Origin of the sequence: Vibrio sp. D404a, assembly GCF_030248535.1 — a bacterium.
Classification (GTDB): domain Bacteria; phylum Pseudomonadota; class Gammaproteobacteria; order Enterobacterales; family Vibrionaceae; genus Vibrio.
Window position 1 is genome coordinate 1 of the sequence record NZ_JAHGAJ010000032.1, and the last position, 54,739, is coordinate 54,739.

The following is a 54,739-nucleotide window of genomic DNA, read 5'->3' on the forward strand; positions in this document are numbered from 1 at the left end:
ATAAAGATTTGCTGTTACCTTTCTGGGGTTTTTCTTCTAAGTTGCTGAAAATTAAGCCTTTAATTTCAAAAACACACCCGAGATCGCGTTTATGGTATAAAAGTTTTCCGGCGTTTGACCTTTTAGAAAAACCGATCAATAGTATGCAATATAACCCTTAATCTGATTGATCGATGAAAACGCATTATCATAAAATTACTCAATCAAATAGCCTCATCGAAGCGTCCTTCAACCTTAAGCTTCAAGAACGTCGGTTGATCTTGTTTGCTCTTAGTCGAGTGAAGAACCTGACAGAACATAACCTTGTGTTCGAGATATCTCCACCTGAGTACGCGAAGGTATTCGAGATCAACACTGACTCTAGTTACCGCGCTCTGCGTGAAACCGTGAACAGTCTTCGTGATGAGAAGGTTTGGATTCACCAAGAGGACGGTACAAAGCTCGATATCAACTGGGTTACAGCTCGTGCTCAACATCCTGAAGGATTGGTGGCCATCAAGCTCAATGAAGATTTACGCCCATACCTAGTTAACCTGCAGAAGAACTTCACTTCCTACGGTATCGAGAACATCGTAGCACTCAATCTCAAGCATTCGTTTCGTATCTATGAGCTTCTGAAACAGTACGAGAGCATCGGTACGCGCTTGCTAGAGCTAGATTTCATTCGTGATCGTCTAATGCTCAGTAAGAGCTATGATGCGTTTAAGCTGCTGCGCTCAAAGGTTATTGACCCGTGTGTGAAAGAGATTAACGAAAGCACCGATCTGCTTGTGAGTTATGTGCCAGTTAAGAGCGGTCGTAAGATTGTGGCCCTGAACTTCACTATCAACAAGAACCCTGAACGTCAGAACGTTATCGAGATTGAACAAACCGATGACATGGGCGGTGATGAGTCTATCTTTGATCTTGATAAAGCCATTCTTCGATGAACCTACCAACATGGACAGAGGATATCTTTCACAAGCATCAACTTGGCTTTGAAGGTGTCCATCTCAAGTCGATCATCTGGGAGCGATTTCAACGAGATTAAGCGAGACAACCACACGTATATAGAGCGTTATATTTAAGGAGCAAGTTTTGCCTCATTGTATTATTGAACATTCATCACCTATCGAGCCAGTAGAGTTGAATCAGAAGGTGTTTATGGGGGCTCTAGAGTCGAATTTGTTTGAGCCAGATGGTAGCGATATAAAGGTTAGAAGTATCGCATATGAAAATTATCAAACGGGCTCTAACAAAGAGAACTTTATTCATGTAACTCTACGTATGCTTTCCGGGCGCAGCGAGCAGGACAAGTTACTTTTGTCTAATAGTGTTATGTCTAAGCTGAAATCAATCCAGTTAGTCGGTGCTTCTTTAACGGTAGAGGTTGTCGATATAGACAGAAACAGCTATTCCAAGCAGGTAGTTTAAATATAACAATCTGTTTAAGAGTAATTCGCAACGCTTGGCATTTTTGCTATGCGTTGCGTTCTGTGTTTAAGGTGGTTTGCGGTAGCTTCGGTATTGCGTTGCTCACACCTAGCAAGGCGTTAAGCGTACACATCGGAACCGATGTCTAAAGGAAACTATGAAAATAACAACATTAGTGGATAACACTCGGCTGGACGGTAGGCAAGATTTGGCTGTTGAGCGTGGGTTATCATTACATATTGAAACTGAATCATTGAATATACTATTTGATATGGGTGGAGGAGATACGTTTTGTCAAAATGCGCCTCTACTAGGTGTTGATATCGAACGCGTTGATATTGCGGTTATATCGCATCGGCACCATGATCACTGTAATGGTGCTGTAGATTTTGTTTCTCACAATTCTAAAGCCAACGTGTTTTTGAAAGATTGCGAAGAAAAAAACTACTATTTTCGTGCTTGTGGCTTCAAAAATGATGTTGGTATCAATACAGGTTTACTAAAAGACAGCTATGAGCGGCTTGTATTCGTTAACCAAACAACTGAAATTGCGCCGAATGTATTTGTTATTACTGATATAAGTACCAAACACGAAAAGCCAAAAGGAAACCGGTATCTATATACGCAATCTCAAAATGGATGGGAATCCGATACATTTGACCATGAATTACTACTAGTGATAAAAGAGCACGACGGTTTAGTTATATTTACTGGTTGTGCTCATAGTGGAGTTCTTAATATGGTTGACACTGCTGTTAGCTATTTTCCGAGTGAGAGAGTTAAAGCAGTCGTTGGGGGCTTTCACCTAGTTGGGTTGCCACTATTCGATAGTATCGGTGGGACTAAGCAAGACATCAAAGACCTTGGTCGCGCATTGTTACAATACCCCATTGATAAACTGTATACAGGGCACTGCACAGGTAAGAAGGCTTATGGTCTGCTAAAAGGAGTACTCGGAGAACGTTTAGAGGCAATCCCCACGGGAAGCTGTATTAATGTATAGCGAAAAGTACGCTTAACAAGATGATTGGACTCCCCACCCCCAATCCGCCTATCTTTAAATAGGAAGTAACACGGGAGTCTGATTATGAAAAATATCATTATTGGCGTTGATCTAGCCGCTAAGGTTATCCAAGTTTGCGTTTACGCAGATAAAAAGGTGCAATCTAATCGAGAAATGACACCGAAACAATTCAGCGCTTATCTCAGTAATCTGTCCCCCTCTCTGGTGGTGTTTGAAGCTTGTGCAAGCTCTAACTATTGGAACCAAATTGCCACATCTTTAGGCCACACTTCGAAGTTAATTTCCTCTCGTTTGGTTAAAGCGGTTCGTCAGAATCAAAAAACAGATAAGAATGACGCTTTAGCGATCATTCAAGCCTCACAGTTACCTGAAGTAACTTTCGTTTCTGGTAAGACGAATAGCCAACAGCAAGCGCAATCAATGCTGAAATTACGAGAACAAGCTGTTAAACAACGGACGGCATTAAAAAATCAATTAATAGGATTGATGAGGGAGTTTAATCTTCCAGTTTCGAGAAACCATCAAGGCTTTACCCAATCGATAGAGCTGATTTTGGAAGACGCGGGCAATGAGCTAACAGTTGATTTTAGACATATGCTGAAAGTGTCACTCGACTTATATTTGGTTTTGTGCGAAGCAATTGATACTTATGATCATTCCCTTGATCAATGGATAAGGTCAATCCAAGAATGCCGAAAGTTAATGAAGATTGAAGGTATCGGGAAGTTAAACGCAATTCATTTATACATTGCTTTGGCATCAGGAGAACTTGGTCAGTTTAAAAAGGGAAAAGATGTTTCTGCTTGTATTGGCTTAACACCACTCCAACATTCTTCTGGTGGTAAAGCGAAGTTGGGACATATTGATAAACGGAAAAACTCATCGTTGCGCAGTCTATTAATTACTGGCGCGATGGCTGTGGTTCAGCAAGTCGTAAAACGCGACGCTAAAACAAAGAAAGAGCAGTGGCTGCAAGCATTAGTAGTACGTAGAGGTAAAAAATGTGCAGCGGTCGCGTTGGCAAATAAAACAGTCCGTACCGCTTTTGCTATGCTTAAATCTGATACGGAGTATAGAGCATCTATGCTCTGACAGTTTGACAAAATGAAGCGTAAGATAAAAGTTAGGTGATACAGAATAGTCGGAAGAGGAAAAGCTCGCTAACAAGCATTGTACCCTGACAGCCGAAATTATCATTGAGCAGAGGTAGCTCCTCAATAGTAGCTCGTATATAAGCACGCGAATATCTATCGTTCTTTTTGTTGAAACGGGGAGTCCATATAAGCATTTAAGAGTGATTCGCAACGCTTGCCGTTTTCGTTTCACTCAAAGTATAGGCAAGCGCCGCTCACACCTTAATGCGGCTACATGGATTCCCCCAGGCTGTCAAAGATCCGCTAAACTAATAGTGATTGGCTTTGGACTGCCGCTCTACATTCGGCCTACTTATCGACAAGTTCGTTTTTGTCGTGGCCATGATGACTTACGCGACTGCGGTGCCTTATTCGTTAGATGACATCAAGTGTGTCCGCCGCATTAACAGGCTCTCCGCAAGTGGTCTTAACCTATCTCCATCATTAGCGTCTGCAACAATGGCTTTAACTGTATTCACCATCTTTATGGTATTGCCAGAAGTAGTGTGTAGCTTCTTCTTTGGCTCTTTTCTTGTCTGTTGATGACGTTCCCCATAGACCTTTCTTGCAGTCATAGTGATGAATGCCATTCTTGAACTTGTAGATAGTATTGGCTTCAAATAGAGACTTCTCATCTCGCATTATCCCGACCGTTTGCCTTATCTTGTTCAGTTCATCGGGATCAACTCTATTTAGCGCCTCTTCTGATGCAGGCTCTATTCAAACGAATGTCGTGGTCAGTAGTAGGAGAACGGTTAGCTACTCGAATGCTTGTTAAGCAGCTAGAGAAGTTAACCAAGATGGACACGAACGATCTTGATGAAGCCTACAAAGACAAGATGCTTGATGAGCTTTACACCAAGCGTCTAAAGGCAGCAAAGAAAAAGGAGAACTACTATGGCCCAGACGTACATATGTAATAAGTGCTAACAAGAGATTGAGTTTGATGAAGTAGGGTATTTGGGCCCATCAAACCGCGATTCTACCTCATGCTCTCCGTTCATGTCTTTTGTCTGCATTTGTCATACCTGCGAAGAAGAATACCAGTCTTCCATCGACAATCCTTCTACATAATTTTCTTCACAATTTAGCGCCCGACAAGGGCACTAAATGTTGTTAAGTTAGTGGTGACTTAATAGCAATAGAGAAGTCAAATGTCTGATACGGAACCAACTTGCAAAGTTGATCGGCTAACACTGCAAACACCATTACCGCATACACCATATTTTGGTTTTACCTATGACATTATTAGTGGTGAAAATGTCGAAGCAGAGGGTTCTACAACTGAACGAGGCTCTGCTCTAATTGACCTCCACGCTAATGCAGGAAACCTTACGGCTAAATCACCTCGATTAGTGGCAATGTGTTTGTCACGGGCTATCAAAACACAATGCTCTATGCGTATTACGATGGTAGTGAAGAAGTAAAGGTTGAGTTCTTTGATGCTGACGACAACTTTTTAGAACCACATTTCAACTTTGTACCTTATGGAGAGAACGACCTTATGTTCTTTACTGAGGCAGCAAAGCGAGCATTTCCAAAAGATGAGCGCCTATCAGTCGCATTCTATAACGGAGATTCAATTTCCTACCTTTTGAGTCGAGCCCCGGATAGCCGTGATGCTAAGTTGAAGATTACATATGGTGGTAAAGAAGTCGTGATTGATAAAACGAGCTATACCAGTGAAGTAGGTGCTGTTGTCGGTACGCCTGATTACGGTATGCACTTGTCTAGGCTCTATGAAACAGATGCACAAGCTGAGGTCTATTTTCGAGATTGTATTAATACAAGCATGTTAGACCAAAATGCTGAGATTCCAGCCTACTGCTGTTTTGCGCACAAGATGGCTCCATCAGCGTTCAACGATCCAGAATTACCCCCAGTTCTGAATATTAACCAATATCTCTACGATCTAAGCATCAACATCAAAGAGTGCTCGGATGCCGAATATGCTCGAGTCAAAAATGTGATTGCCACATCTTACATCGCTCATGTTGAAGAGAACGGCAAGACAGTAGTGTTCGAGAAAGAAATTCCTTACGAAACGCTTACAGGCCATACGTGTGTTATGAAGCTTGCCTTCAATGACATCGAGTGGTTTGAGTTGGGCACTAAAGAAGACACCGTTGAGTGTTAAGAATTTGCGCTTTTTGGGGCGCTTTATGTTAAGTCATGACTGACTTAGGTAACTATGATAGGCAAAAATAAGATTCAAATTGAGAGCATGAAAAGAAAAGACTGGATGTATTCAAAAGTGTTTGGTTCTTACCAAAGCTATGATGACAGCATTTTTTATACTGACTCAATATCTATGGCAATGTATGAGCTTGTATATGACAACATGTACAAACATAAACCTACATTAGTAGGTAATACTTGGTGTATAAACAATCCAGATTACTGCGCATTGACATACACAAACGAAAATGAAGAGTACGATACAGTTACAGTAAAAAGCAAAGATAAGGTGTTGTTTGAGTTTTCCATTTACCAAGACTCTGATTATTTTGATCTTGATATTCTAATTAACTTGATTAAAAGGCATATTGTCTCTCCAGAACCTTTTCGATATCAGCTTTACTCCTATCCATTTTATAGCTATGTAGCACTCGTTAGAATGACTATGGATTGCTTTGATGAAGTAACTGTGGTGTATAAAGATCAAATTGAAACAGTAGTAAAATCAGAACTTACTAAACGAGTAGGACGTCAATATACTACTGAATATACAAAGGGTAACGAATTTAATGAGTTACCGCATCATACTCTTTGGACATTATCAGATGAAAACTTCTATGAGACCGAAGCTGATTTCATGGATTACTATAATGATGTAGTACAAAATCAAATGAAGAAAAGGGATGGCAAAGTAACTGCTCACTGTGCCTATGCGGATGATATACATCCAGATTCGTTGGCTGACAAAGAAGTGATTTTTATCGGGGGGTGTAAATACTGTCTATAAAGACCATAATTTTTGTCATAACATTGAAGACTGCGGTTACGAAGACTTCATCCAATCCTATTACAGACCAATCTACATTAAAGAATGTAGTAAGACCGAATTTGAAAGCCTTCAAGAGAAGCTCACGTTAGAGTATGCTGACTTCCTAAAGACTAATACTTCGGATGATGTGTTTGAAACAGTTCTGCCATATACAACACTCACTGGACATTTTAACAAGCTCCATATTGCTTTCTATCAACTCGACTACCTTCAATTTCACCCTTATGTACCGCTAGAAGGGGTAAAGCCAGAAGATCCGATTGATGGTTCAGATGGTGATGACTTAGTTGATGGTAAGCCAGATTATGGTAATCCTGATGATGAAAGTGAAGTGACTTTCGGCAATTTATAGTTAAAAACCAACTACGCAAAAGCTCTCATAAATGAGGGCTTTTTTGCTTTTTTGTGAACTAGTTTGTATATGTTTTTGGCTTGCGCAACTTCGCATTATACCCATTATGTTAGATAGCTAAGTTTATGAAATATAAGGATTTAATGACTGTGTATCACTATGATCCAAGAATTAAATGATAATGAAAGTGTCGAAAATCAAAGTTTAGATCAAAATTTTAATGATAGCGAGAGAAAGTTACCTGATTCTGGCGCGCTATCTATGTCTCAAGTTAACGTAGAGCTTGGTCACACTAGTAACCGACCAATATCACTTGGTCAAGCTGACGTTCGAGCATTGGCTGGTAAACCATCAGGCCCTATTTCATTTGCGGATTTACGAGGCAAAAGTTCTTCTCTGTTGCAAACGAACTTAGTTGGAGATATTAAAAATGATAACTGTGGTAACCCTAATGCACCTGTAGGGAGTCTATGGACTGGGTATATTCGTTATGACCGTACTGATATTCCTTGGTCACCACTCGGTTCAATCGGCAAAAATACTTTTAAAGATTCAGCTGGTAGAACGAGAACAATTATCGCTTGTACCATGAATAAATCGACGAACTCCGGCGCAGCGTGTGAACACGCTCCAATGAACATGCGACTAGAGCTTAACCAGATAAAGTCAAACAGTGGTTGGACCAAGCTAACAATACAAGGCACTGACTCCAATAATAATACTAAAAAATATGTTTTCACAAGAACCGCTATGACGTTTTCAACTGAGATTATTTACAACAGTAAAGTTGATCGTTGGGAAAAAGAATTGACGAAAGAAGATGGTCTTGTAGGTAGTTGGGAAGTGACCATAGAATAAAGATAGGAACAAAAAGCCGTATCAAGAGATACGGCTTTTTATATGAAACTGCTGATCAAAAAATGATCTTAGTTTTACATAATGGGTATAATGCGATCCTTCAAAAATCTTGCGTTATACCCATTCCTTTTCAAAGCCATTGAAGCAAAAAAAGGGACTCAAATCAAAGGCTTTTATTACTTGTTATTCAAGCGTTATGTCAAAGTTTCCTACCAAACGATCGCCTGGTGTCAAACTTACATACCACTCATCCACAGCTCGACCACTATGGGTTCCTGTTCTGTGTGTCATGCTGGTTCTTGCGTATTCATGTCTTATATTAAGATTACCATCATCATTGTCAGAAGGTGGGTCGATACCTTGTACCGTTATCTTAGTCCAACCACTGTTTGACTTTATCTGGTTAAGCTGAACGTAGAAAACCACATTAGCACCACCACACATATTGGCAGGCGCTGACTTGTGTACCATTATTCCGTAAATTGTTCTGGCACGACCTGCTGGATCAGTAAAGGTATTTTTACCCATCGAACCAAGGTTTTTCCAAGCTACGTTATCCGTGTATCTAGTGAACCCGGAGTATATAACCCCGTGACCACCAGGTCCTCCACATTGACCATTATCGTAAGTTCTACCAACCATTGTTGTTTGAAGTAAATTTGAACTCTTGCCTCTTAAGTCTGAAAACGCTATTGCTCCACTTGGTTTTCCTGCTAGTTGGCGAACATCAGATTGGTTCAATGAAATGGTGTCATCTGAGTCATGACCAAGTTCGACATTCACTTGTGACATGGATAGTGGGCCAGTTCCGGGGAGTGCTCTTTCATCATTTTCACTCATGGTTTCTCCTTGTGTAGTTTGACCAAAAAATTGTGTGATTCGGTCGCTTCCTCAGCCGTTGTGTAGCGTCTTTGGTAGTCATCCCATTTGCCACCGAAAATCATAGTTTCAAAGACAATAGGTTTGTCTGTTCCAAAATGGTTGTGATCTAGACCGAGGAAGACAGTGCTTATCCGAACCTCTTGCTGGCGGATTCGATTGATCTTTCTAAGCATGTTTGGGTTCCCTTTGCGAAGTGGTCGCTTGGGAGGAAGAATGTCGAGAGCAAGGTGACGAGGTTGAAGTTCAAACCACCTGCCCCACTCTAAGAATTGCTCTTTAGGTATGGCAACAGGGTTTTTGCCAACAAGAATGTAATACATAAGACCTCAAAAAAGGCTCACATTGCTGCAAGCCTTCATCTAGTTATTCTTATACAAATTGGGTTAGCTGGTGCTTTGAACTTTCAGCCCAATCTAAGATCTCTTTCCAATGGCCGCGAGTACGATTGATGCAGATCTTGTGCTTGGCTTTCTCGAATGGAGAGCAGCGAGTTAAATCAGTTTTTGTATCGAAGCCGTGTATAGCATCTAATTTCTTGCCAGATGTATCGATGATGTTATCCAAGTCAGAGATCACGTTTGGTATATCAGAGATATCGGCTGCGGTAATTTTTGAAGTAATCTCGTCACGAAGAATTGGCAAAGAAGTGTCAGTATCAATCCACTCTTTCAAGCGAATAAGACCTTCTTTTGTGATGGTGTAGACTTTGCGATCGGGCTTTCCTGATTGTGGAACCAGGTGATGACTCATTAAGCCCTGCTTTTCCATTTTACCCATCTCGCGGTATACCTGTTGATGGCTTGCTTGCCAGTAGGTGCCGTCTAGACCGGAGAACTTCTTAGTGATGTCGTATCCTGCTGCTTCTGTTTCGCAAAGCATTGATAGGATGATATGTGGTAGTGCCATTTTTTTCTCTTTGTATTAGTCACTGATGACTTAATAAATTTTTGTGAACTACTCAGGTTTTTTCAATTTTTCCCGTAAGCAAGTTAATCCTTATCTCTGTTAGTCCACACAATGTTCCGCATTCCTTCTTCTCAAACGTCATGAGCCACTCAAGACTACGGTTTGTTTAGAAAGCTATCTTGTAGATAGTGTCGATATGAGGTCGAGACTTCCCTTTCTCGATATCAACATATGTCTGGCGAGCAATCCCTATCTCTGTTGCCATTTTCGCTTGTGTGAACCCCCGATATTCCCTTGCATGTCGGATTCTCTTACCAAGCTCTACCATTGACTCTTCAAGCTTAGTGCTGAACCGGACATATCTAACCCTCTCAGGTTGGGACAGATCAAGTGTCCTATTCATGTTTCTCTTTGTGCTGTGTGTGTAGTGTAAGTGCAAGCTAACTATATGAATAAGTCATAAGTGACTTAATTTAATGGTAAGCTAGAGGCTTTGCAACTTTTTTTAACTTATTTGTCACTAGGACTTGGCGAGGGACTTTCCGTCGTTCAGTATATAAATATATTTAAGATCTCTTAAATATATTTATATACTGAGCGTTCAATTCTCCCTCTCCTAATCCTCATGTCGGTATTGAGATCTAACAAGCTTTCATTCCCTGATTCTCAGCTATAAGATGTCGTTATTCATTCACTACTGACTTATATGATGGATAAGGCGGAACTAGACTATCAAGCAATTATGTTCGCAAACCCTGACTTACTATCCGGTGAGTCTGAGTTGTATCGAACTAAATGGTGGGACTACCGCATGATGCACCCGCTTACCGCAACTCGCACTTTCGCTGCTGCTTGTGTTAAAGCTATGCAATCAGCGCTTAAGAAGCAGGTTGACTTGTACATCGGGACTAATGCGAAGATTTTGAAAAAGGATGATCTCCTGCTCGAATCTAAAGCCACTATCACCGGTTTATGGAAAGCGCGTAAGGCAGCTGACTCTCATGGCATACCCTATGAGTTTTGGTGTCATCGAGCTATGGAATATGCAGACCTATGTTGTTGGCCATATCCTCCAAAACCATCACATCTCTATTCGGAGGCGGTAAAAGAAGACTCTGAAACTTGGTCAGCCATATCAATGGTGGAGTTTATCCTGACCAGATGGACTGAGTGGAAGCAGGTTAACCTATTGGTTGCCACTGATGACTTCTACAAAATCGAAAACAACGTTGAACACCCGTATCAAAGAGCGCATCGTATATCGCTCATGAAGCAGATACAGCGCAGTTCGTTACCCGGGCAAAAATTTTGTCTGAATAGTTTAGTCACCGATTACTTACAGTTGTGATGTGATTTTTACACACAAAGAGAAGGTAAATATGGATAAGTACAAGCGTAACAATCGTCACCACAATAATTAGACTGAGAAAAATTACGGCAGCAAAGAGCGTAAGCAGAACAACATCAAAGGTCATGACGCTAAATTGCTCGATCTTTTGAAGAGAGGCGTTAATGTGCATTTCAGCTTTGTAAACGGTCAGGCTATTATTGGCACAATAAAGCAATATGATGCCTTCACTATTACCGTAGACGACGGTGAGCCTAACCCTTTCACCATCTTCAAAAGCTCTATGGTTGGTTTCCGCGAAGTGACCGCGTAACGGAGGCTCGCTATGGATAGAGAGCCAGATGCGATAGCAAAGATACGTGCGAATATCGCTGCAAAGAGCAAACCTAAACCACCAGTAGCTACCGAAGAGTCAGTGGCAGAAGATATTGGCGCTGCAATGACGGGGAAACCCAAATCAACACCGGCACCAGTGATTCGGCCTGAACCAGAAGATCCACCGTTTGAGTTCTCTGAGGACTTTCAAACCAAGATCGCTGCTCTGATGATTAGAGATGAGAAGTTTATGCGCCGTATTGACGGTATGGTAAAGCCTCATCACTTTGAACGTTTCACAGAAGCGCAGATAGTTGGCTTGGCTATTCGTCACTTTGACAACTACGGCCAGCTACCTACCTCCGAGCCTGGGATATGGTCAGAGATAATTTCAGATGCGGCAAACAAGAACGTAATCACAGATGATGAATGTCGCGAGTTAGTCAAAGACCTACGTAGAATTTTGTCATCTAGCCTTTCTAATCGTGAGTTCGTTTTAGAAAAGGTCGCTGACTTTGCCAAGAAACAAGAGATCATGAAAGCAATCCACTCCGCTATTGATATGGCAGAACGTGGAGACTATGACTAAATTGAGAGCCGATTCAATCGCGCTTTCAATATTGGTGTAACGCGAAGTTATGAAGAGATTAACTATTGGGAGCACATCGATGAGCGTACCGAAGTTCGTAAAGAGAAAGCGAGCGGCTTAATCAAGCCAACCGGTATACCAACTGGTGTGAAGAAGATAGATAACCTTCTTTATCACAAAGGTCTTGGTCGAAAAGAACTTACTGCGATCATGGGTGGTGCAAAGAAAGGTAAGTCGATGGGTCTTGGCGACATTGGTGCCAGAATCTCATTACAAGGCTTCAACGTTCTTTATGCCACGCTCGAAGTAGCGCACACCATCATTGCAGATCGTCTTGATGCGAACATCACGAAAACGAGCATGGGCGATCTAGAATCGAGTATGCACAAAGTTCGTGATAAGGTATTAGAGAAAGCGTCACATGCAGGTGAGTTTCGCATTTGTGAGTTCCAGTCCGGTACTCTCACATGCAAAGAGCTGCGCCGTGTTATTGAAAGGTATCGTAGTGAAGGTATTAAGTTTGATCTAATCATCACTGACTATGCCGACATCATGGCACCTGACTTTATGACTCAAAGTGAAACCGAAAACAGTAAACAAGTTTGGCTTGGATTGCGTGCGATCGCTCAAGCCGAAGATGCTGCTGTTCTTACCGCTACTCAAACTAACCGTTCTGGTTTCAAAAACACTACTGCTAAAGCAGAAGATGTGGCAGAAGACTTCAACAAGATTCGAATTGCCGACCTTGTTATCTCGATCAACCGTACTGACGAAGAACGAGATAAAGGCGAGGCTCGATTGTACTTTGCTGCATCGCGTAACCAAGCAGGTGAGTTCTCAATCAGAATCAGACAAAGCCTAGATAAGATGAGCTTTATCGATGGCGTATTGGATATTTGCTAAATGAAAAAAAAGTAAGTCACAGGTGACTTACACACAAAGAGACAACATGCGAGACCACAAACGAACTTTAAGAGTAATAGTGGCGTCACTAACCACTCAACTTTTGTTAATCGGTATCGGGTCTGTCGCAGGAAGCTACAGAGATGTAAGGCTACTAATGCTTTGCGTCTGTCTGTTCACTTTCTTATGGCTACACAAAGTATGGAAAGGCGATGGCTCACAATAGCAAAATTAAAGAGCTGCTAGATCAAGTCGATGTGGAAGACTTCTTATCTCACTTAGGTGTAGATATGCGAATAACACATGGTAGTTCTGGCGTTCAAGCAAACATAAAGGAGTGCCCCCGATGTGGGGGTGCTGAATGGAAAGTCTATATCGGTCTTGATAATGGAATGGGACTTGGAAACTGTTTTCATGGATCATGCGTTGGAGAACCCGGATATAACATCTTCACTTTCGCCAAACATTATCTAGGTTCTGGTACCGCTGCATTCAAAGAGATAGAAAACTATCTCGAGGTATCAGGTTGGGCGCCTCGCAAGAGAAGAACTCGACAAGTAAACCTAGAAACAAAGGTGGCACTCCCCTCTTCTTACGCACTTCCCATTAAAGGCAAAAATCTACGCTATCTAACAGAACGTGCCATTAGCGCAGAGATAACCGAGTATCTTGGCTGGCGTTACTGCAAAAGAGGACGATTTGATTATCTACTCGATAGCAAAGAGCGGTATCAGATTTACGATAACCGAGTCATCATTCCGGTCTTCGACTTGGAAGGTAATCTAGTCACCTTTCAAGGTCGAGACATTACTCAACTAGCAGATAAGAAGTATCTGTTCCCACCAGGATTAGCCGGCACAGGTAAGTTCCTCTATAACGGCCATAACGTAGTTGGTGTTGAAAACATCGTCATTGCAGAAGGTGCATTTGACGTAGCTGCGGTTCTAATCGCCTTTGAAGAAGACCCATCACTGCAGGAAGTCGGTGTTGTTGGGTCCTTTGGTAAAACACTTTCAATGAAAGGCGTAAAAGGATGCCAACTCTCTCAGCTACTTGAGCTAAAGCAACAAGGGTTAAAAAGCATCACGATCATGTGGGATGGTGAGGCGTCAGCTCTCAACGCAGCTTGTAAGGTAGCACTAGAAGTAAAGGGTTTTGGTTTCAACGTAAGAGTGGCAAAACTGCCAAAAGACAAAGACCCAAATGAAGTAAGTAAAGAAGAGGTTCGACTTGCCTATTATCGTTCTGAGTCAGTCACTTCAACAACAATGGCCAAAATGCGGCTTAGTTTAATGAGATAACGTAATAGAAAGGCTTCTTCGGAAGCCCTTTTGCTTCATTGTATCCCCGAGTTGTCTTTCTTATATTAGCAATAAGTCACAAGTGACTTAACATGCACAAAGAGGAATCATTATGGGAACCACCTTCTCCATAACGCATAAGAAATTTCTGCACGCAGCTGGCACAAAAGATTATGACTTTGTGCTTATTGACTGCGGCACTAAAGCTCAATCTTATCTCATTAGACGTTGGGGTAAGGTCAATACAAAGGGTCAATTGAAGATTGATACCTTTAAAAATCCTATGTTGGCCAAAGGGATTTTGAAATCAGAAGAAAGAAAGCGCGAAGCCAAAGACTACTCTAAGCATGAAATGACAATCTACTCGGTCGATACGCTTGGAGGTCTTGTTTCTCGAATTAAGGGTTCGTGTTTGCCTTTCTCAAAATCATCGGATGTCTTTTCTGAACTGACGTGTGAGATCGAAGCTGATATGGCAAAAGGTGCTGTCTCTATAGCGCTCAACGATGAACCAACAGTCTCTATACCAAAAACTAAACACAAGGATTGGGGACTATGGGCGTAAAACGACATGAAAAACTTAGTGGCGCAAACTTTTCATCTTCTGCCGACAACACATACATCTTAGGCTGCGGTGCTCTTAATAGAAGATGCCACTATTCGATCTGCGTTCACTTCTTAATAGCCGTTGAAGAGAAGAGAATCGGAGAGTCTTTCCCTGATTGTCAGGCTGCTTTACGTCGTGGTGAATGCCAAGCATTCAAGATGCGCGAAGAAGAAAAGAAAAAAGGCGAGTCTATCTACTATGTGAAAAGAAAGGAGCGAATCAAAGCTCCCGAAGAACGACCAGTTGTTCGTCACAAACGCCCTACTCCTATCAAGATTGCAAAACCTACTCCCAACCTCGATGACGAAATGATTGGCGCAGACATGTCAGCCGTCATTACTCATGCAGTAAAAGAAGAATCAAAGCCTGTTCTTATCAAACCTCGTTTTGATGAGGACCCAATTCAATTCGCAAAACGTTACCTAAGAGAATCTCGATGACCCAAGAACTAATGTCCGATGCTGTTTTGGACAAAGTAGAAGATATAGCAGCAGTAACTTCCAAAAAGGAAAAAGAAGTTTTAATTGGCGACTACTGGAAAGAAGACCGTCTCTTTCGAACACTAGTTGGCAATGCCTTAGATCCCTTCATTACTTTTGGTATTCAAAAAATACCAAAATATGAGAGTAACGAAGGTGGCCGTCAGTTTAATGCCACAACTATTCGCATTTTAAAAGATCTGCGCGATAGAACTTTAACGGGCAAGAAAGCACAAGAAGCTGTGGCACAGGAGCTAAATGAACTGAGTCCCAAATCTTCTGAGCTGCTGACTCGGATCATAAAGTGCAGTCTAAAAGCTGGCTTCTCAGAATCATCGGTCAACAAAGCAATTCCAAATGCCATCTATGTCTTTAAGCCAATGTTGGCTCATTCGTTTGATGACTACTGCCATGAACTGACATATCCAGTCTATGCAGAAGTAAAAGAAGATGGCGTTCGCGGTTTCTGCCTAGAAAATAAAGAATGTGAGTTCGTATCTCGAAACGGTCTTCCTTTGTTTGGTGATGCAGAGCCAAAAGAACAGGCTTATCAGTTGATGAGGCAGTTCCGTTATCACTGGGGTCTAACTTGTTCTGATAAGAAAGTAGTAATAGACGGTGAAATGGTTGAAGCGAATGACTGCTTTAATGATTCTGTTGGTGGGGCTCGTCGTAAAGGCGGTAGTAAAACGATGATGTTCAAGGTCATCGACATACTATGGCAAGAAGAGTTCGATAACCGTAAGTCGAAGCATTCCTACAAAAAACGTCGAGAGGTTCTAAACAAAATCTTCTCTCCTGAAAATTCGGATAACTTCCCTCGTTTGAAGCTTGTTGAAACCAAGATGATGGCTAGCGAAGAACATTGCCGCGAATACTTCAAGCGAGTTCACGCCTCTGGAAAAGAAGGTCTGATCATTAAACCTTCTGATGGCCTTTCCTTTGGGAAGGTAAACGTTCTAAAGCTTGGTTAAAAATGAAAGGTCTTATTGATGTGGACTTAGTAGTTAAAGATCTAGTACCGGGTGAAGAAGGAAAAGAGTTTGAACACCTAATGGGTGCGGCAATATGTGACTACAAAAACTCGAAAGGCAATGTAGTTGAAGTTCGTATCGGTGGTGGCTGGTCGATAGAGCAACGTGCTCAACATTGGGCTAACTATCACGATGAACCTGTTACTTACACAACCAAAAAGGACAATCAGGTATTCGAGCACACTGTCGAACCGAACGGTCATGAGTTAGTTGGAAAAGTAATACAGGTACACGCGCACGAAGAAACAAAAGACGGGAGCCTAAGACATCCTCGCTTTGTATCAGAACGTGATGACAAATCACCAGAAGATGGACAGGGCTGCTAATGACTCCTATTCAAAAACTAAGGTTAGTTTACATTGGTCAGGTGGTTGTATTTTTAATATTGGCATTCACCTCTGTTCACCCAGTTCTGTTAGCAATTCATGGGGCATTCGCTACCCAACTTGCTTACCAATATGGACGTATGAAAGGGGCAAAAAAGTCTGCTGATAGCTACCAAAGCATTGTTGAAGAAGCAGATAAGAAACTTCAAATGTCTAAAAGGGAAGTTTTGCGTATTCAGCATGAGGTTCAAATTCTACGAGATAAGGTTTCTAAGCTCGATTAATTTGACCTTTTCTATACTGGTGTTACCCTGCGCTAATCCAGAACAGCGGTAACACCATGAAATACCTATCAGATATCCCCGATATAAAGTCACACTGTCACTTTTCCATTTTGGAGAAGTCCGATATATACGCCAAACCACTCCGTTTTCTTGATGAGAACGCCCTTGTCTCTCTATATATAGAGGCAAAAGAGCAAATCGGTGAAGAAAATGCCGGTGATCTGGTGAAACACGTAGTCGCGACCGTCTCTTTAGCCAACTTTTTAGGTCTTTGCGAGACTCCACGCATCGATACCTTCCAAATCTAACACTGGTTTTACGCTTCACCAGACCCGAAACCCCACGTTAAGTCTCTTAATATAGTTAAACACTGACTACACAAAGAGACTTATCATGAGCAAAGCGATTCAAATCTTACGCCACGCAGCGAAAAACAAGGCACTTTTGTCTTCTCCCCTCACTAAGTTCTATGCCAAAGAAGTAGATAAGCGTACTTCTGAGGTTTTAGATGCGCTGATGTCGGCAAACGACCAAGAAATAGATTTTGCTTTGCTCATTACTTCCGATGTAGATGAACTATCCCCTGCCAAAGAAGTGTCTCCTGAACCTGTAATTGAAGAAGAGACACCTAATCTTGATGAACAACTCGATGAATTTGATACACGCCTAGATGATCGTCTTAGAGAGAGACATGACGATGAGGTGGTAGACGAGGCTCGTTCAGATGAAATGGCTTCTTTAGTTGAAGACATAGATATAGAAGAGGAAAAACCTAAACGGCCAATAAGCGAGTGTCCAGAATTTCAAAGAGAAGTTGCAGAAGCACAGGCTGAATTTGACGCCATGAAAGCGCTAGAACCTGAACCTCAAGATGCCTTTACTGAACTTCTCGAAAAGATAGATAACGGTACTTTCTTAAAAGATAAAGAAGACAAAGAGCCAGAGCCTGAATCTGATGAATTGAATGAGTTGGACGAAATTGAATTAGATGAGGACGACCTAGATTTGGACTCTCTACTTGAAGACCTGGAGGGATAAAGTGGAAGAGAATAAACGACACGACACTGCCGATACTCTGGCATTTGCTAAAGCCTATATAGAAGTGAAGAACATCGGTCTTGCTATGACTTGCCATAAAGAGAGAAAGCTATTTCAAGACTGCCTGCTTAAGTCAGATGACCGATTCAAAATATTCACTACGGAGCAATTAAAGAAAGGCACAACTGGATCGACCCTTTCACCTCTCAATAAAGAGTATAGTTGTGTAGAGCTTGGTAAGACTGTAATGAGAAAGAGCTGTGGTTCAGCTATGCCTCAAGAAGAAGTCAGAGACAAGCTTGTAAAGAATGGCTACTTAACAAAAGAAGACTCCACATCGGGAACTTACTATTTTCCAAGTGAAAGAGGCTCAAAGTATGTAGTGGGCGGTTCTAATGAATGGCCTATCTTCTCTCAGGCATTTTATGACGCTATCGAAACAAGCCGAATAAGTATGATGACGAGAAAGAACAACAAAGCGGTTGCTGCGCTAAATCTGGATAATGGTATAGAAGAGGTTAAAGATGGAGAACTCAAAGCATCTAATTGATGCCATGAAATTGAAAGTGGACTTAACAGGTATTCCGATCCCTGCCCCACTCGTTGAACTAATCGAAAAAGAAAGAAGCCCAAGTCGAATTTTTAATAGCGTAACTCGATGTGGGCCTAAATTAGAAGTGAGTAGTTTTCAGGTTGTAGAAATGAATCAGGCGATTGACGATGCAATTTTGCAGTTGGAAGAATTTCGTCAAACACTGATGAATAATTTTGATGACCGGATAAAGACTAAAAATCACATTGAAGCCGCTCAAAATCTCTAAAATCCCCAAAAATGAAAAACGCTCTCAAATCAATTCTGAGAGCGTTTTATTTTTAAGTGCTAACATTTATCGTTGTAACTTAAAATTCTTCATGTGATCTCACACAGTTCGATTCTGACCCCCGCCAAAAGCAAAATCTCAAACTCAATTTTCATTTTGAGAGCGAAATTATAGGCGCTAAACCATCATTTTCGCGCCTGTACATTATCGATTAACCTTTCTTATTTTCAGAAATAAGCTCTGCCATAAATTGCGCGATATCCTCGACACTCATTAGCTCTCTAGCTTCCTTCAAGATACTAATAGTTGGTGTACCGTTGCTATCCTTGCGAACAGTAAAGTATCTAGTACCGCCAACAATACCTAAATCTTTGCTATACCCTTCTGATTCAACCTTAGTCTCGTCATTTGATTTGTACTTGGATATAAACGCTCGTAGTTTAGTGGGAGTAATGCCACCCTCTGAGATCTTAGGAGCAAATGCCTTGATAGCCTCGATGTTCTTCTTCACAACTGCTTTAGGCTGATCATCTGACTCTTTTGTTTGGTTAACTAGTTCTTGAGCCAACGTGATGCTGATGTTTTTCTTAGCAACAATGGACTCCATAACCTCTTTAGGTATGCGAGTGTAAACCAGAATCTTGTTAACGTACTTTCGGTCAACGTTGAATGCAGCAGCCAAATGACTTGTCTTGTCGAATACGCCAGCATCGAGCAAGTGTTGCCATGACATTGCTTTGGCGTAGGTACTTAGGTCTTTACGTTGTGAGTTTTCACGATCTTGTAGAGCTGCGGCTTCAACGTCAGTTAGCGCACGAATCAAACATGGGATTGTCTCATTACCCACTTCGTTAGATGCCAAGAAACGACGACGACCACAAATCAACTCATACCCTTTACCGCTTTTCTTCTTACGAACAGTAACAGGTTGGTCTACGCCTTCATATTTGATTGAGTTAACGAACTCAGCCCATTCCTCGTCATCACCAAACTCGTCTTCTGGACGGTCAGCAAAACCCCAAGGAGTAATGTCTGACATTTTGATTTCTGTTGAGCCTTCTGCTTTCTTTGGCTTACTTTTTTCGACCTTGTTTTTGGCACCATGCGTGGTGCCATTTTCAGATTCGCCATTTTCAGATTCGCCATTTTTGGCACCATGCGTGGTTCCGTTTTCAGTTTTGTCACCATGCGTGGTGCCACTTTTTGAGGCTTCGTTAGCAACCGTTGGCGCTTTTTCTTCCTCAATTGGCTTCTGAGATTCGTTTATCTTGTCCATTAGACCGGGAATTGATGAAGCACCAGAGCGACGATCTTTGCTCTTGTCATCACTCTTGCCTTTGTTCAGGCCAGCCAACATAGGTGACGCTGCGTGTGCTCGGTCTTGGTTTCTCTTTGTGTCGGTCATTACTTAACTTCCATTAGTGATTTGTAGTCTTCAAACATTTCTTCGTGGACTTCATTTAGGCTTTCGATAGCACGCTCATAAACCTTCTTAGTGGTCATTTCGCGGTTGATGTCATATACCGTTGTGAAGTTTTCAGAGGCTTTCTCGAACTCAGTGGTCTGAACGATAGAACCTCCGTAAACGTAATCCCCGAAGATGTGACGAATACGGGTTTCATTACGCTTAGAAGAAGCCGAAGTTGGGTGTTTCGTTAGCAGCACCTTGAAGTAGTCTAGTTCCTTCTCCGATTGCTCTAGGAATTGAGAAATCGTTTTGTTGAACAGGATAGCCGAGCCTACATCGTAAAGTGCAGGTGGTACTGGCAGAGTCATAGCGTTTGCAGCAGTGATCGCATTCGCTGTAACCATGCCCATATTTGGTGGACAGTCGATAAGAACTAGGTCGTAGTGATCGTCTACCAGAGAAAGAACAGCATCCAAACGTTTGTGGATTGGACCCATCTGATCAATGTTCTCGTCATCCGCATTCAAAAGCATCATATCCAGAGCTTGAAGCGAAAGGTTTGCAGGGATGAAATCCACACCTGGAATGTAGGTGCTGCGGAAAACATCTGCACAGGCTTTAACGTCAACTGTCAGAGAGTCAACGATGGTATCTTCATGAGCTACATCCAAGTCAGGGATCATAGTTGAGATACAGAACGTGGTAGATGCTTGAGGGTCTAGGTCAACAATCAGAACCTTCATGCCTTTGTATGTTGCCATGAAGTGCGCTTCGTGAAGAACGGTCGTTGTCTTACCAACACCGCCTTTAAAGTTAGCAACAACCTTCTTTATCGCTTTGCGACCTTCCGGCTTTTGAAATAGAAGGCCGCCATTTTCACGCAATGACCATAAATCTTCGAGGCTGTAGTAACGACGACCGTTACCTGCAATCTCAATATGACGCGAGTTATCACGAAGCCAAGGAAGAGAGCGACCTAATATTGTTGCTGCTTCCTGTGCACCATACTTACGAGGGTCATTTGATTTTTTTACAGATGCACCGTGAGCGCGAAGTTCCTTTAAAACTTCATTACCCACTTCATTGAATTTTTCTAGGACAGAAGAGAAATCTACCTTGCCAGTCATAGCGTTACCCGTATCCATTTCTTAGTGTAGTTGCGCTTGATTATGGCATGTTTTCTCTAAATTACAATAGATACCGGTTTTTTGTGAATCCTAAATCAAATTGAGAAACTGTTAATATATAAGATTTAACCAATTGAAATTTAGGGCAAAAAAAGACTCCCAATTGGGAGTCTTATAATTCTCAGGATTTTGGTTCGGCTCAACTGCTACCTGATGTCAGTCGAGCCTCTCTAAACAACTCAGCTTCTCTAGGAGTTCTACTTACCACAAATACGTCTTCGATTACTTCTAGCATCTCTGGGTGGTATTCGCTAATAACCAATCTAACAAATTCATAAACAGGGATATCTAGTGACGTTGCGAGTTCTTTTGCTCGAGCAAGTGGCACTTTAGTTCTACCTTGTTTGAACATTGTAATGAGGTTTGAGTTAAGGCTTAACTCACTTGCTACCTCAGCTTGGTTCTTAGGAGAGTTTCTGATGGCAGAAGTTACAACTCTAGGGATAATTGATTCACTAAAGAACTTGTCGGTTTCTTTAATATTTAAGTTGTTGGTTATGCTTGTGCCGTTTGATTTAGTCATACTGCGCCTTAATGCTATTCGTTTACCTATACATAGAAGAGGTTTCGGGTGTCATCCTAACAGCCAGCTGCCTCTTTTTTTGGTGTCACCTGTATAAATAGATGACACCATCAAGTGCTTATACTAGTCACTTGTGACTTAACTTACTATAGTCTTAGCACGTTTTTCACATGGTATGTGACATAAGTTGATGTAAACACCTATGAACATCTAATCCTATGGCCATGATTTGTCGCACATTTTTCAAAACAACATGGTTCTTAGGACTGTATTAATAACCAGTAGTCATTAACTATGGTTTACTACTCGAAAATCAACTCTTATACTGGTCGCACGTTAATTTGGTGTAAAAGAGTTTCATGATTAAACAGATTGATATTGAGCAGTTGGCGGAACTAATTGCACAAACAGAAACGGTGACAAGCTACGAATCGAAATCCGTAACAGTCTCCGTAGTCGAAGAAGACGGCAAGAGATCTGTTGTGATCTCAACACCGACTGAGAGTGAACATATGGTTGTGTCGCTTTCATAGTAAAGGCTTAGGGCTTTGTAAAAGGGGACGTTTCGTTCCCTTTTTTGTTTTTGTATTGTTAAGTCACTGCTTACTATATCTTATAGAAACTTGAATTGGTAGAGTTATGGACAATAAAAGAAGAATTGCAATCGTACGGGAAACCATCACTAAGGTGACTCGCATACTGTCTGGACGTGGTATTCGCGTGACACAATCCGGTATGAATGCTTTCGTTGAATACCACCCTAAGACACTTGCACCAGTGCGTGTGAACATTCCATTTCTTCCAGATGACGCCAGTAATGAGCTGATTTCAGCTATCGAAGGTTTCGTTGATCACGAAGTTGGCCATCTACTTTTTTCTGACCCACAAATTGCAAAAGAGTCCATTGAACAGAAGGTCGGTGCTCTTACAAACATCTGTGAGGATGTTTTTATTGAGCGAATGATGAGATCGCAGTTCTCAGGTTCTTCATACAACTTGGAAAAGATGTATACCATCTTCACTAGTCGATTCATCGAGCCAAAGCTTAAAGAGTTCCAATCTGACCCTTCTAAAACTGAGCGTGAATACTGGCATCTACTCGTTGTTTGTGCATTGATAGCGCTAGGTGGTCAACGTCATTTTATCGAGTACATGGCAGACAAGTGGTCACACATTCCCAAAATCAAAGAAGCTATTGAGCCATTTTCAGACCGTTTGAAGAAAACAACCTGCTCAAGAGACAACTTAGAACTGGCACTTGAGATCAAGAAAGCTGTGTATGGGACAGATGCCGGTGAAGAGAAACCTCACGAAGCTAAAACCAAAGAGCGTAAATCAAAAGAAGAATCCGTCAAATCCCTCTACTGTCAAAGACCATTCAGATTCTTGAAGAAGAAGTGAAAGGCCACCGCCGTGAAAAGGCAGAGATGGCGATCTATATCGAACAGCAAGGTCACGAAATCCAACAGCTACGCGAAGCAAATGCCAATTTAGCGCAGGACTGTGAGAAGTCCACAGGGGAGTAATCCTCTTTTTTATTGCACTGGCGATATGGGAAGGGGCTTTTAGCCCCTTTTTTATGTGCGTGAAACACCACTAATGAATTACCAGTTATCAATCCCTAGTATTGCTCGTTAAAATACTAATTCACTAAGCGATGACTTAATAAAAATGACAAAAGAATATAACCTTTCAAATTTTGCGATCGGGCTTTCCGGTACGCACAGAACTGACAAAACAAAATTGGCTCAAGAACTGTCAGACAGACTTGATATACCATTCGTTAGAACCAGTACATCAAAAGTATTTAAAGAAGAAGGGTTAGATCCAAGTTCAGTGCTCTCCATTGATAACCGTATTTACATCCAAACTCGACTTCTTGATGACGCGATAGAGAAGTGGTCACAACATCCATGTTTTGTTACCGACCGAACGCCTATTGATATGGCGGCTTACATGCTTATGGACTATTGCCCGTTCACCACGAATGATTTTCAAAAGCAGCAGATCATTGATTACATCAGCCGATGTATCAACGAAACAAACCGCTATTTCTCTAGCCTAGTATTGGTACCACTGGCTATCCCTATCAAAGATGAAGAACTAAAGGGTGTTATAGACCCTATTTACATGAGTAAGTACGAACAATTGATTCGCGGCTTCTTTGTCGATCCCGATGTTCTACCTACCTGCTACACGCTTGATAGAGCAACCATCAACTTTGAAGAACGAATGGAAGCGGTCATGCGAACCATTCTGAAAAGCTTTAGAAAGGCAGAAAATATTCGAGAAGGCAATTTAGTTCACTAGCAACTGAACTTATTGTTGTGCCATCATGCTCAAAATATAATGATAAGTCACTAATGACTAAACAAAGAGAAGCCTTTATGTGTTCAGATATTGAAAACGAAGTACCTACCACCGCAGAAGAACTCAATCGAAAAACGGTTGAAGCTTTGGCTCAAATGGCAGACGGCTATGAGAAGGTGATGATGTCAGAAGAGTCTTTCTACCAATTTCTCAGAGCGATTGATCTGGTGACATCCGGTCTTATCGACAACGATGTTTCTAGTTGGTTATCAGACAACCTCAAAGAGCACTGTCAGCCACGTATTGAACGTCGAGTATTTAGAGCAGGTACGAAAGTAACTGTGGTTCTTACACGTATCGTTACCGAAGATTACTTTACGATGATTCAAATGGCAGCGGGCGCGGAAGATAAAGGTCGTTTCATCACAGCCTTTACAGACGGTAGTTTTTGTCCTGATACATCTGCATTTGGTTGTTCTTACTGGATTAGAAACGGTGAAGAACAACCCATTACCTCTTCAAAAGGTGGCGTTGGTATTGCCAACTGCGAGATAGCCGAGATTGAAGCGCTGAATGGCGCTATTGATTGGATACACTCGAACTGCCAATTGGAGAATCGCATAGTAGTTCTACAGTCAGATTCACTCGGAGCCCTGCGCAAATGTAACTTCTTTAAGCTCAAGAAGAAGGCGCAATACGTGAAGCTTAAGCACGTAAAAGGGCACAAGAACAATGGGACACGTAGAACGTGGGTAAACAAACTATGCGACAAAATGGCAAAAGATCAGATGCTCTCTTATCGACAGCAAGTAAACGAACAAAGGGGTCAATCTAATGGCTAATTTGTTCAAGCTGGTGGAAGAAGCTGCAAAGGTTAAAGGCGAATTGAAAAGCAACGAAGTAAACAAGGCGATTGCGAATATTCAAGATGCACTTGGTCAAGATGATGGTGGCTTTGCAGGTATTTACTTCTCTGATTACGAAGCTAACTGGCATCACATTAGCGTGGTTGAAAAGATAAAGATTCTCTCTGAATACGTGGCAGCAGAGATACGATGGTTAGCAATGGAGGTCTAATGATTGTAACCGTTCTCGATACAGAAACGACAGGTATTGATGTTGAGCAAGACAAGATCATTGAATTGGCAATGTCTGTTTACCGGAAAGAAGAGGGTGGGTTTCGTCAGGTCGGAAAGACTTGGAACCCTCTAATTTGGACACCTCGAAAAATCGACCCTAAAGCATATGCAGTTCACCATATCAGTGAGAAAGATTTAGAGGGTAAGCCCTCTTTTTCTGAGATTGCACCACGCTTAATTAAGATTCTAGAGAAGTCTGATTTTGTAGTGGCGCACAACGGTCACGCTTTCGATTTGCCTATGATTGTTTTCAACTTAATGGCAGATGGTTTTGACGTTCCTCAGAACTTTCACGCTATCGATACGATGGTTGACGGTCGTACAACAACGGCACTAGGTAAAGTGCCAAACCTGCAGGAGTTTTGTTGGTCAATGGGTGTAGATTACAACCCAGACCTCGCTCACAGAGCTGATTATGATACAGAAGTTCTGGCGCAGGCTTTCTTTAAAGCATTAGATTTTGGCTATTTAGAGCTTAAAGCCTCTTGAGATAATCAACCTCACTGATATACTCGCAGTGTGGAACCTTTATAGGTTTCTCTTTGTGTGAACATGAAAATGTTCGTAGTGGGGTAGTGGCCTACGCTCTGAAACCGATCCTTGTGATCGGTTTTATTGTTTCTGGCGTTTGTCATTTCCTCGCTTCTATCCCCGTTCCTCTCTGATTACTATAAGTCTCACACTAACTAAGTTACTGGTGACTTATGAACCATTTCTACAATAAAAAAGGTGCACGAATCAAAAAGGAAGCTTGGAAACAGCTTCGCAAAAAGGATTCGTATTCCATCGTTCGCCAATACTGCAATGACGACATCATGATCTCTGCTGAATGGACAGGGGAGCCTGATAGCCGCACTGCTCCCGATGACCGAAAGTTATTCACAATATTTGTACACAACAATGTGAATGGCAGTTGGATAAAGGATGTTTCTTTAACCAATACCTTCCGTTCCGAAGAGGCTATGGATGTTGCCTTTGAAGATCTACTTCTGCGCTTTACTGACTCTGAATTGGATGAGGAAGAGGGCGTTATCGAGAAGGGCAATATGCTAGAGCCTGAAAGGAAGAGGTTATTAGACCGGAGTATGAAGATGAGCCATCTTCGGATGAAGAGGCAGTATCCGCTCCGTCGTCTAGCATTTCAGGTCTTGGTGCCTGGTCTTAATGAAATGGCAGTTCACTGGCACTTCCACTAGTGCGTGTAGGACTGCCAACTTCACTCTATTACTATAAACACATCAACGAAACACACTCACTAAACAAAGAGAAACCGTAATGACTACAACAACTATCGCACCTGCTGACACTGATCTAGATGCTCTATTAGCTGACCTAGACCTTGAAGAAATTGAAGCTTCAAACACTGAGCCTAAGCCAGAAGTTAAAGAAGAAGCCGAAGACGCTGATTTAGATGCGCTGCTAGATGATATCGATGAACTGGTTATCGAAGATGCTGCAACTGAGACAAAGGTAGAAGCGTCCTCTGATATCGTTTTAGATGATCTAGACGATGAGCTTGAGGAACTGTTAGCCGGTGACCCAGCTGTATCGCCTAAGGCAGAGAAGAAAGATAACTCAGCCTTGTATGATGAAGATGAAGGCGAAGAAGAGGTTGTTCTTGCTGACGAACCAGTTGAAGAGAAGCCTGTCGCTAAGCCTGAAACAAAGAGTGAAGCGAAGAAGCCAGCTGCTAAACGTGGCCCGGGTGTAGCAGGTATGGCCAAGTCAGCCGCGATTCATACAAAACTCGGTGAGTCAGTGTATAGCCATGTTCTTCTTGAGAAGGCAGATACAAAGCTAGAAGATGCTGACCTTAAACAAGAACAGCATCCTTGTTGAGAAACTGACTAAAGCAGAGGCTTAATGCCTCTGTGAAAGTAAGTCATGCATGACTTACCACTACTACAAAGAGGAACACGTATGGCAACACTAGTTAAAGCTGATTTGGTAGAACGATTAATCGAGCAAGGCATCATCACTGGCAGAAAGAATGCCAAGAACTTTGTTTAGACGTTTTTCGATACCATGAATGATGTGATTGTCGAAGAAGGGGAGTTGAAGTTATCAAGGTTCGGTAACTTTACTTGCCGCGATAAAGTCGCTCGTCCGGGTCGAAACCCTAAGACGCTAGAACCTAAAATTATTGCTGCTCGACGTGTTTGTACCTTCTCACCAGGAAATCACTTAAGAACACGATGCGAACAGCCGAAGAAATAGCAGCTACAGTACCTAGCGAGAACAAAAATGGTAATTGCTTTGAGATCCACTTGAAGCATTTACCTATCGAGTCACATTACAAGATAGTGTCATTCGGTATGACCCGATTGAAGCTAGAGGGCTTGCCGATATACACGGCCATTATGGTCCCTGGCACCAATTACCTGCTGATGTTTGTTAAGAGGGGAGTTCTTCCCCTTTTCTTTTATCTGTTATCTAATAACTCTCTCTAAATCACTTCAAAAATGCGCTCTCTTTGCGTCTTCTCAGCGTTTTAACGCTCTAATTCTCGTCGTCGTATCTCTGAAATTTTAACGCGCTTATAGAGCGTTACAGCGCGATTTCACCTTGTAAATCAATTCCATATTTTAAAGTTTATTTCTATTTTGTAATTTACTCGCCGTGACGTTATTGCTAGTATTAACACTCACTAAACACAAAGAGAAATCACGATAAACCCAACCATTGAGCTATTTGCTTTTGTCCATCCCATAGAAAGCCAAACCAGAGGCGTATTGTACGCAGCGTTGAGCAGTGCTATCGGGGTGACATACCTCTCTATTTCCTCTGCCGATGCTACTGGCCGAATCCAAGTCATGCCTTTTGAGAGCAAGAAAATTCTCATGAACGATGCCGAAGCCAAATGTCGCTTTGTTACTGGCTATGTGCGTCAAGATGAGAATGACGGTATCAGCAAGATGATATCTGAAGGGCATCAGCAAATGCTTATTGGTTGTCTAACTGAACAGTATCCACACCTGTTCGGTTTAGATACTGAAAGGGCAACTAAGTGTTAATACTCAATCGTGGTAAAGGCCAAGCTTTTACCGTTACAGACAAAGATGGTAATGAGCTTTGCTCTATCAAGTTTGTAGACCTAGTAAATGGTCGCGGCAAATTCGCAATTGAAAAATTCAGCGATGATGTAGAAGTTCACCGCAGTGAAAGACTGGAAAAGGGTGAGAACAATGAAGATTGAAACCTCACACATCACAGCAATGAAACAGGCTATGACTTCTAGCGATGAAGCAAGAGAAACCCTGTATCCGGTTTATCACGATATGGTCTTGTCTATCCGACCTAAGATTTCAGACAAGATGATGGCTGCATTCGAACACTCTGTACTAGCTGGTCAGACTTACGAAGCGGCAGCAAATGATTTAAAAATAACAAAAGTGGCTGTTGGTCAGCACACTGTTAGATGTCTTGGTCGTTTGATCGAGTACGAGCAGGTGATGGGTAGACAGATACCGCAAGAACTTATGGACGGCAAGGTAACAACGCCTTCCGCAGCTAAACACTTGGACTTCTTTAAAGAAGCTCACCGCAATTTTATTAACATGGATTAGGAGAGGGACTTTCCGTCGCTCTGTATATAAATATATTTAAGAGATCTTAAATATATATATGAACAGAAGAGTCAAAACTCCCTCGCCAAGTCCTAGAGAGGAAGAGAATGACGGAACTCGATTATTTATACGCTTTTATCGCTGATAATGGCGGTGAAGAAGGGGAGGGGATCATCGCGTCGATGACTCCTCTTGGCGCAACGCCACTGGTTACAGGTAGTTACGAGACGGCAATGAAGATGAAGCCATTAGCTGAGAATGTAGCGGAAGTGTCAGGTAAAGAAGTAAGAATGGTTAAGTATGCAAGGATCAATACCATTGAGGTTATGAACCATTCAGGCAACTAATTAAAGTTGCTTTTTATTTCACCAACTCGATAAGTAAGCAGTGACTAATTTTTATGGTAACGACTAAGGATATGAGATATCATGACTATCGCAAGCAACGCACTGGTTATCAAAGCACTTGATAGATGGGCTCGCTCTAAAGGCTTAAACATTGAGCTGAAAGCGCCCTCTGAATCACCTTTGATTGCTGTTATCAAAGAGTCTGACGGCTTTCAGCATGAAATCTTCATGCCTAAGTCAGTCAAGCTTCACGGTAACGAAGGTTGTCTTGCAGTGAAGCATCCTCGAACTGGCGAGCTTATGAAAGAGTTTGCAAAAGAGGTGCTTTCTCAAGAAGAAGGGGTCAGCGTTAAGGCTAGCCACTTCAAAGTAGACTCCAAAAAGAGTCTGGATGAAACGATTGATGAACTGCGTAAGTCAAAAGACTTTAGTGAAGACGGTGAACTTGATATCGAAGCCGAACTTAAGAAGATCGATAGTCTTATCGAACTGGTTAAGCAGGCTGCTCCTTCTAAGGAAGAAGCTGATAAGGCACTGAAGCCACTTTATGAGCTAAAAGAGCTGGCGCAAATTGCTTTGCATCTAAAGAAAACCAACTCGGAAACAGATGGAAAATGTAAGTGCCCTAAATGCACAGGTATCTCGCCTGGCATGTTGGTCTACATGAAATCGAAAGCAGAAGGTATTTTGCTTGAGCCTATGAGCTTAAAAGATCTTCCTGTTGGTACTTTTTTCTTTACCGAAGATAAGGCGTTGTACATCGCGGTTGGCCTTGAGAAAGGCAAGATGCAAGATGAGTTCATCAACTCGGTGGTTATTTGCCCTGCTGAAATCGACGATCAGTACAAGGGTAAACCAATCAAACATCCACTTAGTACGACGGTTATACCGCTAGGCAAGGATATGCCTTTGTGAATAGGGTACTAGCGGAAGAAAGTGAGTATAACAACTTGGCACTGCATAGTTCCTTTCTTAAAAGCTCCATAGATAGGAGTAAGAAGGGTCAGAAATTATGTATAACGTTGGGCTTTGCAGCCTTTATTTTTGGGGCTTTTAGCTTAGTCACTGGTGACTTGTTTTCAGTCACTATTAACTTATTTTTCAGTGGAGTGTACGCGGTTTTGTACCTTCATCTCAAGAAAAATTTGAAGCCTGTAATGGGGACGTTAGAAGCGGTTGAAAAACGGATGCAGCAGATTGCTATATCCAACCCTTTAGTTGCGAACCAAGCAGCTCACTAACAAAAACCTACAAGGAAGTAATGTAGGTGTCTGAGACTCATTGGCAAAAGAGAAAAAGCCCTTGAGCCTCAGATGTTTAGCCTACAAGCAGAAAGTAAGATCAACACATCACTTAAACGAGTGATAGCAAGTTGAACAGCTCACATAGGTTAAATGAGAAAATGAATAAAACGATATTAGCAGCGGTGATATCCACCTCCCTATTAGCAGGGTGTGGTGGTGATGAAAACGCTATTGATCAAGAAGTCGATGTTTCAAGACCCGGCGGCGACATGATTGAAGGGGACACTGGGACAGACAGTGACGGCCATGCCGGTGGCTCTGGTAGTGATAGTGACATAGGCGATGGTCTAGTCGAAGGCATGCCAGATGGTGATATGGGGATTCCTTTACCAGAATTTCCAATTATGCCTGAACCTGATTATGGCGATGATATTGAGGATGGTGCTGACTGTTCTCAAGGTGGATGCGAGTCAGGCACTCCTTCTCGCCCTGATTACGATATTGGTGATGATATTGTTGAAGGTGAGATGCCCGACAAGCCAGTAAAACCAGAAGATCCAATCATTGATGATGGTAACGACGGTAGTGTTGATGGAACACCTGGTACTAAACCAGATGGTGACAGTGATTTCGTAGATAGCATTCCAGATAGTGACTATGACGATGATATGAATATTGTTATCCCTGTACATCCTATCGATCCAGATCTAGAGCTTCCTATTGAGGAAGAACCTAATCACCCAGTTGATCCATCACCTTCTATTCCTGGCACTGATGGCGATGAGGCAATTGATGGAGATCAGGGCGGCGAAAACGGCTGTGAAGGTGAGGGTTGTTACTACCCATCTATACCTCATCCTGATGATGATGTTATCGAAGGTATGCCTGACGGTGACATGAACATCCCTTTACCAGAAAACCCTATTCAGCCTGAACCTGATTTTGGTGATGACATCATAGATGGTGATCAAGGTGGAGATAATGGCTGCGAGGGAGAAGGGTGTTACTACCCATCTAAACCTCATCCTGATGACAGCATCGTTGAGGGTATGCCAGATGGAGATATGAATATTCCATTGCCAGAGAACCCAATTCAACCTGAACCAGACTTTGGTGATGATATCGTAGATGGTGATCAGGGTGGAGATAATGGTTGTGAAGGCGAAGGTTGTTACTACCCGTCTAAACCTCATCCAGACGATGAAGTTGTAGAAGGTATGCCAGATGGGGATATGAACAACCCATTGCCTGAAAATCCTATCCAGCCAGAACCAGATTATGGCGATGATGCTGATTCTGGCGGTGAAGAAGGTACTCCATCAACTCCTGATGAAGATACAGATCTAATTGAAGGCTGTAAAACCAGAAGATCCAATCATTGATGATGGTAATGACGGTAGTGTTGATGGTACTCCGGGTACCAAACCTGATGAAGATAGCGATTTTGTAGAAAGCATCCCTGATGGCAGCTACGACGATGACATGAATGTTTGGATTCCAGAACATCCTATCGATCCAGACCCAGAGTTACCAATTGAGGAAGAACCTAATCATCCTATTGATCCATCTCCTTCGATCCCAGGAACTGATGGCGATGAAGCAATAGGTGATGGCGGCGTAGAAGGCACTGACCCTACAACTCCTGACAATGATTCTGACCTAATTGAAGGTGAGATGCCCGATAAGCCAGTAACTCCAGAAGATCCGATTATTGATGACGGAGGTGATGGCAGTGTAGACGGAACTCCGGGAACCAAACCTGATGGTGACAGTGATTTTGTCGAAAGCATCCCAGATGGTAGCTACGACGATGACATGAACCTCATCATTCCTGAGCATCCTATTGAAGAAAAACCTGAGTTACCAATTCAACCTGAACCAGACTTTGGTGATGACTTAGTAGACGGTGGCGGTGTAGACGGTACTCCCTCAACTCCTGATGAAGATACAGATCTAATCGAAGGTGTTATGCCTGATAAACCTGTAAAACCAGAAGATCCAATCATTGATGATGGAGGCGATGGAAGCGTTGATGGAACACCGGGAACTAAACCTGATGAAGACAGCGATTTTGTAGAAAGCATCCCTGATGGCAGCTACGACGATGATATGAACATTGTATTGCCGCAGCATCCTATTGAACCGCCTAAGCCTGATGATAGTGAAGATATGATTGATGGCGATCAGGGTGGGCCTAATGGATGTTCTGGACCGGGTTGTTACTACCCAGGTAAGCCAAGTCCTGATGAAGACGAAAGTGACCTAATTGAAGGCGAGATGCCCGACAAACCAGTAAAACCAGAAGATCCAATTATTGATGATGGTGAAGATGGCAGTGTTGATGGAAAACCGGGTACTAAGCCTGACGAAGACAGTGATTTCGTAGAAAGCATTCCTGATGGAAGCTATGACGATGATATGAACATCTGGATTCCTGAGCATCCTATCGAGCCTGAACCTGAACTTCCGATTCAACCTGAGCCTGACTATGGTGACAAACCAATTATTGATGACGGTGAAGATGGTAGTGTTGATGGAAAACCGGGTACTAAGCCAGATGATGACAGTGACTTTGTTGATGGCCTTGAATTTGATGTCAACGTTAGTGTTCGAACATTAAAGCTAAAGCCATACACGAAAGTTGGGAAGCATACTCCTTTATCATCTAGTGTTGTTGAGACAATGGGTATTAGCTATGGCGGTCACGTTGAACTTCCGACCGTTGAATACTCCTTTGTAAATGACGACGGTGTTTCCTTTAGTCGACCTGAGTGTCTAGAAGATCGAAACCCTCGCATCAACAGAATTACAGAGGTTAGTGATAAGTATTATGTGATGTCATTATCTCATCCCGGATCGGCTAAAGACTGTAGTTGGGGGGAGCATGACAAAACAAGTGATTACATTGTCCATAAGGATGAAGGATATGCTTTAGAGCTTCCATTTTCTGTTGACATGTACGGCAAAGAATACGCTCACTTGAAGCCTCATAGTGCTCATAACACAACTGACAGAGTTATCCTGCTTGCTTACCCAGAGAATGGGAACGAACATCAGTTGGCTTACATTGTTCGTCCTGAACTGAACATAATAAAGCCAACTATGAGAATAGATCGACCAATTGAAGGAGCAAGTAACTGGGCGATATTCAGACCTGAGAGTATCCAAGATCCAGATAAACCTTTGCCATCAGTCTTCTATTTCTACTACACAGTAGAGCCAGATACTGTTGATTCCAGGGGCAAAGTACGAAATGGAAAGTTAGCTAAATATTACGCTCTCGAAGGTTCACAGCAAGAACCCGTTTTAAAACTGAAATGGAGGGAAGCGCACGACATTGGCTATCCGTTCTTAGTAGAAGGAAACATGTATGCACCTGATGAAACACCTAATCAGGGCAATGGGTATCACTACTACAAACTGATAGAGGGAAAGCACGGCGGTTCTTGGACAGAAAAAGATAATTTATTCCCAGAAACAATGCCAAGACTAGCAAACGTAACAGACGTAATTACACATGGCGACACAAGCTATGTCGTTACCGAGTTTTGTACGATGTATGACGAGAATGGAAAGCTATATAGCAAGACAAGCATTTTCGATCATCACCTAACAAACAAGAAAAAGCAGAACACCATTCTTGTTAAAGATGATTCTGTTTTCTGTTACGGCGATGCTCTCAGCGTGAAAGACAAAGGCTATGTGCCGGCCATTGCTTCGATTGATGTTGTAAATGGAGCTGTAGATGCCGAACGATTCAAATTTGTAAAAGACATAAATACAAATGGCAGTGATGTAGTCAATGCACGATTAAACAGAACTCACCTAGTTTTTGACTTGGATAATGTGCCTCACTCAATGGACATGAAAGAGATGCAGACCGTTAACCAAGAACAATACTACGGGGAAGAAGGCTTAATCTCCGACATCATTTATCTCGAATAGGCATAACACAGCAGGCGACCCGATTCGCCTGCTGTACTTCTTTACTATTAACTCATCGAAACAAAACACGGATTACAAAAATGAAAAAAGCAGCTTTAGCCTTACTATTCGCAGCGGCTCCATCTGTTCTATGCGCTCAAGAAACTGACGTTAAACCTACTCAAATTCCTGAGCCTGAACAGACTCAAGAAGAAAAGAAGGAAATGCCTTACAACCGCACTAATCACTTCTACGCATTTGGTGGTGCAGGTGTTGCTCTTTCAGATGATTACTCGGGTGATAACTTCGCGATTAACGGTGGTTTCGGTTACAAGTTCGAGAAGCACCTAGCATTCGAATTTGACTATGCTCACCTACGCAACGATCAAACCAACTTTGAAGAGCGAGTTAACAGCTACTCACTAGGTATCAAAGCTGACCAAAACATTACTCATCACTGGACTGTATTTGGTCGCTTTAGTCTTGCTGTCGCTGATTACGAGCAGACAAACCATATCATCGATAAAAAGGTTGCAAGCAACACTAGCTATGACCCTGTTGTGTCAGTCGGTATTGAGCACAACTTTGACCGTGTATTCGTTCGCGCTCAATACAACCACTACCCAACAAACCTACGTTCAAATCTAAACTACTTGGCTTTCTCAGCAGGTTACCGCTTCTAAGCAACTCAATAGGGTGGGGAACACCTCCCCACCTTTCTTCAACAACACAAAGAGACTATCCCATGAAATGCAACTGTCCCTCACCAGAAGAACTTTACCCAATCATCAAACAGAACATCGAGAAGGCCGGCTTCCATGTGTTCATGATTCAAGGCGAAGAACCTTTTTACTACACAGTGTGTTTGATTGAGCATGGCCTACCTGAATTAGTTTGTACCGTTCCTGTTAAACCTGACTTGATGCACACCATCTTTTGGAATGTTTTTCATAACTGGAAAGAACACGGCTACAAAGAAGGCGAGAATTACAAAATCATCGAAGGGATGGTGAAGTTCGTAACCGTAGACCCAGATGCCGCACTTGCTGACTACACAATCCAAGCTGGCGTGTACTACAGAGATACTGAATACGATAGCAAACACACTGCGGTTCAAATGATTATGCCTGATGTTAACGGCTTATTTCCTAATGAACCTGGCTATGACATGCCACAGCCATTGATAAAAACAGTAACGGTAAATTGATTGAGATTCCTCAACGCCACTTCTCAAATCCGGTTCAACAGCCGGATTTATGCGTATTCAGATAGTCAACTTTCTAACTAGGTAAATCATGTTCAACTCTAACTCCTACATATTCGAAAAAACTCCAAACAGCGGCACTTATGTAGCAACCGTACCTACGCCATTCAAAAACGATTACGACACGAAAACCTTTCATGGCCCAACAGCCAAACAAGATGCAAAAGAGTGGCGTGACAGAACAGCTATTGAATATTGGGGTGTAAGACGTTGGATGTTCTTCATAAGCGGTGCAATCAATGTTAGAACCCTACGTAGCAATACGAATGGCGTCTTTGTCAGTGAGGCTGAATCTCACTCTAAACCAAACAATAACGGTGAGATATTTGGATACCCATACGTTCGCGTAGAATGGCGCGAAGAGAAAGTAGGGCTGTGCAAAACCTTCTTCTACTCACGGTACGAAAAACCGGAAGAGGCAGAGATTGAAGCATCGCTTTACGCAGCTCGTTTAAAGGCTAGTTTGACAGGCGGAGAGTTGAATCTTCCCTTCACTAGAGAATCATTTGATCTTGATGCAGTAAACACTGTTGCAACACCAAATCATAACGTGCATACTACAAGCGTTAGTCACTCGTGACTAATAATTATCTCGGGTATCCCAAGAGATAATGTTGTGTTTGAAAACGGACTGTACATGTCCAACCTGCATTAGTGCTTTCTCCCCAGAAAGTATCTTTCTATTAAACAATGAGGGGATAAGTCATGTGTGACTTAAATCCATTGTTTAGCTTACGCACTACTAGCCACCGTAAGTTTTTAAGGGGTTCTTTGAGCCCCTTCTTTTTTTCTCAGAACAGCTATGAATAAAACAATCCTTGTACCAATTCTTATCTTGCTCTCAGGCTCATTCATTGCCTATCAGAAATTCACCGATGTCCTAGAAGAGGAAGAACTCAACTCTGATATGGCCTTAAGCTATCTATCGGATAGAGAAGGGTGGCTTTCACAGTTCGAACAACTAGCCGCAGGTTCAACAAACTTACTTCACCTAAAATCGACTGTTAAGTTACAAGTTGGAGAGCTTTATATCTCAGACGGTGTGGTGATGAATAAGAAAACCGGCTATTGCATGGAAGCTCGCTATCAGTGGGATGAAGAAACTCGAAAGCAACCAACTCTTCTGTATGCCAAAGAATGCTCAGTGTTTGCAACGCCATAGTAAAACAGGCATTATCATATAAGGTTTGATCATTAGTGATTAATCCTAAATCGCGTGGGGTAGCAACTAGCTACCCTATTTTTTTACCCCTAATTTAGAACGCTCTCAAACGCTCTGTGTGAGCTTAAAAATTTTAGACATCATATCTACTGTCTTACTATCTAAAAACTACTCACAAGCTTCTCTGTTGCTCTCTAATTACTATCAAATTTATTCGCTCTCTGTAGATACAAGTGAATGGGACAAAATCTCATAACCGTGAGCGAAAAATGAAAAGTAAATGAATAGTCCGGCCAACTCTGGCTACAAGAACTCAACCAAAACCAATCAATCCTAAACCGTAGTGAAGAAAGAAATTCTGTCTGACTGACCTAAATTCAAACCTATACCAGTAGTGAAAAAAACTTTATTGTTTACTTATCCTTTAAAATCAACCTTTCCTAAATAAAAACAATACTTAAGGTAAAAATCACCTCTCGTAAGTCATTGATAAACCCTAGGCAGATTGAAGAGAAGCAAAACCCCTTATTTGTAGTAATAGGCATAGACCGGATAGAAGCACTCATACAGCAAGAAGTAAGTACCTTTCCCATAGATATAGAAGTAGTAGGAGAGGGTATAGCAATAGATAACTACCTATAGAGAGTAGTAGTGCATATAGGGGAAATAGTGGGATTAATATAAGAAAAGTGGTGTCGAGCGTGATCTTTTTCGAGTCAGCGAGCAACTTTTACCAAAAATTCTTAGAGGAACACCACTACCACCCATCACCACGGCAGAGTTTAATCTGGCAATCCTCCCTCATTCTTACCCCCTTGGCAGAATCTTTGTTGGTGGAAATCGACCGTGAAAAGCATAAACCACGGGAAATTTGAAAACGGGGCAAAAACCGTATGTGAGGCCACGGTAGTTTTTAATGAACCAGTCCATCTACCACGGCAAAAAGACCAAGCCTTGTCAGGGAATCTAAAAGTGCCACGGTGTTTTGATGGCCGACTCTGGTGTAGCATGGCGATACCACTTCAAAGAGGTTCTTGCCGTGAACACCCAAACTAAATACAACCTGATATCGATGGTCATTATCGCTGCCTTGATAGGAACGGGCATTTTCATTGGTCTAAGTATCTGATGAGCATAATACCAAGGTAAATCTTCTTTTCGGTTTTAAGTCAGTGGTGACTTTATTTACCATAAGTCACGCGTTACTATAAGAACATGAATTGAGACAGAGCATCGCGCTCTATCTCTTTGTGTGTGCGGGAGCGACGGCTCCCCATTTTTTTTAAAGCACACACAGGTTAGGTTTTTACACACAAAGAGAAGAAACATGGAAAAGGTACTATTTAAAACCAAGTCACCGAGTGATCACTTAAACGAGGTGTTGGAACAGGGACCGCGACGGACGAGGGCAATGCTAAAGCAGCTACCGGACTCGGCAATATTGGAACTGGCAGATTGTTTAAGAGAGTTCGTCCCAGAAGCGCAACGCAGGGAAGAAGAACGCCAATCCAAGCAAAGACTGACTCGCCATTACATTCAGGTCTTAAAAGAAGAATTTGATACACCTCTCGAAGAAACCCTTCATCAACTAGTCGCCTTGATTAAACCAACCAAACGCAAGTACACCAAGAGAGCAACCAATGCCTAAGAAGATCTACATTCGCATTCTGAACCTAATCGCCATTTTGAATATCTTCACCACTGCTTTTGCACTATCGGCTGCAGGTAATATCTTTGGTCCCATCTTTCTACTTCTGGGAGCATTAACCTGGTGGGCTGGTGCGGTAACAGGTTACGAGAAGAGAAAAAGGTAGTTAGTAAAACATAGAGTCGCCAAGTGCGGCTCTTTTTGTCCTTGTCGTAGTACCACGGCATTTGATTAACCGTTTAAGGGCTTTATTACGCCGCGGCACTTTGAATTGCCCCAATATCAACGCCAGTCCGTGTAAGCGATAATGTTCTTACTGACTCAGACAGAGTTAGTAAAAATTCACTTTCACACAAAGAGAGATCACTATGAACTCACATCTAGAAGTCGTTCTATCAACTCAAATCGCGTCCGTTCGTTTCATCATTGCTGTTGACTACATCAACGACATCGAAGCAGCTTATCGCGTTCTACAGTTCAACGATGTTCAAAAGACCACGCATGATAACGAAGTGCTTGAGAAGAAAGAGCCAGTTTCAAACGTGATGATTCACGAAGACGAAATGGCCCTTGCTGAGTATTTCAAGATTCAACAAGAATACGCCACTGAGAAAAGCTCTCAGACGGGATTAGTGATTGCATTCACCGATCTCTAACAACCAGAAAAAGAGAGCTGCCAAGCGCAGCTCTTTTTAAGTTCAGCTAAACACCATGGGAGTTTTTATGAATGAAAAATCAAAGTTAGACCAGTTGTGGGATAAACACTGCGGTATTAAAACCATGCTGGGAGCTGCCTTGCTTGGCTATATTATTGCCTTGGTGCTTTAACCGTGGGAGTGAACAAAATGGATGATGAGGATTCTAGGCTAGAAGAGTGGTTCGGGAGAAACACCGGATTGGTAATGATATGTGCCGTGGTAATGGGCTTGTTATTGGCTAAGTGGTTATAAGGTCTTCGGTCTTCTGGCTGCTGGCCTTGGTTCTTTATCTCCCTTTACTGGCATCAGCTTTACCAAGGGAATTTAATCACCGTGGCACTTTGAAGTAGGGCAGCACTACCGACCCGAAACCCCTGTGTGCGCTTGTTACTGTAAGATCTGTGTTATACAGTAAGAGGTAGTAATGAAATGTGATGAACACAAGCACTGTCCGGTTTGCGCTAAAGCTCAACAAACCAAATATGGTGCTTTCGTACAAGCAGGTAAGTTATTTGTATGGTCGATGATAGTAGTTTACGCCATGAAGAACGACATTCTGATTCAGTTAATTCAAGCGATAAGAGGTTAGAAATGAAAAAAGAAGACCTTATCAATTATTCGCTATTAACCTTGATTATGAGTATACCAATTCTCTACTTGTTCTTCGGTTAATACCAAGACCGCTCTAATGAGCGGTCTTTTTGTATCTGCACTATTACCTTGGCAGTTCGTAAGACCAAGGGACTTAACCCACCATCAACAAACCATCTCCGGTTATCGGTGTCACCGTGGCACTTTTTCTCCCTTGGTTATTTGAAAACCGGAAACTCGGAAAATTTTGGGAACGGGACGAAATCCTCTGTTGGGGAGTACCAGACTCAAATAGAAAAACCTTGGTCTTTTCAACTAAATCAATCATTTAGACGGTTTTAGATTGATCTTTTTTGACAAATTAAAGCCGAAACATAAAATAAACTGTTTTATATTGTTTTACTTTATTTGCACGATCGATTTGCTATGATTCATCTCGTCAACACGACGACACACTTACACACAAAGAGAGAACACACATGATTAAATTCGATCACGAAACTGAACTAGTGCGCGTTAATTTCATTCACGTAGAAAAGCAGCAAGCGACTATCGCAGTCTTTAAAAGCTTTGATGATGTGTTTGAGAGCAAGCAAGCTTTGTTCTATCACACTGTAGATATTGCGACTCAAACTAGCATTGATTCATACGCATCTGACGAACTGACAGACGACGTAAAGAGTCACTTGATCAACTGCTTTAATACTAAGTATGTTTTTGAAGACTGCATTTATGAGATGTCAGAAGCGCACAAAAACGATATCAAACTAGAGACTCACAACACTTTTGATATGAGCGTTTTTTATCACGAATTTTTGATTTCAGATCTAGATGTAAACTACCTTAAATAAATAAAGTATTTTTGAATAAAAAGCCTTACACGAATAAGAATAGCTCCTATCATGAACACATCTTCTGAGAGAGAAGATACACAAAGCGCAGTAAGCGCACATTTAACACTTATTAAGAGAGTACAAATTATGACTAACGCAACTATCAAACTAAATCTTAAATCAGTAGCTAAAGCAGTAGCAGAGCGCAACACTAAGCTAGACGATATCATTGCACACAATGAGCAAGCGCAAGAATCAGAGCAGCACAAAGAAGCACTGAAAAAGCTACGTGATAACGTACACAATGCAGCAGCTCGTAAAAAGCGTCTAACTATGTTTGAGAAGTGCAGCAAAGAAACTCAAAAGTACGTTTTCAAGCACTGCAACGATCACGAATCAACTATCTTGCACACATCTAGCATTTACGCTTTTGACGCGCTTCTAGCGTTCGTACAGAACATTACAGACGCTAAAGCAGTGCAACGTGAAGTATACTTTGTTTTCTTCTCTTGCTTTCAAAAGAAAGCTACTGTGAGCGCTCGTGAGATTCAGCAACAGATTGTTAGAAAGTGTATCTCTCAAACTACGAAAAGAAACTACACACACGGAAGCGCGCGCACATGTACTCGTAACTGCTTTCACGCATTGAATAGCTTAAATGCAATGAGTGAAGAAAAGATCTCTCGTGAGTCTTTCTATACGCTAGATAGCGAGTCTCAAGTAGTAAAAGATCTAATCGAGAAAACAGCGCTACTAAATGCGCTAGAGTATGCAAGCGCAGAAATTGAGCTAGACGAAACAGATCTAGAGCGAGCATAAAAAAGTAAGAAAAGCGCACTTGAATAGTGCGCTTTTTGTTTTGTCATTTCCCCATACATCCCGTTATAGAGCCAATCCGGACGGTGCCAGTCCCAGACCTAATTTTTTCGCCTTTCCTTATAGTAATACCATACCTGCGGATTTGGGCTTTCTTATAGCTGCGCCTCACAATATGGCATAGAAAAACCCGAAAATTCTTATACTTGTGTTTTATTACCGGACTAGATGTATATACTAAGCGCTGAGTTAATATAAGTCAGTCGTGAGTATAGGTAGTCCGATGAAGAAATTATTGTTAGGTGCAGCCCTTTTATTATCTGGTTGTCAGACCATGAACAGCGAGTTCGCCAGAATGCAGTTTATGGATGACAAGGAGTACAACATTGAGATGGGTGGCACCCATTACGAGATGCAAGTGGTAGAAGGGCAGTCGATGCTAACCACCATTCAGTACATCTCTCACCAGTTCTCAGAGGACATGTATTACGAGAAGGCAAGTAATGAGATGTGGGATGAGGCGAAGTTAAATCGATACCAAGACATGCTCGATAACGACTTCCCAAATGGTACGTTCCGAGTGAGTGTTCTTGGTCGAGAAATCAGTGGTGCACTAGGACGTCACCATAAACTGATGCTGATTCAGAATGAGGAAGTGGTAACGACTTCTGATTTCCAAGATGTGCCGATTACGCCTTCTACTTCTCGTTTCAACCGTTGGGAGAATACGACTCTTCTAGGCACCAAGGGCTTGGATTCAAAAACTCCCTTTGAGGTAAGAATTGTGGCAGCTGGTAAGTACGTATCTAAGTACACCTACACACCAGTAACGAACGCCGCTCAGTAGTTAAGAGTGGAAATAAAAAAGTCATCGCAATGCTATAAAGTAACGACTGACTTAACCAACATCAGAAAGGTGATTTATGAACATCGTACACATTCGTGATAAAGCTCTGGTTACTCCAGAAAATTTAGAAGCTACGGAAGCCAAGCTTAAACAACAATCCTTTGACCGTATGACAGCAGCATTTGGTTTAACGAATCTCACCATTGAAGAGGTGATGAGCTGTGGTGAAGGCGAAATTTTTGACTTGGTTGCAAACAAATACAACGAACTTGGCCGCTCAGAAGAACCTACTCCTGCCGAAACCGAAGAGTTGTTCTTGAAGCTCATGGCTCGATTCCGTGAAGTCGGCAATCGCAACATGTACGGTAATAACTGTGCAGTGTTCACTCCACCATCTGGCTATAAGTACAATGAAGAGGTTTCAAATACCTACTACTACATGTATGACAACGCTTTGGAAGGTTCGAAGATGTTAACGCTGTGGACTACCTTCGTAGAGAAATCGGCAGGCTATGTAATTAAAGGCGGCCCACTGAGTATGTTCCGCTGGATTAAAGACGTTGCTGTGCCAGTAGCGCTTGAAGAATGGAAGCTAGAACAAGCCGATGATGAAGAAGTTCTAAACCCAACGCTTGTTTACTTAATCAATCAAAACAACCAGTCGGCTCTAACAGTCGCTTACGTATTTGGCTAATCATGAACAAAGTAACCATCGGTTTTGTATGCTTCGCCCTTGCTACAAGCTACTTCGCCTACACGAAATATATCAGTAGTGAAAAGCGGAAAGCGGTAGACTCGGATATGGCTCTCAGTTACTTGGCGCACAATGAAAAATGGATTGAACAAGGCGACCAACTAGATGCCGTCAACCGAGGTCAGTTTACTCTTACTTCCGTAGTCGTTGACAAGGTAGGAGTAGATTACATCTCCGATGGCAAAGTAGAAGACGAAGGGAACTCGATTTGCTATACCGCTCGTTATCGGTGGAATGCTCAAACAAGAGAAACCCCAACTCTTCTCGATGCCAATAAGTGCTACTAAAGCATTTCAATCCAGAAGAAATAAAAAAGCCAGCATTTGCGCTGGCTTTTTGTTATTTTGCATCTAGCTCCCTCAAGTAGAGATAAACCGTATCTCGAGAGATTTCCAGTATCTCTGCCGTTAATGGCTTGCTGTCCTTGTACTTGAAGATTCCCAATTCATAAAGCCTAGTAACGACCTCTCTATTTCTTTTCGATGGGGCAATAGAGCTGTCATCCAAGACTTCACTTTTCACCGTTGCTATGGTGCTCTCAATGGTCTCATCTATATTTTTGGCAAAGGTTTCAGGCGAGCCTTCACTCATGCCGTGATCGAGAGGAAACATGTGTTGTAGAAAAGATTGCATTGGAACATCCATATCACTGTTGATACAGAACAGGCCGATAGCTTTACCTTTCGGGTTGCGAACGATGGTTGTAATCGAACGCAACGTTTTTCCTGTCGATGTCTTGGTCATGTACGAGTCAGATACGTCATGGCCTTCCTTGAGCTTAAGCAAAGCAAGGTTAGTAATTGGAGCACCAGCTTCACGACCGGTAACATGACCATTAGCAATCTTAAGTATGGAAGGGGAGTTTTCATCGAGAGTGTGGAGCACGACCTCGGTGTGTTTACCATACATTCTTGCTACGCCATCAACTACGTTTTCCATAGCTTTCAGGATGTCATAATCGCCTTTAGTGAGTTTTCTTAGTTCCAATTTCTACACCTTACTGTTATGCAGACATGATATCGATGATGGTGGCGTCAGTACCCAACATGCCACTACTTACCATTTCGCCTACGTTTTTTATTGTCTGTTCTACTTCTTTAGCCACGATACCTTGACCCGATACCGACTTGTTCTGTAGTGCCATCATGAACGAACGAGCTGCTGCCGTTGATGAAGTGCATACCTTCATTGCGCATGATGATTTGGCACCATCACAGACCATACCAGAGCTATCACTGATTACGTTTTGAATTGCGTAACAAGCTTGCTCAAAAGTACCACCTGCTAAATAGGTCATTGCCATTGCTGCAGCCGAACTGGTCACTGTATTACCGCAGAATGCTGACAAAGGAGGATAATGTGATTTGATGTATATTGCACCTAGATGGCTCATAATTAGTGCGCGAACCAGCTGTTCCTCTGAACATTCGAAGAAATCTGCGGCTACCACAACAGGTAGAGTTGCTGCGATGCCTTGGTTTCCGCTACCAAAGTTACTCATAGCAGGGAGCGTAGCGCCACCCATACGAGCATCAGAAGCAGCCGATGTGATCATCTGAATGTTAGTCATCAGGTCTTCGGTAAGAATACCCATCTTAACGTTTTCTTTGATGGTTCGACCAATCTCTAGACCGTAGCTGTTACGCAAGCCTTCGTTCGATAGGTTTTGGTTAAGAACTGCGGAATCAAGAATGAAAGAGATGTCTTCGTAGTTGGCATTCAATGCGAAGTCATAGATTTGCTCGATAGAGATATCAACGCCATCACAGATAGACCCAGTTTTAACCGCATCTTCCTTCTTAAGTTCGTAGGTCATGTTGCCGTTGAGGTACTTCTCAATGATATTGGTGTGACCACCACTCACAGTCACAATCGATGTGCTGTGTTCGTAAGAGGCAACAACAGAACAGTAGATAAACTCATCGGATTCAACTCGATTGACCTTCACTTTGCCTTCATCGATAAGCTTCTGTGCTTTCTCAACAACATCCGGTGTTATACCTGCCAGAACCTCTAACTCTGCATCTGCATCACCACCGAGTGCGCCAGCAGCAGCGGCAATAGGGAGCCCTATTTTTCCTGTCCCCGGAACATATACACCCATAGAGTTTTTGTAGAGGTTATCTGAAACAAAAACTTCAATCAGGTCAGGTGTATTGCCAAGCTCCTTAGCTGCTACTGCCGACGCATATGCGGCTGAAATTGGTTCTGTACATCCCAAAGCAGGCTTTACAACTTGCTTGATGATTTCGATGTATTGCTGCCACTCTTTTTTCATGATTAACCTCGTTAAGCTTTGTGAGCTATGGCTTCAACTTCAACTAGAACGCCAAGTGGTAGATCTTTAACTGCGAAACAGCTACGAGCAGGGCAGTCAGTTTTGAAGATGTCTGCGTAAACCTTGTTGAAGGCTGCGAAGTCTTCGATGTTTGCTAGGTAGCACGTTGTTTTAAGAACGGTATCTACGCTGCCGCCACCGGCTTCAAGAACACTCTTAAGGTTTTCAAGTGACTGAACGCTTTGCTCTGTGATGCCACCTTCAACAACATTGCCTGTCTCACGGCTTACTGGTAGCTGACCAGAAGTAAAAATCAGGTCTTTGAACGCAGCGCCATGTGAGTACGGGCCAATTGCTTCTGGTGCTTTGTTTGAGCTAATTACTTCTTTCATAAAATCCTCAGATTAATTTTAGTTTTTTTGGGTTTGCTTGTGTTTTTTATCATGTCCTCATCTGAGAGCGTTTTCAAGTTTAGTTGAGAAAATTAATAAAAAGTTGAATAAAACTGGCTATTGATCACACTTTACACCGTTTTAACGATCAATCTCTCAAAAAACCGTGAATTTTTTAATGATAAGTTGCCGCTTACTTATCGCTCAAATATATTTGAGGAAAATCACCAATAAACAAGAGATTGAGTAATGACTGGAAACATAGGGGCGATAAGCCCAACTAAGAACAAACAACCAGCTCACGAAAAGGCAGGCATGTCTAAAGCCGAATGGAAGGAGGCTACTAAGTTCGACAGTACCGACTGGGGTTGGATCATCATGAGCATCGGTATGGCAATCGGTGCAGGTATTGTATTTCTGCCTGTTAAGGTAGGTGTACTGGGCTTGTGGGTCTTTTTGGGGTCAGCAGTTATTGGCTATCCTGCGATGTACATGTTTCAACGCCTATTTATCAACACACTTTCTGAATCACCAAAATGTTCTGATTACGCAGGGGTAATATCCGGTTACTTGGGTAACAAGTGGGGCGCATTTATCGGGATGCTTTACTTCGTAATGTTGATCATCTGGGTATTTGTTTACTCGACTGCGATAACGAATGATTCAGCCTCGTTCCTCCAAAGTTTCGGAGTCACAGAGGGGTTATTGTCTGACAGTCCTTGGTATGGCTTGGCTCTTGTTTGTGCTTTGGTAGCTGTTGCTTCTCGCGGTGAAAAGATTCTATTTAAAATCAGTACCGGTCTAGTGCTTATCAAGCTTTGTACCGTTGCCATCTTGGGCCTACTTATGGTGAGTCGTTGGGATGTTGCAAACGTTGGTACTATGCCTGAGATGGGTTTAGCGATTAAAGATATCATCATCCTTCTTCCATTCACTCTGACATCAATCCTATTCATTCAATCTCTAAGCCCGATGGTTATTTCGTACCGCTCTAAAGAGAAGTCGTTAGAGGTAGCGCGCTTTAAAGCTATGCGAGCTATGAACATTGCTTTCGGTATCTTATTTGTAACAGTGTTCTTCTATGCTATTTCCTTCACATTGGCAATGTCGCATGAACAGGCGCTTTTAGCTCAAGAGCAAAACATTTCAGCTCTCGCTATGGTTGCTTCAAATATGGATGGTGCAACGCTCAAGCTACTTAGCCTTATGCTTAACATCTTCTCTGTGATGACAGCATTCTTCGGTGTGTACTTGGGTTTCCGCGATTCTTGTCAGGGTCTAGCGATGATGGGTCTTAAGAAGGTTATGCCAGAAGAGAAGATCAACAAAGACGCTGTGACCAAAGGCATTATTGTTTTTGCTGCGAGTGTATCTTGGGGTGCAATCGTTCTTAACCTACCGGTTCTGAGCTTCACTTCAATCTGTAGCCCAATATTCGGTTTAATTGGTTGTTTGATTCCTGCGTACCTTGTTTATCAAGTGCCTTCACTGCACAAGTACAAAGGTTCTTCGCTATACGTAATCATAGCAACCGGGATTTTACTATGTTTGTCTCCACTGGTGGCATTCTGGTAAAAAGGCGATCAGGAAATAAGTCAACTGTAGCCTAAATTAGCCCCGCGAAAGCGGGGCTTTTTTATTGCAGTCTTTTCAATATCTCAAAACGCATATCAAAGGCGTTCTTATCATCAGCAGGGTAGGTCTCTTCGTATTCCTGCATCCACTCATCGTAATTGTAAGTAGGGAAGCGAGCATCCCCTTCAATGTCTGCGTCGATGTGTGTCAGATACAGTTTATCTGCGATGTGAAGCGTTCTAGCGTAGATTCTAGCACCGCCAACTATCATGACTTTCTCTCATGCTCACATAGCTTTAAAGCGCGCTCTACGCTCGATACAACGTATGCACCTTTCACTGTGAAGTTAGGGTTTCTAGATAAGATGATATTGGCGCGACCTGGTAGTGGCTTGCCAATAGATTCGAACGTCTTTCGCCCCATGATAATAGGCTTGCCGAAAGTGCATTGTTTGAACCACTGAAAATCTGCAGGAAGATGCCAAGGCAATGAGTTCTCCGACCCAATGATTCTATTCTTGGCCATTGCTGAGATTAGGCTAATTTGCATACTGTCTCCCTAAGTACATTTAGCCCTTGAATTGTAAGGAGGCAGAAGCGAGAAATTCAGTGATTCCGTGAGCTGCGGGTCACTTATTGGAAAATTGGGAGTATGGGTGAGGTGATTTTGTAGTAATGGTGGCAGAGATACGGGTCTCGGGGTATGCTTTAGGCATTAGCACATTTTTATATGGCTAAAAGCGATGGTAGGCCAGCAAGTTAGCTGGCCTTTTTTATTGGTCGATGATCTGGTTGTAATCTTCATGGGTCATCAGTTCAAAACCGCTCCCACGATCTAACAGTCTGTAGCTTCTACCAACTTCAATGCTCTTGTAGTCGTGCTTGATAGTTGATCTCGCTTTCGTCTCACCGTTCTTGTACTGCTCCATCATCTTGTTTGCCTTCTCAATGATGTGCTCTGGCATTGGTGAATACGCTCTGTAACCAATTGGAACTGTACCGTCCCCAAGTGCGGCAAGTCGCGCTCTAAGGCGATCATTCTCTTCGGCTAAATCGTTAACCTGATGAATCAAGAACTGACAGTGAACTTGTCTAAACGATATCTCTAGCAAGCGCGTGGTATCGATAATGTTCTCTTCAATCGACAGCTCATAGAAGAGTCTCATGCCGAATTGCTCTAGTTCCCAGAAATCATCAAAAACACGAGCGATATTAAGCCAATCTTCATAGACACGACTTCTCATGTCATCGATTGAGCCAAGATTCTCACGCCACTTTTTATACTTCTTGTTTTTAGAGGCAGGCCATTGGTCTTCGGAGTCGAAGGTGTAGGCTGTAAAATCGCACTCTGAGTAGTTAGTGTATCTAGACATTGATAACCTCTAGTAATCAATACTTGATTATCGATCGATGAAGATGATCAATAAAGTGCTTAGTAATCTAATGTTACAGGATTATAAATAGTCGTTTACTATAAGAAAATGAATAGTCACTAGTGACTTATCTCTATAAAACCAAGAATTAAAAGTATGATTCACTGGAAAAGGGGGGCAAGAAGAGAGCTTTAAAGAATGTTTACTTGCTAATATGCGGTTTGAGAAGATAGATGTCGATAAATTGACTAATTTCAATTATTTGTCAAAAGTTGCGTATTAATAAAAAAAGGGGCGAAAGCCCCCCTAAATTAGTCCTTGTCAGTCATAGCTACCCGAGTCCCACCGAGTTCCTGTGTTATGAGTTCTGTTAGGTTATCTAGCTTCTTGTTGATAGCCATAAGCTCCTCATCAACATGATCGCCCCTAACGTCCTCACGAACAGACAGTGAAGATAGCCGTTCTTCCACCGACACAATCGATAGCTGATTTTGGTTAACCGTGAAAACAGTCCATCCAATCATCATCGTTATGCCGGTTACCAACACGGTTGCTATGTGCGAAGCCCAAGCTGGGCCAGCCCGAGGTTTATCAGCCATAGTAGTCTCTCCAAATTACTTAAGTCACCGATGACTATATTATTTGAGGTAGAAAACGCTGATAAACGAGGGGTAGGGTATACCCCTATTTTTTCTATCTTACCAGTAAGCTTGAAGAAAAATTCAGGGTTATAGTCGGGTTTTACGGCTTGAACGAAAACAATCGACACTTCAAAGACCACATCTGCAAAATCCAGTATCCAATCTGGCCAACCGTTTCGCACCGCGATGTTCGGGGCATCACTCTTGATATTACCAACGTATATCGGAACAAAGCCGTACATTAAGCCGTAGTAGTCAAAGTTACCTTGTAACTCTTGTTTAGAGATAGGTTTCAGTATCGCCATATGGTCACCTCCTTAGAACTGAATGATAACAGGTTATTAAGCAATCGGTGACTGATTGATAGTCGTACAAAAAAGCCTCCCCGAAGGAAGGCTTTTGAAGAATGCTGCTCTAATTGCTTAACACTCGGTAGAGATGCCGATCCCCAAGAACTTAGCCAAGTCTTGAGCTTGCTGCTCATCAACCAAGTCATTCCAGTAATTCAAACCGCCTGACTTAATCGAGAACCGGAAGAACTCACCAGATGCAATGTCGCTGATTTCAAACTTTAGCTCTGAGTTAGGTTGAAAGTTAAGACTGCCGTACTCGTGCAGATTCAGCATCCAACCCATCATGCCAGGGATAGGCTTTACCAGTAGGCCTGTTCTGTCGTTTTTGAAGAATAAGGTAATGCGGTGAATGTTCGATTCCTCGAGTGCGTTCTTGTCATCAATCTTTGCCTGTACTCGATCAAAGTCATCCTCATCCATGTTGGATATCTTATCGATGATTTTGTCTAAACGCTTAGGGTCATCCAGTATCTCATTAATCACGCTTTTTTTCTTCGGGTCCATCTCAGTTCCTACCTATAAGATTAGATGCCTATAGGCTACACCGTTCTTATACTTGGCGAAGTACTGGATGTAATCTCATGTCGCATTTTCAGGCATATCTCCGCACTTTATCTACCTTTAGTCCGAGTGTTATCATAACATAAGTCACCAGTGACATACACTTAAGAGAAAACCCATATGAAATATGAAGTTAACACCCTAAATAAACGTGATGACTTAGAATTTGAGGTTGCATCGCTTGACGATCGCTCATGGCCGCTGTTTCTTCAAAATGGTGATGCTAAGAGTTGGCAACACTTCTATGACGAGTTAAGTGAATATGTACTGGTTCTAACTCAAGAAGAACAGCTTATCGCGGTAGGCTTTACTGTTCCTGTCATCTGGGATGGCAATGCAGATAACTTACCTAGCTCTATTGAAGAGGTTCTTTTAAATGGTTTGAAAGTGAAAAGGAACAATCTTGCCCCAAACACACTGATACCAATTGGTGCTCTAGTGGATAATAAAGTACAAGGGCAGGGTCTTAGCTCCAAAGTTCTCGTTGAGATGAAGAAGTTAGCAACAAGCTTAGACATTTCATCACTTGTCGTACCGGTTCGACCAACAAAGAAAGCTCAATACCCACTTCAATCAATTCATGACTACGCTACATGGAAGAATGGTGATGGCTATCTTTACGATCCCTGGCTTCGAGTTCATGAGAAATTAGGAGCAGAAATTATCAAGATTGCCGAATGCACATTAGAGGTAACAAACTCAATTGAGAATTGGGAGAGCTGGACAAAGATGGTCTTTCCAGTATCCGGTGAGTACATAGTGAAAGGTGCTTTATCTTCGGTTCGAGTTGACAAGAATAAAGACACGGCTACCTATTTGGAGCCGAATGTTTGGATGTTGCACCCAATGGATACTTAGGCTCAACGAATGGGAACAACATTATTTGGCTTATTATTCTCATTCCTATCGCCAAGAGGGTAGTGCATCGGTACTCCATCTTTCAGAACCAAAAACACATTCCCTTGATCGTATATCCCAACGCAGTATTCGCCTTTGGGTAACTGATAAGACTGGCTAAACATGTCTGATTTCGGGTAATAGGTAAACCGTTTCGAGCTGCCGTTTGAGGTAAGAACAGCCACCGTATTATCACATAGCGACTTGTTGCTACCGGTTACACCATGCTCGTTCATAACAACGGTGTTGTAATTGAACCTAATTCTGATGGAGGACATAGACCCTTAGCTTTCCTTAATTTCTTGATTAAGCAGGTATAAGAACTTAGTATTCGGCGTGGCGGCTTTCAGTTCTATGATCTGGAAGCCTCGGTTACTGGATTGTAGATACAAGAAAGCCCCGTTATCCGGTTAGTGTTAGCGCACTAACTTTCACTTAACGAGGCTCACTCATGTATCACTTCAAATACATGTTAGCCTCTCTTGTAAGGGAAGGCAACAATGCCAATACGAGAAAAGATACTTTTGATTGCTGGCATCTTAGGAGCGGTTACCGTTCTTCTTGAAGCTGCAACAGGGGTATTGCGGGCTGCATTAGAGTTCATTTCGGTGATTCCAATGTAGTCGAGGGGGCGAAAGCCCCCTCTATTGGCATTTTGTTGTGAACTGTAAAGCCGCCATATCAACTTTTTCTAGCAAGAAACTCTTCTGCAAGCAGGTTGAAGATACCTAGAGCTTCAACCCCATCACGCTTAACAAAATCTGATAGCTTGTCTTTGGTCATTCTAAACAACAAGTCACCATCATCGGGCCACATGTGGTAGCAAGCCGAAATATCCATTTCATCTAACCAACCATTCAGAGCAAACCAGTAGCGGATCTCTTCGTTCTGGATTGACTCAAACTGCTCCATTCTCTCAGGTCGAACGGTAAACAGCTTCTCGTTACTTGTTGGGTGGTATCCTATTTTTAGCATAGTCATAATGTCGCTTATCCATTTTCCGCAATCTTACCTGATTAGCGACTAAGCGACACACCGCTCTCTGTTTTTTTGAATGTGGACACTGTTTCACTGTATTCGTTAGTTGAGCTTTCAGTTTTACCGTTTTTCTCTCGAACGATTTTCTGCTTGTAGATTCGCATATCAAGGCTTTCTGCTTTTTCGATAACCGTCTCGTTTTCAGTAGAAGGGGAGGCGACTTCGAGCTTGCAGACCAGCTTTATAGACTCATCGGTGTAAAGGTTGTATCGACAAACCTTTGGGTCACCCTCGTTACAGCCCTTTAGTCTGATCAAGTATTCTTTGGTTTTGAGAAGGGCAACAGCTTCTTGAATGGTATCAGCAAGAACCTTGTTCTTAGCGTGCATTGGTTTGCTCCCATCCTCTGGGAATCGTTTGGCGAGAACGTACTTTCCAAATGACTTGTACAGTTCAAAAGTAACAGGGGTATTTCCAATTTTCCCTTGAGCAGTGATATTGGTAACTTTCATTAGGTTCTCCTTAAAAACTAATGTATCGCTAGCATCTGCCTGTGAACATATTAGGCATAAGCCTAATTGCTCTCATAGAGCTAAGGAAGATTGTCGCTCGACGTTAATACTGATGAAGTTCTTGGCCGCATTACATTCAGGTTTGCCAACAAAACCAATGTACTATACCAACGTGTTTCAAAGGCTAGACTATGACAAGGTTAATCCTCTTTGGGTTTATACAGTCAACAACCCATTAAAGGTTATTAAATGGACACTAATCATCGCCATTGTTTTGTACTTTTTTGGTTAATAACAAAGGGGCTTTAAGCCCCTTTGTCGATCTGTTTTGCTTGTATATTGTCTGGCAGCTTTAGATCGACAGACAATCCCGCATACGCGCAAAGCAGTCTATATGCGGCATAAGGGATTGTGCTTTTCTCACCACTTTTTAACCATCGATTTATAGTGTTATTACTTCTAGGGCTAACACCAATCAACCTCGCGATATCACCTTTGCTCAAAGAATATGTTTGCATCAGCATATCAATCACAAGACTAACATCATCACCGGTTGGTAAAACTCTTCCCTCTAAGAAAATAGGACGATATTGAGGCTCGTCTTTCACGTTCTTGATGATGGCCATCTCTCGAATGTGCTCTTTAGCCTTCTCGGTCAAAATTTCGATACGCTTAACAGCGTTAGCTGTAACTTCCAATAAGTTATCCATTTCGCTTATTGGCTCCATATCAAGAACCTCACAAACGTTCGTTTTATCTTTAGTCATATACTTCCCAATCGCACTAAGTCATAGGTGAGTTAATAATGCTACTAGCATCAATCTGGGATCTCAAACTCTTATACTTGAATACACTGTCCAAAAAACTACACTTTTTAGACACTTATTGAGGGTTTGTCCAAAAAACTTGTTTTTTTGTTTTTAGACACGTATTGTCTAGGCTCTCTAAGAGATTAATAGACAAAATATGACAATGAGTACAGGTAACGGGCAAAATGTTGGCTACATTCGTGTATCCGCAGCTTATCAAAATACAGACAGGCAATTAGATGGTGTACAGCTTGATCGTGTTTTTGAGGAAAAAACATCAGCAAGCACAATTAAGCGACCAGAATTTGAAAATTGTCTTAAGTACCTTCGTGAAGGCGATACTCTTCATGTTCACTCTCTTGACCGAGTTTGTCGTTCAGGAGCAGGGGATGCTGTTAAGTTGGTTGAGCAACTAACAAGCCGTGGCGTAAATATCGAATTTCACAAAGATGGTTTGCAGTTCTACAGCAAAATGACCGCTACGCAAAAAGGCATCTTGGGAATATTGGCAACAGTGGCGCAAATGGAAAGAGAATTGATCTTAGAACGCCAGGCTGAGGGTTTGGCTAAAGCCAAGGCCAAAGGCAAAATTCTTGGTCGTCCAGCCACAACGGTTTCATTCACTAAAGATGATTTAGCTCGATGGGAAGAAGAGGGTAAAACCAGAGTTCAGATAGCCAAAGACCTCGGAATAAGCAGAGCCAAATTTTATCTGATGTTGAAAAACCTAACATAAGTACCTGATGTAAAAGCCGCTTTTATAGCGGTTTTTAAAGGTATAAAGATTTGCTGTTAACGTTGACAGGTATAAGAAAAGGCTGTGACATCGTAACGTATATGGCTGATTTAAAGGTGTAAGGATTTGCTGTTAGAATTGATCGGAAAATGATCTTTGTAGATCTGCAACTTAGATGATCGTCAGATCTGATAGCTATTTCTCTCTAGAACGCTCTGAGAGCTTCGGTACTGAGTTTTTGATATCAGTGCTCAAGTTTATTCCAGAACAGTGCTTAGAATCGATTTGAGAGGGTCACTATTTTTCACTACAAAGCCGAAGTTTTTCAAAAAGTGGATCTGGTGATCACGTTGGTGAAATATTCACCGCTTACTTATTTTTTAAAAGTCGATAAAATTATTACTCATTATTGTTTATAGATCTTTTAAATAGATATTTTAAAGATCTTATATTTTCTATTCTTTTACTTCTTTTACTTCTTTTACTTCTTTTACTTCTTTTATCTTTTAGGGGTCATTTACTTAAATAAGATCAAATACTTACATGGCTAAAGGTATAAGGATTTGCTGTGTTAGGTATAAAGATATGCTGTGTTAGGTGTAAGGATTTGCTGTTAAAGGTATAACGATTTGCTGTCATGGGTATAAGGATTTGCTGTTAAGGGTGTAAAGATTTGCTGCCCCAAACACACCTTATACAGGGTTTTATACATGTTAACCACAGCTTGCTAACATTGTGGATAACCGAGATTTAG

General features: G+C 42.1%; 76 protein-coding genes and 2 pseudogenes. 59 read left to right on the forward strand and 19 right to left on the reverse strand.

Translation table 11 applies throughout. From position 1 onward, the window contains the following. The first annotated feature begins 173 nt into the window (after positions 1-173). The 4 genes from KI655_RS18420 to KI655_RS18440 all read left to right on the forward strand — a co-directional run bounded on the left by KI655_RS18420 (position 174) and on the right by KI655_RS18440 (position 3,529). Positions 174-929: a replication initiation protein gene (locus KI655_RS18420; protein ID WP_285407769.1), complete on the forward strand. Its 756-nt coding sequence runs from the start codon at positions 174-176 to the stop codon at positions 927-929. Positions 930-1,077: 148 nt separating this feature from the next. Then, positions 1,078-1,413 carry a 5-carboxymethyl-2-hydroxymuconate Delta-isomerase gene (locus tag KI655_RS18425; RefSeq protein WP_285407771.1) on the forward strand — a complete coding sequence of 112 codons (336 nt, stop codon included), beginning with the start codon at positions 1,078-1,080 and terminating at the stop codon, positions 1,411-1,413. Positions 1,414-1,570: 157 nt separating this feature from the next. Then, positions 1,571-2,416, forward strand: a complete 846-nt coding sequence (locus KI655_RS18435; RefSeq protein ID WP_285407773.1) for an MBL fold metallo-hydrolase — start codon at positions 1,571-1,573, stop codon at positions 2,414-2,416. A gap of 84 nt (positions 2,417-2,500) precedes the next feature. Beyond that, the gene (locus KI655_RS18440) at positions 2,501-3,529 is read left to right on the forward strand and encodes an IS110 family transposase (protein WP_285407775.1); all 1,029 of its coding nucleotides are present in this window, start codon (positions 2,501-2,503) and stop codon (positions 3,527-3,529) included. 506 nt (positions 3,530-4,035) lie between these two features. On the opposite strand, the gene KI655_RS18445 is transcribed toward KI655_RS18440, so the two are convergent. After that, positions 4,036-4,212, reverse strand: a complete 177-nt coding sequence (locus tag KI655_RS18445) for a hypothetical protein (RefSeq protein ID WP_285407777.1) — start codon at positions 4,210-4,212, stop codon at positions 4,036-4,038. Positions 4,213-4,298: 86 nt separating this feature from the next. Between KI655_RS18445 and KI655_RS18450 the strand changes: the two genes are divergently transcribed. The 5 genes from KI655_RS18450 (at position 4,299) to KI655_RS18470 (ending at position 7,787) form a co-directional block, all read left to right on the forward strand. Beyond that, a complete protein-coding gene (locus KI655_RS18450; RefSeq protein ID WP_285407779.1) occupies positions 4,299-4,490 on the forward strand; it encodes a hypothetical protein in 192 nt (63 codons plus the stop codon). Between the two features lie 443 nt (positions 4,491-4,933). Beyond that, positions 4,934-5,707 (forward strand): hypothetical protein, encoded by a 774-nt coding sequence (locus KI655_RS18455; protein ID WP_285407781.1) that lies wholly within the window; start codon positions 4,934-4,936, stop codon positions 5,705-5,707. 87 nt (positions 5,708-5,794) lie between these two features. Further along, positions 5,795-6,535, forward strand: a complete 741-nt coding sequence (locus KI655_RS18460; RefSeq protein ID WP_285407783.1) for a hypothetical protein — start codon at positions 5,795-5,797, stop codon at positions 6,533-6,535. Positions 6,536-6,704: 169 nt separating this feature from the next. After that, a complete protein-coding gene (locus KI655_RS18465) occupies positions 6,705-6,929 on the forward strand; it encodes a hypothetical protein (protein WP_285407784.1) in 225 nt (74 codons plus the stop codon). A 159-nt stretch (positions 6,930-7,088) separates the two neighbouring features. Continuing rightward, positions 7,089-7,787, forward strand: a complete 699-nt coding sequence (locus tag KI655_RS18470) for a hypothetical protein (RefSeq protein ID WP_285407786.1) — start codon at positions 7,089-7,091, stop codon at positions 7,785-7,787. Between the two features lie 183 nt (positions 7,788-7,970). Here the strand turns inward: KI655_RS18470 and KI655_RS18475 are convergent, their stop codons facing one another. The 4 genes from KI655_RS18475 to KI655_RS24195 form a co-directional block, all read right to left on the reverse strand. Then, positions 7,971-8,627 (reverse strand): hypothetical protein, encoded by a 657-nt coding sequence (locus tag KI655_RS18475; protein ID WP_285407788.1) that lies wholly within the window; start codon positions 8,625-8,627, stop codon positions 7,971-7,973. Next, positions 8,624-8,989 carry a hypothetical protein gene (locus KI655_RS18480; RefSeq protein WP_285407789.1) on the reverse strand — a complete coding sequence of 122 codons (366 nt, stop codon included), beginning with the start codon at positions 8,987-8,989 and terminating at the stop codon, positions 8,624-8,626. Before KI655_RS18480 ends, KI655_RS18475 begins: the two co-directional genes overlap by 4 nt. A gap of 49 nt (positions 8,990-9,038) precedes the next feature. Next, on the reverse strand, positions 9,039-9,575 hold the full coding sequence (locus KI655_RS18485; RefSeq protein ID WP_285407790.1) for a PadR family transcriptional regulator: 537 nt from the start codon (positions 9,573-9,575) through the stop codon (positions 9,039-9,041). Between the two features lie 166 nt (positions 9,576-9,741). After that, positions 9,742-9,978 carry a helix-turn-helix transcriptional regulator gene (locus KI655_RS24195; protein ID WP_373417588.1) on the reverse strand — a complete coding sequence of 79 codons (237 nt, stop codon included), beginning with the start codon at positions 9,976-9,978 and terminating at the stop codon, positions 9,742-9,744. Between the two features lie 306 nt (positions 9,979-10,284). Between KI655_RS24195 and KI655_RS18490 the strand changes: the two genes are divergently transcribed. The 14 genes from KI655_RS18490 to KI655_RS18555 all read left to right on the forward strand — a co-directional run bounded on the left by KI655_RS18490 (position 10,285) and on the right by KI655_RS18555 (position 18,620). After that, positions 10,285-10,923: a hypothetical protein gene (locus KI655_RS18490; protein WP_285407791.1), complete on the forward strand. Its 639-nt coding sequence runs from the start codon at positions 10,285-10,287 to the stop codon at positions 10,921-10,923. Positions 10,924-11,089: 166 nt separating this feature from the next. Beyond that, a complete protein-coding gene (locus KI655_RS18495) occupies positions 11,090-11,236 on the forward strand; it encodes a hypothetical protein (protein WP_373417285.1) in 147 nt (48 codons plus the stop codon). Positions 11,237-11,248: 12 nt separating this feature from the next. Next, positions 11,249-11,827, forward strand: a complete 579-nt coding sequence (locus tag KI655_RS18500; protein WP_285407793.1) for a hypothetical protein — start codon at positions 11,249-11,251, stop codon at positions 11,825-11,827. 135 nt (positions 11,828-11,962) lie between these two features. Further along, positions 11,963-12,730 carry a DnaB-like helicase C-terminal domain-containing protein gene (locus tag KI655_RS18505; protein WP_373417589.1) on the forward strand — a complete coding sequence of 256 codons (768 nt, stop codon included), beginning with the start codon at positions 11,963-11,965 and terminating at the stop codon, positions 12,728-12,730. A 212-nt stretch (positions 12,731-12,942) separates the two neighbouring features. After that, positions 12,943-14,031 (forward strand): toprim domain-containing protein, encoded by a 1,089-nt coding sequence (locus KI655_RS18510; protein ID WP_285407795.1) that lies wholly within the window; start codon positions 12,943-12,945, stop codon positions 14,029-14,031. A gap of 112 nt (positions 14,032-14,143) precedes the next feature. Next, on the forward strand, positions 14,144-14,596 hold the full coding sequence (locus KI655_RS18515; RefSeq protein ID WP_285407797.1) for a WGR domain-containing protein: 453 nt from the start codon (positions 14,144-14,146) through the stop codon (positions 14,594-14,596). Next, positions 14,587-15,078: a hypothetical protein gene (locus KI655_RS18520; RefSeq protein ID WP_285407798.1), complete on the forward strand. Its 492-nt coding sequence runs from the start codon at positions 14,587-14,589 to the stop codon at positions 15,076-15,078. Before KI655_RS18515 ends, KI655_RS18520 begins: the two co-directional genes overlap by 10 nt. Next, positions 15,075-16,091 (forward strand): RNA ligase family protein, encoded by a 1,017-nt coding sequence (locus KI655_RS18525; protein ID WP_285407800.1) that lies wholly within the window; start codon positions 15,075-15,077, stop codon positions 16,089-16,091. The genes KI655_RS18520 and KI655_RS18525 overlap by 4 nt, the downstream gene beginning before the upstream one ends. 2 nt (positions 16,092-16,093) lie before the next feature. Continuing rightward, positions 16,094-16,477, forward strand: a complete 384-nt coding sequence (locus KI655_RS18530) for a hypothetical protein (RefSeq protein ID WP_285407802.1) — start codon at positions 16,094-16,096, stop codon at positions 16,475-16,477. Next, entirely contained in the window at positions 16,477-16,761 is a 285-nt protein-coding gene (locus KI655_RS18535; RefSeq protein WP_285407804.1) for a hypothetical protein, read from the forward strand. The genes KI655_RS18530 and KI655_RS18535 overlap by 1 nt, the downstream gene beginning before the upstream one ends. Before the next feature lie 56 nt (positions 16,762-16,817). Then, a complete protein-coding gene (locus KI655_RS18540; RefSeq protein ID WP_285407805.1) occupies positions 16,818-17,069 on the forward strand; it encodes a hypothetical protein in 252 nt (83 codons plus the stop codon). Positions 17,070-17,154: 85 nt separating this feature from the next. Beyond that, positions 17,155-17,799, forward strand: coding sequence for a hypothetical protein (locus KI655_RS18545; protein ID WP_285407806.1), 645 nt, complete (start codon positions 17,155-17,157; stop codon positions 17,797-17,799). 1 nt (position 17,800) lies between these two features. Beyond that, positions 17,801-18,349 carry a hypothetical protein gene (locus KI655_RS18550; protein ID WP_285407807.1) on the forward strand — a complete coding sequence of 183 codons (549 nt, stop codon included), beginning with the start codon at positions 17,801-17,803 and terminating at the stop codon, positions 18,347-18,349. Then, a complete protein-coding gene (locus KI655_RS18555; protein WP_285407808.1) occupies positions 18,324-18,620 on the forward strand; it encodes a hypothetical protein in 297 nt (98 codons plus the stop codon). Before KI655_RS18550 ends, KI655_RS18555 begins: the two co-directional genes overlap by 26 nt. Positions 18,621-18,831: 211 nt before the next feature. Here KI655_RS18555 and KI655_RS18560 read toward each other — a convergent pair whose 3' ends face one another. From KI655_RS18560 to KI655_RS18570, 3 genes are all read right to left on the reverse strand, one after another. Beyond that, a complete protein-coding gene (locus tag KI655_RS18560; protein WP_285407810.1) occupies positions 18,832-20,025 on the reverse strand; it encodes a ParB/RepB/Spo0J family partition protein in 1,194 nt (397 codons plus the stop codon). Continuing rightward, positions 20,025-21,155, reverse strand: coding sequence for an AAA family ATPase (locus KI655_RS18565; protein WP_285407812.1), 1,131 nt, complete (start codon positions 21,153-21,155; stop codon positions 20,025-20,027). The genes KI655_RS18560 and KI655_RS18565 overlap by 1 nt, the downstream gene beginning before the upstream one ends. Before the next feature lie 199 nt (positions 21,156-21,354). Then, a complete protein-coding gene (locus tag KI655_RS18570; protein WP_285407814.1) occupies positions 21,355-21,738 on the reverse strand; it encodes a hypothetical protein in 384 nt (127 codons plus the stop codon). Positions 21,739-22,097: 359 nt separating this feature from the next. Here KI655_RS18570 and KI655_RS18575 point away from each other — a divergent pair, with 359 nt between their 5' ends. The 32 genes and pseudogenes from KI655_RS18575 (at position 22,098) to KI655_RS18725 (ending at position 43,168) form a co-directional block, all read left to right on the forward strand. Beyond that, on the forward strand, positions 22,098-22,271 hold the full coding sequence (locus KI655_RS18575; RefSeq protein WP_285407816.1) for a hypothetical protein: 174 nt from the start codon (positions 22,098-22,100) through the stop codon (positions 22,269-22,271). 106 nt (positions 22,272-22,377) lie between these two features. Beyond that, positions 22,378-23,139, forward strand: a complete 762-nt coding sequence (locus KI655_RS18580; protein ID WP_285407818.1) for a hypothetical protein — start codon at positions 22,378-22,380, stop codon at positions 23,137-23,139. After that, positions 23,136-23,264 carry a hypothetical protein gene (locus KI655_RS18585; RefSeq protein WP_285407819.1) on the forward strand — a complete coding sequence of 43 codons (129 nt, stop codon included), beginning with the start codon at positions 23,136-23,138 and terminating at the stop codon, positions 23,262-23,264. Before KI655_RS18580 ends, KI655_RS18585 begins: the two co-directional genes overlap by 4 nt. Positions 23,265-23,409: 145 nt before the next feature. Further along, positions 23,410-24,048, forward strand: coding sequence for an AAA family ATPase (locus KI655_RS18590; RefSeq protein ID WP_285407821.1), 639 nt, complete (start codon positions 23,410-23,412; stop codon positions 24,046-24,048). A 53-nt stretch (positions 24,049-24,101) separates the two neighbouring features. Then, on the forward strand, positions 24,102-24,890 hold the full coding sequence (locus KI655_RS18595; RefSeq protein WP_285407822.1) for a hypothetical protein: 789 nt from the start codon (positions 24,102-24,104) through the stop codon (positions 24,888-24,890). Continuing rightward, entirely contained in the window at positions 24,883-25,125 is a 243-nt protein-coding gene (locus tag KI655_RS18600; RefSeq protein ID WP_285407824.1) for a hypothetical protein, read from the forward strand. Before KI655_RS18595 ends, KI655_RS18600 begins: the two co-directional genes overlap by 8 nt. After that, positions 25,125-25,676 (forward strand): 3'-5' exonuclease, encoded by a 552-nt coding sequence (locus KI655_RS18605; RefSeq protein WP_285407825.1) that lies wholly within the window; start codon positions 25,125-25,127, stop codon positions 25,674-25,676. The genes KI655_RS18600 and KI655_RS18605 overlap by 1 nt, the downstream gene beginning before the upstream one ends. Before the next feature lie 215 nt (positions 25,677-25,891). Continuing rightward, positions 25,892-26,383, forward strand: coding sequence for a hypothetical protein (locus tag KI655_RS18610; RefSeq protein WP_285407826.1), 492 nt, complete (start codon positions 25,892-25,894; stop codon positions 26,381-26,383). 79 nt (positions 26,384-26,462) lie between these two features. Then, positions 26,463-27,026: a hypothetical protein gene (locus KI655_RS18615; protein WP_285407827.1), complete on the forward strand. Its 564-nt coding sequence runs from the start codon at positions 26,463-26,465 to the stop codon at positions 27,024-27,026. 183 nt (positions 27,027-27,209) lie between these two features. Beyond that, positions 27,210-27,404, forward strand: a pseudogene (locus tag KI655_RS24200) (HU family DNA-binding protein); the annotation flags it as partial. A 515-nt stretch (positions 27,405-27,919) separates the two neighbouring features. Further along, positions 27,920-28,201 carry a hypothetical protein gene (locus KI655_RS18620; RefSeq protein ID WP_285407828.1) on the forward strand — a complete coding sequence of 94 codons (282 nt, stop codon included), beginning with the start codon at positions 27,920-27,922 and terminating at the stop codon, positions 28,199-28,201. Continuing rightward, positions 28,195-28,383, forward strand: a complete 189-nt coding sequence (locus KI655_RS18625; protein ID WP_285407829.1) for a hypothetical protein — start codon at positions 28,195-28,197, stop codon at positions 28,381-28,383. Before KI655_RS18620 ends, KI655_RS18625 begins: the two co-directional genes overlap by 7 nt. After that, positions 28,373-28,753 carry a hypothetical protein gene (locus tag KI655_RS18630; protein WP_285407831.1) on the forward strand — a complete coding sequence of 127 codons (381 nt, stop codon included), beginning with the start codon at positions 28,373-28,375 and terminating at the stop codon, positions 28,751-28,753. Before KI655_RS18625 ends, KI655_RS18630 begins: the two co-directional genes overlap by 11 nt. Before the next feature lie 107 nt (positions 28,754-28,860). Beyond that, on the forward strand, positions 28,861-29,100 hold the full coding sequence (locus tag KI655_RS18635; RefSeq protein ID WP_285407832.1) for a hypothetical protein: 240 nt from the start codon (positions 28,861-28,863) through the stop codon (positions 29,098-29,100). An 81-nt stretch (positions 29,101-29,181) separates the two neighbouring features. After that, positions 29,182-30,015, forward strand: coding sequence for a hypothetical protein (locus tag KI655_RS18640; protein ID WP_285407834.1), 834 nt, complete (start codon positions 29,182-29,184; stop codon positions 30,013-30,015). Continuing rightward, complete coding sequence (locus KI655_RS18645; protein WP_285407836.1) at positions 30,012-30,341, forward strand: hypothetical protein; 330 nt, start codon at positions 30,012-30,014, stop codon at positions 30,339-30,341. The genes KI655_RS18640 and KI655_RS18645 overlap by 4 nt, the downstream gene beginning before the upstream one ends. 161 nt (positions 30,342-30,502) lie before the next feature. Further along, positions 30,503-31,726 carry a hypothetical protein gene (locus KI655_RS18650; RefSeq protein WP_285407837.1) on the forward strand — a complete coding sequence of 408 codons (1,224 nt, stop codon included), beginning with the start codon at positions 30,503-30,505 and terminating at the stop codon, positions 31,724-31,726. Further along, entirely contained in the window at positions 31,692-34,289 is a 2,598-nt protein-coding gene (locus tag KI655_RS18655; protein ID WP_285407839.1) for a hypothetical protein, read from the forward strand. Before KI655_RS18650 ends, KI655_RS18655 begins: the two co-directional genes overlap by 35 nt. Before the next feature lie 80 nt (positions 34,290-34,369). Then, a complete protein-coding gene (locus KI655_RS18660; protein WP_285407840.1) occupies positions 34,370-34,951 on the forward strand; it encodes an outer membrane beta-barrel protein in 582 nt (193 codons plus the stop codon). A 62-nt stretch (positions 34,952-35,013) separates the two neighbouring features. Then, positions 35,014-35,475, forward strand: coding sequence for a DUF4262 domain-containing protein (locus KI655_RS18665; RefSeq protein ID WP_285407841.1), 462 nt, complete (start codon positions 35,014-35,016; stop codon positions 35,473-35,475). 88 nt (positions 35,476-35,563) lie between these two features. Beyond that, on the forward strand, positions 35,564-36,112 hold the full coding sequence (locus KI655_RS18670; RefSeq protein ID WP_285407842.1) for a hypothetical protein: 549 nt from the start codon (positions 35,564-35,566) through the stop codon (positions 36,110-36,112). 222 nt (positions 36,113-36,334) lie between these two features. Beyond that, a complete protein-coding gene (locus tag KI655_RS18675) occupies positions 36,335-36,694 on the forward strand; it encodes a hypothetical protein (protein WP_285407843.1) in 360 nt (119 codons plus the stop codon). A 988-nt stretch (positions 36,695-37,682) separates the two neighbouring features. Next, positions 37,683-37,823, forward strand: a complete 141-nt coding sequence (locus KI655_RS18680; protein ID WP_285407844.1) for a hypothetical protein — start codon at positions 37,683-37,685, stop codon at positions 37,821-37,823. A gap of 198 nt (positions 37,824-38,021) precedes the next feature. Next, positions 38,022-38,342: a hypothetical protein gene (locus KI655_RS18685; protein WP_285407845.1), complete on the forward strand. Its 321-nt coding sequence runs from the start codon at positions 38,022-38,024 to the stop codon at positions 38,340-38,342. Then, positions 38,335-38,508: a hypothetical protein gene (locus KI655_RS18690; protein ID WP_285407847.1), complete on the forward strand. Its 174-nt coding sequence runs from the start codon at positions 38,335-38,337 to the stop codon at positions 38,506-38,508. Before KI655_RS18685 ends, KI655_RS18690 begins: the two co-directional genes overlap by 8 nt. Before the next feature lie 202 nt (positions 38,509-38,710). Beyond that, entirely contained in the window at positions 38,711-38,998 is a 288-nt protein-coding gene (locus tag KI655_RS18695) for a hypothetical protein (RefSeq protein WP_285407848.1), read from the forward strand. A 466-nt stretch (positions 38,999-39,464) separates the two neighbouring features. Continuing rightward, complete coding sequence (locus KI655_RS18700; protein ID WP_285407849.1) at positions 39,465-39,629, forward strand: hypothetical protein; 165 nt, start codon at positions 39,465-39,467, stop codon at positions 39,627-39,629. 481 nt (positions 39,630-40,110) lie between these two features. Next, the gene (locus KI655_RS18705) at positions 40,111-40,482 is read left to right on the forward strand and encodes a hypothetical protein (RefSeq protein WP_285407850.1); all 372 of its coding nucleotides are present in this window, start codon (positions 40,111-40,113) and stop codon (positions 40,480-40,482) included. Between the two features lie 129 nt (positions 40,483-40,611). Next, entirely contained in the window at positions 40,612-41,283 is a 672-nt protein-coding gene (locus KI655_RS18710) for a hypothetical protein (RefSeq protein WP_285407851.1), read from the forward strand. A 280-nt stretch (positions 41,284-41,563) separates the two neighbouring features. After that, a complete protein-coding gene (locus KI655_RS18715) occupies positions 41,564-42,127 on the forward strand; it encodes a hypothetical protein (RefSeq protein ID WP_285407852.1) in 564 nt (187 codons plus the stop codon). A 76-nt stretch (positions 42,128-42,203) separates the two neighbouring features. Then, complete coding sequence (locus KI655_RS18720; RefSeq protein WP_285407853.1) at positions 42,204-42,821, forward strand: hypothetical protein; 618 nt, start codon at positions 42,204-42,206, stop codon at positions 42,819-42,821. Positions 42,822-42,928: 107 nt separating this feature from the next. Then, a complete protein-coding gene (locus KI655_RS18725; protein WP_285407854.1) occupies positions 42,929-43,168 on the forward strand; it encodes a hypothetical protein in 240 nt (79 codons plus the stop codon). 52 nt (positions 43,169-43,220) lie between these two features. Here the strand turns inward: KI655_RS18725 and KI655_RS18730 are convergent, their stop codons facing one another. Genes KI655_RS18730 through KI655_RS18740 form a run of 3 tightly spaced genes read right to left on the reverse strand, consistent with a single transcriptional unit; the run spans position 43,221 to position 45,551 of the window. Beyond that, complete coding sequence (locus KI655_RS18730) at positions 43,221-43,868, reverse strand: transcriptional regulator (protein WP_285407855.1); 648 nt, start codon at positions 43,866-43,868, stop codon at positions 43,221-43,223. A 16-nt stretch (positions 43,869-43,884) separates the two neighbouring features. Further along, a complete protein-coding gene (locus tag KI655_RS18735) occupies positions 43,885-45,159 on the reverse strand; it encodes a serine dehydratase subunit alpha family protein (RefSeq protein WP_285407856.1) in 1,275 nt (424 codons plus the stop codon). 11 nt (positions 45,160-45,170) lie between these two features. Continuing rightward, the gene (locus KI655_RS18740) at positions 45,171-45,551 is read right to left on the reverse strand and encodes a Rid family detoxifying hydrolase (RefSeq protein ID WP_285407857.1); all 381 of its coding nucleotides are present in this window, start codon (positions 45,549-45,551) and stop codon (positions 45,171-45,173) included. A 315-nt stretch (positions 45,552-45,866) separates the two neighbouring features. Here KI655_RS18740 and KI655_RS18745 point away from each other — a divergent pair, with 315 nt between their 5' ends. Continuing rightward, positions 45,867-47,126, forward strand: a complete 1,260-nt coding sequence (locus KI655_RS18745) for a hypothetical protein (RefSeq protein ID WP_285407870.1) — start codon at positions 45,867-45,869, stop codon at positions 47,124-47,126. 61 nt (positions 47,127-47,187) lie between these two features. On the opposite strand, the pseudogene folA reads toward KI655_RS18745, so the two are convergent. The 4 genes and pseudogenes from folA to KI655_RS18765 all read right to left on the reverse strand — a co-directional run bounded on the left by folA (position 47,188) and on the right by KI655_RS18765 (position 49,996). After that, positions 47,188-47,675: pseudogene (gene folA, locus KI655_RS18750) on the reverse strand (type 3 dihydrofolate reductase). A 223-nt stretch (positions 47,676-47,898) separates the two neighbouring features. Continuing rightward, the gene (locus KI655_RS18755) at positions 47,899-48,498 is read right to left on the reverse strand and encodes a hypothetical protein (protein WP_285407858.1); all 600 of its coding nucleotides are present in this window, start codon (positions 48,496-48,498) and stop codon (positions 47,899-47,901) included. Positions 48,499-49,051: 553 nt separating this feature from the next. Beyond that, on the reverse strand, positions 49,052-49,444 hold the full coding sequence (locus KI655_RS18760; RefSeq protein WP_285407859.1) for a hypothetical protein: 393 nt from the start codon (positions 49,442-49,444) through the stop codon (positions 49,052-49,054). A 117-nt stretch (positions 49,445-49,561) separates the two neighbouring features. Beyond that, on the reverse strand, positions 49,562-49,996 hold the full coding sequence (locus tag KI655_RS18765; RefSeq protein WP_285407860.1) for a hypothetical protein: 435 nt from the start codon (positions 49,994-49,996) through the stop codon (positions 49,562-49,564). Positions 49,997-50,173: 177 nt separating this feature from the next. Between KI655_RS18765 and KI655_RS18770 the strand changes: the two genes are divergently transcribed. Continuing rightward, on the forward strand, positions 50,174-50,911 hold the full coding sequence (locus KI655_RS18770) for a hypothetical protein (protein WP_285407862.1): 738 nt from the start codon (positions 50,174-50,176) through the stop codon (positions 50,909-50,911). Positions 50,912-50,913: 2 nt separating this feature from the next. On the opposite strand, the gene KI655_RS18775 is transcribed toward KI655_RS18770, so the two are convergent. Next, on the reverse strand, positions 50,914-51,228 hold the full coding sequence (locus KI655_RS18775) for a hypothetical protein (RefSeq protein ID WP_285407863.1): 315 nt from the start codon (positions 51,226-51,228) through the stop codon (positions 50,914-50,916). Between the two features lie 222 nt (positions 51,229-51,450). Between KI655_RS18775 and KI655_RS18780 the strand changes: the two genes are divergently transcribed. Beyond that, on the forward strand, positions 51,451-51,573 hold the full coding sequence (locus tag KI655_RS18780) for a hypothetical protein (RefSeq protein ID WP_285407864.1): 123 nt from the start codon (positions 51,451-51,453) through the stop codon (positions 51,571-51,573). Between the two features lie 58 nt (positions 51,574-51,631). Here KI655_RS18780 and KI655_RS18785 read toward each other — a convergent pair whose 3' ends face one another. The 3 genes from KI655_RS18785 to KI655_RS18795 form a co-directional block, all read right to left on the reverse strand. Continuing rightward, positions 51,632-51,931 carry a hypothetical protein gene (locus tag KI655_RS18785; RefSeq protein ID WP_285407865.1) on the reverse strand — a complete coding sequence of 100 codons (300 nt, stop codon included), beginning with the start codon at positions 51,929-51,931 and terminating at the stop codon, positions 51,632-51,634. A 35-nt stretch (positions 51,932-51,966) separates the two neighbouring features. After that, positions 51,967-52,440 carry a hypothetical protein gene (locus KI655_RS18790; protein WP_285407866.1) on the reverse strand — a complete coding sequence of 158 codons (474 nt, stop codon included), beginning with the start codon at positions 52,438-52,440 and terminating at the stop codon, positions 51,967-51,969. A gap of 305 nt (positions 52,441-52,745) precedes the next feature. Next, positions 52,746-53,207 carry a hypothetical protein gene (locus KI655_RS18795; protein ID WP_285407867.1) on the reverse strand — a complete coding sequence of 154 codons (462 nt, stop codon included), beginning with the start codon at positions 53,205-53,207 and terminating at the stop codon, positions 52,746-52,748. A gap of 199 nt (positions 53,208-53,406) precedes the next feature. Here KI655_RS18795 and KI655_RS18800 point away from each other — a divergent pair, with 199 nt between their 5' ends. Next, entirely contained in the window at positions 53,407-53,985 is a 579-nt protein-coding gene (locus KI655_RS18800; RefSeq protein ID WP_285407868.1) for a recombinase family protein, read from the forward strand. The last annotated feature ends 754 nt before the right edge of the window (positions 53,986-54,739 follow it).

Coding starts and splice junctions, on each gene's coding strand:
- KI655_RS18420 (WP_285407769.1), top strand. CDS start 174: ATGAAAACGCATTATCATAAAATTACTCAATCAAATAGCCTCATCGAA.
- KI655_RS18435 (WP_285407773.1), top strand. CDS start 1,571: ATGAAAATAACAACATTAGTGGATAACACTCGGCTGGACGGTAGGCAA.
- KI655_RS18440 (WP_285407775.1), top strand. CDS start 2,501: ATGAAAAATATCATTATTGGCGTTGATCTAGCCGCTAAGGTTATCCAA.
- KI655_RS18445 (WP_285407777.1), bottom strand. CDS start 4,212: ATGCGAGATGAGAAGTCTCTATTTGAAGCCAATACTATCTACAAGTTC.
- KI655_RS18450 (WP_285407779.1), top strand. CDS start 4,299: ATGTCGTGGTCAGTAGTAGGAGAACGGTTAGCTACTCGAATGCTTGTT.
- KI655_RS18460 (WP_285407783.1), top strand. CDS start 5,795: ATGAAAAGAAAAGACTGGATGTATTCAAAAGTGTTTGGTTCTTACCAA.
- KI655_RS18470 (WP_285407786.1), top strand. CDS start 7,089: ATGATCCAAGAATTAAATGATAATGAAAGTGTCGAAAATCAAAGTTTA.
- KI655_RS18475 (WP_285407788.1), bottom strand. CDS start 8,627: ATGAGTGAAAATGATGAAAGAGCACTCCCCGGAACTGGCCCACTATCC.
- KI655_RS18480 (WP_285407789.1), bottom strand. CDS start 8,989: ATGTATTACATTCTTGTTGGCAAAAACCCTGTTGCCATACCTAAAGAG.
- KI655_RS18485 (WP_285407790.1), bottom strand. CDS start 9,575: ATGGCACTACCACATATCATCCTATCAATGCTTTGCGAAACAGAAGCA.
- KI655_RS24195 (WP_373417588.1), bottom strand. CDS start 9,978: ATGAATAGGACACTTGATCTGTCCCAACCTGAGAGGGTTAGATATGTC.
- KI655_RS18490 (WP_285407791.1), top strand. CDS start 10,285: ATGGATAAGGCGGAACTAGACTATCAAGCAATTATGTTCGCAAACCCT.
- KI655_RS18500 (WP_285407793.1), top strand. CDS start 11,249: ATGGATAGAGAGCCAGATGCGATAGCAAAGATACGTGCGAATATCGCT.
- KI655_RS18510 (WP_285407795.1), top strand. CDS start 12,943: ATGGCTCACAATAGCAAAATTAAAGAGCTGCTAGATCAAGTCGATGTG.
- KI655_RS18515 (WP_285407797.1), top strand. CDS start 14,144: ATGGGAACCACCTTCTCCATAACGCATAAGAAATTTCTGCACGCAGCT.
- KI655_RS18520 (WP_285407798.1), top strand. CDS start 14,587: ATGGGCGTAAAACGACATGAAAAACTTAGTGGCGCAAACTTTTCATCT.
- KI655_RS18525 (WP_285407800.1), top strand. CDS start 15,075: ATGACCCAAGAACTAATGTCCGATGCTGTTTTGGACAAAGTAGAAGAT.
- KI655_RS18530 (WP_285407802.1), top strand. CDS start 16,094: ATGAAAGGTCTTATTGATGTGGACTTAGTAGTTAAAGATCTAGTACCG.
- KI655_RS18535 (WP_285407804.1), top strand. CDS start 16,477: ATGACTCCTATTCAAAAACTAAGGTTAGTTTACATTGGTCAGGTGGTT.
- KI655_RS18540 (WP_285407805.1), top strand. CDS start 16,818: ATGAAATACCTATCAGATATCCCCGATATAAAGTCACACTGTCACTTT.
- KI655_RS18545 (WP_285407806.1), top strand. CDS start 17,155: ATGAGCAAAGCGATTCAAATCTTACGCCACGCAGCGAAAAACAAGGCA.
- KI655_RS18555 (WP_285407808.1), top strand. CDS start 18,324: ATGGAGAACTCAAAGCATCTAATTGATGCCATGAAATTGAAAGTGGAC.
- KI655_RS18560 (WP_285407810.1), bottom strand. CDS start 20,025: ATGACCGACACAAAGAGAAACCAAGACCGAGCACACGCAGCGTCACCT.
- KI655_RS18565 (WP_285407812.1), bottom strand. CDS start 21,155: ATGACTGGCAAGGTAGATTTCTCTTCTGTCCTAGAAAAATTCAATGAA.
- KI655_RS18570 (WP_285407814.1), bottom strand. CDS start 21,738: ATGACTAAATCAAACGGCACAAGCATAACCAACAACTTAAATATTAAA.
- KI655_RS18575 (WP_285407816.1), top strand. CDS start 22,098: ATGATTAAACAGATTGATATTGAGCAGTTGGCGGAACTAATTGCACAA.
- KI655_RS18580 (WP_285407818.1), top strand. CDS start 22,378: ATGGACAATAAAAGAAGAATTGCAATCGTACGGGAAACCATCACTAAG.
- KI655_RS18590 (WP_285407821.1), top strand. CDS start 23,410: ATGACAAAAGAATATAACCTTTCAAATTTTGCGATCGGGCTTTCCGGT.
- KI655_RS18595 (WP_285407822.1), top strand. CDS start 24,102: ATGACTAAACAAAGAGAAGCCTTTATGTGTTCAGATATTGAAAACGAA.
- KI655_RS18600 (WP_285407824.1), top strand. CDS start 24,883: ATGGCTAATTTGTTCAAGCTGGTGGAAGAAGCTGCAAAGGTTAAAGGC.
- KI655_RS18605 (WP_285407825.1), top strand. CDS start 25,125: ATGATTGTAACCGTTCTCGATACAGAAACGACAGGTATTGATGTTGAG.
- KI655_RS18610 (WP_285407826.1), top strand. CDS start 25,892: ATGAACCATTTCTACAATAAAAAAGGTGCACGAATCAAAAAGGAAGCT.
- KI655_RS18615 (WP_285407827.1), top strand. CDS start 26,463: ATGACTACAACAACTATCGCACCTGCTGACACTGATCTAGATGCTCTA.
- KI655_RS18630 (WP_285407831.1), top strand. CDS start 28,373: ATGAAGATTGAAACCTCACACATCACAGCAATGAAACAGGCTATGACT.
- KI655_RS18635 (WP_285407832.1), top strand. CDS start 28,861: ATGACGGAACTCGATTATTTATACGCTTTTATCGCTGATAATGGCGGT.
- KI655_RS18640 (WP_285407834.1), top strand. CDS start 29,182: ATGACTATCGCAAGCAACGCACTGGTTATCAAAGCACTTGATAGATGG.
- KI655_RS18650 (WP_285407837.1), top strand. CDS start 30,503: ATGAATAAAACGATATTAGCAGCGGTGATATCCACCTCCCTATTAGCA.
- KI655_RS18660 (WP_285407840.1), top strand. CDS start 34,370: ATGAAAAAAGCAGCTTTAGCCTTACTATTCGCAGCGGCTCCATCTGTT.
- KI655_RS18665 (WP_285407841.1), top strand. CDS start 35,014: ATGAAATGCAACTGTCCCTCACCAGAAGAACTTTACCCAATCATCAAA.
- KI655_RS18670 (WP_285407842.1), top strand. CDS start 35,564: ATGTTCAACTCTAACTCCTACATATTCGAAAAAACTCCAAACAGCGGC.
- KI655_RS18675 (WP_285407843.1), top strand. CDS start 36,335: ATGAATAAAACAATCCTTGTACCAATTCTTATCTTGCTCTCAGGCTCA.
- KI655_RS18680 (WP_285407844.1), top strand. CDS start 37,683: ATGGCCGACTCTGGTGTAGCATGGCGATACCACTTCAAAGAGGTTCTT.
- KI655_RS18685 (WP_285407845.1), top strand. CDS start 38,022: ATGGAAAAGGTACTATTTAAAACCAAGTCACCGAGTGATCACTTAAAC.
- KI655_RS18690 (WP_285407847.1), top strand. CDS start 38,335: ATGCCTAAGAAGATCTACATTCGCATTCTGAACCTAATCGCCATTTTG.
- KI655_RS18695 (WP_285407848.1), top strand. CDS start 38,711: ATGAACTCACATCTAGAAGTCGTTCTATCAACTCAAATCGCGTCCGTT.
- KI655_RS18700 (WP_285407849.1), top strand. CDS start 39,465: ATGAAATGTGATGAACACAAGCACTGTCCGGTTTGCGCTAAAGCTCAA.
- KI655_RS18705 (WP_285407850.1), top strand. CDS start 40,111: ATGATTAAATTCGATCACGAAACTGAACTAGTGCGCGTTAATTTCATT.
- KI655_RS18710 (WP_285407851.1), top strand. CDS start 40,612: ATGACTAACGCAACTATCAAACTAAATCTTAAATCAGTAGCTAAAGCA.
- KI655_RS18715 (WP_285407852.1), top strand. CDS start 41,564: ATGAAGAAATTATTGTTAGGTGCAGCCCTTTTATTATCTGGTTGTCAG.
- KI655_RS18720 (WP_285407853.1), top strand. CDS start 42,204: ATGAACATCGTACACATTCGTGATAAAGCTCTGGTTACTCCAGAAAAT.
- KI655_RS18725 (WP_285407854.1), top strand. CDS start 42,929: ATGGCTCTCAGTTACTTGGCGCACAATGAAAAATGGATTGAACAAGGC.
- KI655_RS18735 (WP_285407856.1), bottom strand. CDS start 45,159: ATGAAAAAAGAGTGGCAGCAATACATCGAAATCATCAAGCAAGTTGTA.
- KI655_RS18740 (WP_285407857.1), bottom strand. CDS start 45,551: ATGAAAGAAGTAATTAGCTCAAACAAAGCACCAGAAGCAATTGGCCCG.
- KI655_RS18745 (WP_285407870.1), top strand. CDS start 45,867: ATGTCTAAAGCCGAATGGAAGGAGGCTACTAAGTTCGACAGTACCGAC.
- KI655_RS18755 (WP_285407858.1), bottom strand. CDS start 48,498: ATGTCTAGATACACTAACTACTCAGAGTGCGATTTTACAGCCTACACC.
- KI655_RS18760 (WP_285407859.1), bottom strand. CDS start 49,444: ATGGCGATACTGAAACCTATCTCTAAACAAGAGTTACAAGGTAACTTT.
- KI655_RS18765 (WP_285407860.1), bottom strand. CDS start 49,996: ATGGACCCGAAGAAAAAAAGCGTGATTAATGAGATACTGGATGACCCT.
- KI655_RS18770 (WP_285407862.1), top strand. CDS start 50,174: ATGAAATATGAAGTTAACACCCTAAATAAACGTGATGACTTAGAATTT.
- KI655_RS18775 (WP_285407863.1), bottom strand. CDS start 51,228: ATGTCCTCCATCAGAATTAGGTTCAATTACAACACCGTTGTTATGAAC.
- KI655_RS18780 (WP_285407864.1), top strand. CDS start 51,451: ATGCCAATACGAGAAAAGATACTTTTGATTGCTGGCATCTTAGGAGCG.
- KI655_RS18785 (WP_285407865.1), bottom strand. CDS start 51,931: ATGACTATGCTAAAAATAGGATACCACCCAACAAGTAACGAGAAGCTG.
- KI655_RS18790 (WP_285407866.1), bottom strand. CDS start 52,440: ATGAAAGTTACCAATATCACTGCTCAAGGGAAAATTGGAAATACCCCT.
- KI655_RS18795 (WP_285407867.1), bottom strand. CDS start 53,207: ATGACTAAAGATAAAACGAACGTTTGTGAGGTTCTTGATATGGAGCCA.
- KI655_RS18800 (WP_285407868.1), top strand. CDS start 53,407: ATGACAATGAGTACAGGTAACGGGCAAAATGTTGGCTACATTCGTGTA.